At 60.9% G+C, this 55,723-nt stretch carries 57 protein-coding genes and 1 tRNA gene (1 of these 58 cut by a window edge); 31 read left to right on the plus strand and 27 right to left on the minus strand.

Translation table 11 applies throughout. The features are described from left to right. Positions 1 to 289 (minus strand): hypothetical protein (locus Q6L55_09715; protein MEN9258985.1); only part of this gene is annotated, 289 nt, incomplete at its 3' end. Between the two features lie 115 nt (positions 290 to 404). Here Q6L55_09715 and zwf point away from each other — a divergent pair. Beyond that, positions 405 to 1,937, plus strand: a complete 1,533-nt coding sequence (gene zwf, locus Q6L55_09720; protein MEN9258986.1) for a glucose-6-phosphate dehydrogenase — start codon at positions 405 to 407, stop codon at positions 1,935 to 1,937. Here the strand turns inward: zwf and Q6L55_09725 are convergent. Then, positions 1,911 to 2,801: a DNA adenine methylase gene (locus Q6L55_09725; GenBank protein ID MEN9258987.1), complete on the minus strand. Its 891-nt coding sequence runs from the start codon at positions 2,799 to 2,801 to the stop codon at positions 1,911 to 1,913. The genes zwf and Q6L55_09725 overlap by 27 nt on opposite strands. Before the next feature lie 97 nt (positions 2,802 to 2,898). Between Q6L55_09725 and Q6L55_09730 the strand changes: the two genes are divergently transcribed. Both Q6L55_09730 and Q6L55_09735 read left to right on the plus strand, forming a co-directional pair. Further along, complete coding sequence (locus tag Q6L55_09730) at positions 2,899 to 4,062, plus strand: glucose-6-phosphate dehydrogenase assembly protein OpcA (protein ID MEN9258988.1); 1,164 nt, start codon at positions 2,899 to 2,901, stop codon at positions 4,060 to 4,062. Between the two features lie 86 nt (positions 4,063 to 4,148). Further along, the gene (locus Q6L55_09735; protein ID MEN9258989.1) at positions 4,149 to 5,237 is read left to right on the plus strand and encodes a WG repeat-containing protein; all 1,089 of its coding nucleotides are present in this window, start codon (positions 4,149 to 4,151) and stop codon (positions 5,235 to 5,237) included. Here Q6L55_09735 and Q6L55_09740 read toward each other — a convergent pair. After that, positions 5,212 to 6,006: an ABC transporter permease gene (locus tag Q6L55_09740; GenBank protein ID MEN9258990.1), complete on the minus strand. Its 795-nt coding sequence runs from the start codon at positions 6,004 to 6,006 to the stop codon at positions 5,212 to 5,214. The genes Q6L55_09735 and Q6L55_09740 overlap by 26 nt on opposite strands. A gap of 70 nt (positions 6,007 to 6,076) precedes the next feature. Here Q6L55_09740 and gshA point away from each other — a divergent pair, with 70 nt between their 5' ends. From gshA to Q6L55_09765, 5 genes are read left to right on the plus strand one after another with little or no spacing between them, the layout of a single operon-like run. Further along, positions 6,077 to 7,222, plus strand: a complete 1,146-nt coding sequence (gshA, locus tag Q6L55_09745; protein ID MEN9258991.1) for a glutamate--cysteine ligase — start codon at positions 6,077 to 6,079, stop codon at positions 7,220 to 7,222. Positions 7,223 to 7,253: 31 nt separating this feature from the next. Then, positions 7,254 to 8,336, plus strand: a complete 1,083-nt coding sequence (recA, locus tag Q6L55_09750; GenBank protein ID MEN9258992.1) for a recombinase RecA — start codon at positions 7,254 to 7,256, stop codon at positions 8,334 to 8,336. After that, positions 8,329 to 9,345, plus strand: coding sequence for a RuBisCO accumulation factor 1 (gene raf1 / locus Q6L55_09755; GenBank protein MEN9258993.1), 1,017 nt, complete (start codon positions 8,329 to 8,331; stop codon positions 9,343 to 9,345). The genes recA and raf1 overlap by 8 nt, the downstream gene beginning before the upstream one ends. Before the next feature lie 13 nt (positions 9,346 to 9,358). Then, positions 9,359 to 10,291 carry a glycosyltransferase gene (locus Q6L55_09760; GenBank protein MEN9258994.1) on the plus strand — a complete coding sequence of 311 codons (933 nt, stop codon included), beginning with the start codon at positions 9,359 to 9,361 and terminating at the stop codon, positions 10,289 to 10,291. Further along, the gene (locus Q6L55_09765; protein MEN9258995.1) at positions 10,267 to 10,734 is read left to right on the plus strand and encodes an NADAR family protein; all 468 of its coding nucleotides are present in this window, start codon (positions 10,267 to 10,269) and stop codon (positions 10,732 to 10,734) included. The genes Q6L55_09760 and Q6L55_09765 overlap by 25 nt, the downstream gene beginning before the upstream one ends. On the opposite strand, the gene Q6L55_09770 is transcribed toward Q6L55_09765, so the two are convergent. Continuing rightward, the gene (locus tag Q6L55_09770; GenBank protein ID MEN9258996.1) at positions 10,731 to 11,639 is read right to left on the minus strand and encodes an isoaspartyl peptidase/L-asparaginase; all 909 of its coding nucleotides are present in this window, start codon (positions 11,637 to 11,639) and stop codon (positions 10,731 to 10,733) included. The two genes, Q6L55_09765 and Q6L55_09770, sit on opposite strands and share 4 nt — an antisense overlap. Positions 11,640 to 11,715: 76 nt before the next feature. Between Q6L55_09770 and Q6L55_09775 the strand changes: the two genes are divergently transcribed. Both Q6L55_09775 and Q6L55_09780 read left to right on the plus strand, forming a co-directional pair. Then, the gene (locus Q6L55_09775) at positions 11,716 to 12,909 is read left to right on the plus strand and encodes an FIST C-terminal domain-containing protein (GenBank protein MEN9258997.1); all 1,194 of its coding nucleotides are present in this window, start codon (positions 11,716 to 11,718) and stop codon (positions 12,907 to 12,909) included. Next, entirely contained in the window at positions 12,902 to 14,266 is a 1,365-nt protein-coding gene (locus tag Q6L55_09780) for a serine/threonine-protein kinase (protein MEN9258998.1), read from the plus strand. The genes Q6L55_09775 and Q6L55_09780 overlap by 8 nt, the downstream gene beginning before the upstream one ends. A 216-nt stretch (positions 14,267 to 14,482) precedes the next feature. On the opposite strand, the gene Q6L55_09785 is transcribed toward Q6L55_09780, so the two are convergent. Then, entirely contained in the window at positions 14,483 to 15,139 is a 657-nt protein-coding gene (locus Q6L55_09785) for a hypothetical protein (GenBank protein ID MEN9258999.1), read from the minus strand. Positions 15,140 to 15,141: 2 nt separating this feature from the next. On the opposite strand from Q6L55_09785, the gene Q6L55_09790 reads away from it, so the two are divergent. Continuing rightward, a tRNA-Pro gene (locus Q6L55_09790) sits at positions 15,142 to 15,215 on the plus strand. A gap of 64 nt (positions 15,216 to 15,279) precedes the next feature. Beyond that, a complete protein-coding gene (locus Q6L55_09795; protein MEN9259000.1) occupies positions 15,280 to 16,167 on the plus strand; it encodes an inositol monophosphatase family protein in 888 nt (295 codons plus the stop codon). Here the strand turns inward: Q6L55_09795 and Q6L55_09800 are convergent. Together Q6L55_09800 and Q6L55_09805 are read right to left on the minus strand one after the other, a co-directional pair. Next, complete coding sequence (locus Q6L55_09800) at positions 16,125 to 16,586, minus strand: hypothetical protein (protein ID MEN9259001.1); 462 nt, start codon at positions 16,584 to 16,586, stop codon at positions 16,125 to 16,127. The genes Q6L55_09795 and Q6L55_09800 overlap by 43 nt on opposite strands. Then, on the minus strand, positions 16,552 to 18,207 hold the full coding sequence (locus tag Q6L55_09805; protein MEN9259002.1) for a radical SAM protein: 1,656 nt from the start codon (positions 18,205 to 18,207) through the stop codon (positions 16,552 to 16,554). The genes Q6L55_09800 and Q6L55_09805 overlap by 35 nt, the downstream gene beginning before the upstream one ends. A gap of 185 nt (positions 18,208 to 18,392) precedes the next feature. On the opposite strand from Q6L55_09805, the gene psbB reads away from it, so the two are divergent. After that, complete coding sequence (psbB, locus tag Q6L55_09810) at positions 18,393 to 19,928, plus strand: photosystem II chlorophyll-binding protein CP47 (protein MEN9259003.1); 1,536 nt, start codon at positions 18,393 to 18,395, stop codon at positions 19,926 to 19,928. A gap of 35 nt (positions 19,929 to 19,963) precedes the next feature. On the opposite strand, the gene Q6L55_09815 is transcribed toward psbB, so the two are convergent. The 3 genes from Q6L55_09815 to Q6L55_09825 are packed head-to-tail and all read right to left on the minus strand — an operon-like array spanning position 19,964 to position 22,016. After that, positions 19,964 to 20,269, minus strand: coding sequence for a TMEM165/GDT1 family protein (locus Q6L55_09815; protein MEN9259004.1), 306 nt, complete (start codon positions 20,267 to 20,269; stop codon positions 19,964 to 19,966). Further along, positions 20,248 to 20,550, minus strand: coding sequence for a TMEM165/GDT1 family protein (locus Q6L55_09820; GenBank protein ID MEN9259005.1), 303 nt, complete (start codon positions 20,548 to 20,550; stop codon positions 20,248 to 20,250). The genes Q6L55_09815 and Q6L55_09820 overlap by 22 nt, the downstream gene beginning before the upstream one ends. 32 nt (positions 20,551 to 20,582) lie before the next feature. Further along, positions 20,583 to 22,016 carry a carotenoid oxygenase family protein gene (locus tag Q6L55_09825; GenBank protein ID MEN9259006.1) on the minus strand — a complete coding sequence of 478 codons (1,434 nt, stop codon included), beginning with the start codon at positions 22,014 to 22,016 and terminating at the stop codon, positions 20,583 to 20,585. A 100-nt stretch (positions 22,017 to 22,116) separates the two neighbouring features. Between Q6L55_09825 and psbP the strand changes: the two genes are divergently transcribed. Next, positions 22,117 to 22,656: a photosystem II reaction center PsbP gene (psbP, locus tag Q6L55_09830; GenBank protein MEN9259007.1), complete on the plus strand. Its 540-nt coding sequence runs from the start codon at positions 22,117 to 22,119 to the stop codon at positions 22,654 to 22,656. 47 nt (positions 22,657 to 22,703) lie between these two features. On the opposite strand, the gene rsmB is transcribed toward psbP, so the two are convergent. The 4 genes from rsmB to Q6L55_09850 are packed head-to-tail and all read right to left on the minus strand — an operon-like array spanning position 22,704 to position 25,728. Beyond that, positions 22,704 to 24,074 (minus strand): 16S rRNA (cytosine(967)-C(5))-methyltransferase RsmB, encoded by a 1,371-nt coding sequence (gene rsmB / locus Q6L55_09835; protein ID MEN9259008.1) that lies wholly within the window; start codon positions 24,072 to 24,074, stop codon positions 22,704 to 22,706. Continuing rightward, positions 24,040 to 25,161, minus strand: a complete 1,122-nt coding sequence (locus Q6L55_09840; GenBank protein ID MEN9259009.1) for a glycosyltransferase family 4 protein — start codon at positions 25,159 to 25,161, stop codon at positions 24,040 to 24,042. Before Q6L55_09840 ends, rsmB begins: the two co-directional genes overlap by 35 nt. Before the next feature lie 27 nt (positions 25,162 to 25,188). After that, positions 25,189 to 25,482 carry a hypothetical protein gene (locus tag Q6L55_09845; protein MEN9259010.1) on the minus strand — a complete coding sequence of 98 codons (294 nt, stop codon included), beginning with the start codon at positions 25,480 to 25,482 and terminating at the stop codon, positions 25,189 to 25,191. Between the two features lie 30 nt (positions 25,483 to 25,512). Continuing rightward, positions 25,513 to 25,728: a hypothetical protein gene (locus Q6L55_09850; protein ID MEN9259011.1), complete on the minus strand. Its 216-nt coding sequence runs from the start codon at positions 25,726 to 25,728 to the stop codon at positions 25,513 to 25,515. A 306-nt stretch (positions 25,729 to 26,034) separates the two neighbouring features. On the opposite strand from Q6L55_09850, the gene Q6L55_09855 reads away from it, so the two are divergent. Continuing rightward, complete coding sequence (locus Q6L55_09855) at positions 26,035 to 26,922, plus strand: transglutaminase family protein (GenBank protein ID MEN9259012.1); 888 nt, start codon at positions 26,035 to 26,037, stop codon at positions 26,920 to 26,922. Here the strand turns inward: Q6L55_09855 and rbfA are convergent. From rbfA to hpnH, 3 genes are read right to left on the minus strand one after another with little or no spacing between them, the layout of a single operon-like run. Next, positions 26,861 to 27,241: a 30S ribosome-binding factor RbfA gene (gene rbfA, locus Q6L55_09860; GenBank protein MEN9259013.1), complete on the minus strand. Its 381-nt coding sequence runs from the start codon at positions 27,239 to 27,241 to the stop codon at positions 26,861 to 26,863. The two genes, Q6L55_09855 and rbfA, sit on opposite strands and share 62 nt — an antisense overlap. 32 nt (positions 27,242 to 27,273) lie before the next feature. Then, complete coding sequence (psb29, locus tag Q6L55_09865; GenBank protein MEN9259014.1) at positions 27,274 to 27,942, minus strand: photosystem II biogenesis protein Psp29; 669 nt, start codon at positions 27,940 to 27,942, stop codon at positions 27,274 to 27,276. Positions 27,943 to 27,992: 50 nt separating this feature from the next. Next, complete coding sequence (gene hpnH, locus Q6L55_09870; GenBank protein MEN9259015.1) at positions 27,993 to 29,015, minus strand: adenosyl-hopene transferase HpnH; 1,023 nt, start codon at positions 29,013 to 29,015, stop codon at positions 27,993 to 27,995. Positions 29,016 to 29,213: 198 nt separating this feature from the next. Between hpnH and Q6L55_09875 the strand changes: the two genes are divergently transcribed. After that, positions 29,214 to 29,798, plus strand: a complete 585-nt coding sequence (locus tag Q6L55_09875; protein ID MEN9259016.1) for a Uma2 family endonuclease — start codon at positions 29,214 to 29,216, stop codon at positions 29,796 to 29,798. Between the two features lie 5 nt (positions 29,799 to 29,803). Then, entirely contained in the window at positions 29,804 to 30,979 is a 1,176-nt protein-coding gene (locus Q6L55_09880; protein ID MEN9259017.1) for an aldo/keto reductase, read from the plus strand. On the opposite strand, the gene Q6L55_09885 is transcribed toward Q6L55_09880, so the two are convergent. Next, on the minus strand, positions 30,870 to 33,455 hold the full coding sequence (locus Q6L55_09885) for a DUF3536 domain-containing protein (GenBank protein MEN9259018.1): 2,586 nt from the start codon (positions 33,453 to 33,455) through the stop codon (positions 30,870 to 30,872). The two genes, Q6L55_09880 and Q6L55_09885, sit on opposite strands and share 110 nt — an antisense overlap. Positions 33,456 to 33,705: 250 nt before the next feature. Here Q6L55_09885 and Q6L55_09890 point away from each other — a divergent pair, with 250 nt between their 5' ends. Genes Q6L55_09890 through Q6L55_09905 form a run of 4 tightly spaced genes read left to right on the plus strand, consistent with a single transcriptional unit; the run spans position 33,706 to position 36,706 of the window. Next, complete coding sequence (locus tag Q6L55_09890; protein ID MEN9259019.1) at positions 33,706 to 34,311, plus strand: CPP1-like family protein; 606 nt, start codon at positions 33,706 to 33,708, stop codon at positions 34,309 to 34,311. 14 nt (positions 34,312 to 34,325) lie between these two features. Continuing rightward, positions 34,326 to 34,964, plus strand: coding sequence for a Mo-dependent nitrogenase C-terminal domain-containing protein (locus tag Q6L55_09895; protein ID MEN9259020.1), 639 nt, complete (start codon positions 34,326 to 34,328; stop codon positions 34,962 to 34,964). A gap of 2 nt (positions 34,965 to 34,966) precedes the next feature. Further along, entirely contained in the window at positions 34,967 to 35,455 is a 489-nt protein-coding gene (locus tag Q6L55_09900; GenBank protein MEN9259021.1) for a GNAT family N-acetyltransferase, read from the plus strand. Next, on the plus strand, positions 35,456 to 36,706 hold the full coding sequence (locus Q6L55_09905; protein MEN9259022.1) for a methionine gamma-lyase family protein: 1,251 nt from the start codon (positions 35,456 to 35,458) through the stop codon (positions 36,704 to 36,706). On the opposite strand, the gene Q6L55_09910 is transcribed toward Q6L55_09905, so the two are convergent. Continuing rightward, positions 36,690 to 37,346: an NAD(P)H-dependent oxidoreductase gene (locus tag Q6L55_09910; GenBank protein MEN9259023.1), complete on the minus strand. Its 657-nt coding sequence runs from the start codon at positions 37,344 to 37,346 to the stop codon at positions 36,690 to 36,692. The genes Q6L55_09905 and Q6L55_09910 overlap by 17 nt on opposite strands. Positions 37,347 to 37,493: 147 nt before the next feature. Between Q6L55_09910 and Q6L55_09915 the strand changes: the two genes are divergently transcribed. Together Q6L55_09915 and Q6L55_09920 are read left to right on the plus strand one after the other, a co-directional pair. After that, positions 37,494 to 37,826, plus strand: a complete 333-nt coding sequence (locus Q6L55_09915; protein MEN9259024.1) for a rhodanese-like domain-containing protein — start codon at positions 37,494 to 37,496, stop codon at positions 37,824 to 37,826. An 83-nt stretch (positions 37,827 to 37,909) separates the two neighbouring features. Continuing rightward, entirely contained in the window at positions 37,910 to 39,484 is a 1,575-nt protein-coding gene (locus Q6L55_09920; protein MEN9259025.1) for an NAD(P)/FAD-dependent oxidoreductase, read from the plus strand. Between the two features lie 432 nt (positions 39,485 to 39,916). Here the strand turns inward: Q6L55_09920 and petA are convergent, their stop codons facing one another. From petA to Q6L55_09935, 3 genes are read right to left on the minus strand one after another with little or no spacing between them, the layout of a single operon-like run. Further along, complete coding sequence (petA, locus tag Q6L55_09925; protein MEN9259026.1) at positions 39,917 to 40,858, minus strand: apocytochrome f; 942 nt, start codon at positions 40,856 to 40,858, stop codon at positions 39,917 to 39,919. A gap of 19 nt (positions 40,859 to 40,877) precedes the next feature. After that, entirely contained in the window at positions 40,878 to 41,423 is a 546-nt protein-coding gene (locus Q6L55_09930; protein ID MEN9259027.1) for a cytochrome b6-f complex iron-sulfur subunit, read from the minus strand. 48 nt (positions 41,424 to 41,471) lie between these two features. After that, a complete protein-coding gene (locus tag Q6L55_09935; protein MEN9259028.1) occupies positions 41,472 to 41,681 on the minus strand; it encodes a LapA family protein in 210 nt (69 codons plus the stop codon). 124 nt (positions 41,682 to 41,805) lie between these two features. Between Q6L55_09935 and Q6L55_09940 the strand changes: the two genes are divergently transcribed. Then, positions 41,806 to 43,362, plus strand: coding sequence for a DUF3370 domain-containing protein (locus Q6L55_09940; GenBank protein MEN9259029.1), 1,557 nt, complete (start codon positions 41,806 to 41,808; stop codon positions 43,360 to 43,362). On the opposite strand, the gene Q6L55_09945 is transcribed toward Q6L55_09940, so the two are convergent. Further along, positions 43,323 to 44,237, minus strand: coding sequence for a cobalamin-binding protein (locus Q6L55_09945; protein MEN9259030.1), 915 nt, complete (start codon positions 44,235 to 44,237; stop codon positions 43,323 to 43,325). The two genes, Q6L55_09940 and Q6L55_09945, sit on opposite strands and share 40 nt — an antisense overlap. A gap of 53 nt (positions 44,238 to 44,290) precedes the next feature. On the opposite strand from Q6L55_09945, the gene Q6L55_09950 reads away from it, so the two are divergent. From Q6L55_09950 to glgA, 7 genes are all read left to right on the plus strand, one after another. Next, complete coding sequence (locus tag Q6L55_09950; GenBank protein MEN9259031.1) at positions 44,291 to 44,647, plus strand: single-stranded DNA-binding protein; 357 nt, start codon at positions 44,291 to 44,293, stop codon at positions 44,645 to 44,647. Beyond that, positions 44,644 to 45,420: a prepilin peptidase gene (locus Q6L55_09955; GenBank protein MEN9259032.1), complete on the plus strand. Its 777-nt coding sequence runs from the start codon at positions 44,644 to 44,646 to the stop codon at positions 45,418 to 45,420. The genes Q6L55_09950 and Q6L55_09955 overlap by 4 nt, the downstream gene beginning before the upstream one ends. A 131-nt stretch (positions 45,421 to 45,551) precedes the next feature. Beyond that, positions 45,552 to 47,672, plus strand: a complete 2,121-nt coding sequence (locus Q6L55_09960) for a transglycosylase SLT domain-containing protein (protein ID MEN9259033.1) — start codon at positions 45,552 to 45,554, stop codon at positions 47,670 to 47,672. Beyond that, complete coding sequence (locus Q6L55_09965; GenBank protein ID MEN9259034.1) at positions 47,669 to 48,514, plus strand: alpha/beta fold hydrolase; 846 nt, start codon at positions 47,669 to 47,671, stop codon at positions 48,512 to 48,514. Before Q6L55_09960 ends, Q6L55_09965 begins: the two co-directional genes overlap by 4 nt. 58 nt (positions 48,515 to 48,572) lie before the next feature. Further along, positions 48,573 to 50,573 carry a transketolase gene (gene tkt / locus Q6L55_09970; GenBank protein MEN9259035.1) on the plus strand — a complete coding sequence of 667 codons (2,001 nt, stop codon included), beginning with the start codon at positions 48,573 to 48,575 and terminating at the stop codon, positions 50,571 to 50,573. Positions 50,574 to 50,626: 53 nt separating this feature from the next. Then, the gene (locus Q6L55_09975; protein ID MEN9259036.1) at positions 50,627 to 52,051 is read left to right on the plus strand and encodes a DUF4189 domain-containing protein; all 1,425 of its coding nucleotides are present in this window, start codon (positions 50,627 to 50,629) and stop codon (positions 52,049 to 52,051) included. Between the two features lie 79 nt (positions 52,052 to 52,130). Beyond that, positions 52,131 to 53,639 (plus strand): glycogen synthase GlgA, encoded by a 1,509-nt coding sequence (glgA, locus tag Q6L55_09980; protein MEN9259037.1) that lies wholly within the window; start codon positions 52,131 to 52,133, stop codon positions 53,637 to 53,639. Here the strand turns inward: glgA and trmD are convergent. The 4 genes in view from trmD to Q6L55_10000 are tightly spaced (each overlapping or abutting the next) and all read right to left on the minus strand, a layout consistent with a single transcriptional unit that may run on beyond the window. Continuing rightward, positions 53,603 to 54,316, minus strand: coding sequence for a tRNA (guanosine(37)-N1)-methyltransferase TrmD (trmD, locus tag Q6L55_09985; protein ID MEN9259038.1), 714 nt, complete (start codon positions 54,314 to 54,316; stop codon positions 53,603 to 53,605). The genes glgA and trmD overlap by 37 nt on opposite strands. After that, complete coding sequence (locus Q6L55_09990) at positions 54,306 to 54,758, minus strand: hypothetical protein (GenBank protein ID MEN9259039.1); 453 nt, start codon at positions 54,756 to 54,758, stop codon at positions 54,306 to 54,308. The genes trmD and Q6L55_09990 overlap by 11 nt, the downstream gene beginning before the upstream one ends. Next, entirely contained in the window at positions 54,700 to 55,512 is an 813-nt protein-coding gene (locus Q6L55_09995) for an FAD-binding domain-containing protein (GenBank protein ID MEN9259040.1), read from the minus strand. Before Q6L55_09995 ends, Q6L55_09990 begins: the two co-directional genes overlap by 59 nt. Then, on the minus strand, positions 55,509 to 55,723 hold the 3' portion of the coding sequence (locus Q6L55_10000) for a ribonuclease J (GenBank protein ID MEN9259041.1). Its footprint extends 1,549 nt past the window's final position; only the last 215 of its 1,764 coding nucleotides appear in the window; the start codon falls outside the window, past its right edge; its stop codon occupies positions 55,509 to 55,511. Before Q6L55_10000 ends, Q6L55_09995 begins: the two co-directional genes overlap by 4 nt.

The following is a 55,723-nucleotide window of genomic DNA, read 5'->3' on the forward strand; positions in this document are numbered from 1 at the left end:
GGGGGCGGGGGGGGGGGGGGGGGGGGGGGGCGGGGGGGGGGGGCGGGGGGCGGGGGTGGGGGGGAAGGGGGCGGGGGGGGGGGGGCAGTGCACTCCGTCGAGGTTGGGGCGAGGGTTCCACAAAGGTCACTTCGATAGGGGGTGGCAAGGGAACCACCGGCTCCGGCAGAACTTCCAGGTGGCGCAGGAGATATAGCAAACTGGCATGGGCCAGGCAGGAGGTCAGCAAACACCACAGCAGCGGTGCGGTCAACCCCCGGCGGAGCGACAACGACCATTTGCCCATCATGGCTACTTCCCAGATGCCCCCTTTGCCCATCCTACCTTGAAATTTTCTGTAATCTCAGGGACTGGGGGGTGGATGGGATTTAAGCTAGGGCCAGAGGTTGGGCAAGAAGTGGCTTATGGTGTCTTTGCAGGAAAATCCGCTGCGGGTGGGTTTGCAACAGGAGCGGGTGCCGGATCCCTTCACCATCGTGATCTTCGGGGCCTCTGGCGATTTGACCCAACGGAAACTGGTGCCGGCTTTGTATAAATTGCGTCTGCAACGGCGTCTGGCCCCGGAGACCACCATCATCGGCTTTGCTCGCCGGCCCTGGAGCCACGACTATTTCCGGGAGCAGATGCGCGAGGGCGTGGAACAGTTTGGGGGAGGCATCGCTAACCCGGCCCTGTGGGAGGAATTTGCCCAGGGGCTTTTCTACCATGCCGGTGATATGGACAATCCGGAAAGCTACAGGACCCTGGGGGCCTTGATCGCCGAACTGGAAACCCAGCGACAGACCTTCGGTAACCGGGCCTACTATTTGGCGGTGTCGCCCAACTTTTTCGCCGAGGCCATTCGTCAGTTGGGGGCCGCCGGATTACTCTGCAACCCGCGCCAGCATCGCCTGGTGATCGAAAAACCCTTCGGTCGGGATTTGGCCACGGCCCAGGCCCTCAACCGGGTGGTGCAACAGGTGTGCCACGAGGAGCAGGTGTACCGGATTGACCATTACCTGGGGAAAGAAACCGTCCAGAATTTGTTGGTGTTTCGCTTTGCCAATGCCATTTTTGAACCCCTGTGGAATCGTCAGTTTGTGGACCATGTGCAGATTACGGTGGCGGAAACGGTGGGCGTAGAAGACCGGGCCGGTTATTACGAATCGGCGGGGGCACTGCGGGATATGGTGCAAAATCACGTCATGCAATTGCTGTGCCTGACGACCATGGAACCACCCAGTTCCCTCAATGCCGATAGCATTCGCAACGAAAAGGTCAAGGTTCTCCAGGCCACCCGCCTGGCCCACCAGGGATTTCATTTGGCCAAGGCGGCTGTACGGGCGCAGTACAGTGCCGGCTGGATACGGGGGAAACCGGTGGTGGGCTACCGGCAAGAACCCAAAGTCCATCCCCAGTCTGTCACCCCCACCTACGTGGCCCTGCATTTGCAAATTGATAACTGGCGCTGGCAGGGGGTGCCCTTTTTCCTACGCACCGGTAAACGGATGGCCAAAAAAGTGACGGAGATTGCCATCCAATTCCGGGAGCCGCCCCTGAGCCTTTTCCCGTCGGTGGCCCAGCAAGCCAATCCCAACCTGTTGGTGCTGCGCATTCAACCGGATGAGGGCATTTCCCTGCGGTTTGAGGCCAAGATGCCGGGGCCGGAGTTGCGCGCCCGGTCGGTGAATATGGATTTCCAATACGGCAAGACCTTTGGCATGGCCAGCTCCGAGGCCTACGAACGGTTATTGCTGGATTGCCTCCTGGGGGACCAAACCCTGTTTACCCGCGCCGATGAGGTGGAAGAAGCCTGGCGGGTGATTACACCGGCGTTGAATGTCTGGGACAACACGCCCCTGGGTACACCCCTTCCCCAGTACGAAGCTGGCACCTGGGGACCCTTAGAGGCGGAACAAATGCTCACCGAATTAGGACGCCACTGGCGCCGGCCGTGAATAGTTGCAAACCAGCAACTCGCTGACCTGGCCCCGGTCCTCGGCTTTGGAGTTGATCGCCCGGGCTGCTTTTAGCTCGATGCAGGGGAAATCCCCATAGAGCGCCAGGGTGAAGGCACACCAGGAATTGCTGAGCATGACATAGCAGCCCCGCCGGTGCAACTCCCGGAAAAGGGCAGCCAACTCCCGTTGTTCAGCCTCGCCAAAACCTGCCGCCGCATAGCTGGTGAAATTAGCCGTCGGGGACAGGGGGACATAGGGGGGGTCCAGGTAAATAAAATCTCCCGGTTGCGCCCAGTCTAAAACTGTGCGGAAGTCACGGCAGGTAATCGAAATGTTCCGTAGGGCATGACTATTTTGGCGCAATCGGTCGGCGTCAAAAATGCGAGGATTCCGGTAGCGACCCATCGGTACGTTGAACCGGCCCTGGCGATTGACTCGATACAACCCGTTGTAGCAGGTTTTATTCAGGTAAATCAAGCGCGCCGCCCGCTGGACAGGGGTGAGGGCCTCGGGGTCTAAACTGCGTACTCGGTAGTAGGTTTCGGCACAGTGGCTATCCCGCAGGCGCTGGAGTTCCGCCAGGAGTTCTTCCAGGTGATCGCGCACCTGGAGATAGCAGTTGATGAGTTCTGCGTTAATGTCAGACAGATAGCCATCTTGAAATGATACTTTTCCCTGTTGCCGAAGATGAAACAAATGCCAAAACACGGCGCCTCCCCCTAAAAACGGTTCATGGTAAGCGCGAAAGCGTCGGGGGAGAAAGGGGGTCATTTGGGACAAAAGTTGGGATTTGCCCCCCGCCCACTTGAGAAACGGTGGCGGCCCCAGCGATACTGGCTGAAACGGTAATGTCAGTTGCACCGACTACAATAAAAATCTGTAAGGGACCTTAAGTTTTGTCCGGTGGTTACCCGCCGATTTTTACTATAGAAGAGCGCCAGGGTGGGAGGCAATACCGATGGTGACCACGGAAGCAGTTGTGGCCCTGCAGGACCCTAAGGAGGTACCCATTCACCAAATCGAATTGGAGTTAAGCCAAATTTGGTCCGGCGTCCACGGAAATGGGGAGACGGGGCCACCGGCGGTGCGGGCCGCTACGTTCACTCTGGTGGTCTATGAATCACCGGATTTGGCTGCCCCGATTGCTCCGTCCGTTGAGCGATTGGTCATCCAAAACCCCTGTCGGGTCATTCATCTGCGCCCCCAAAACGACCAGGCAGAGGTTCCCCTGTCGGCCCAGGTGGCGGCCTACTGTCCCCTGCAAAAGCGGCACCAGAGCAATTTGATCTGCTGTGAGTACATCACCCTGACGGGGGGGCGGACGGCCCTGGAACGGTCCTTGGGGTTGATCAATGCCTTGTTGATCGGCGATTTGCCAACGTATTTGTGGTGGCAGGCCCAACCCGACCCGGAGGATGTGCTGTTGCAGGGGTTGATCCACCTGCGGGAGCGGGGGGGAATGCGGCTGCTGGTGGACTCGGCGACATTCCCAGACCCGGTGTCGGGTTTGTTGGCCATCGAACGGCTGGTGCGGATGAACGTGCCCATCGCTGACTTGAACTGGGGCCGCCTCAGTACATGGCAGGAACTCACGGCGGAAGCCTTTGACCCCCCCGACCGGCGTGCCGATTTGCCCAAGATTGACCAGGTGGTGATTGACTACGAAAAGGGCAATCCGGCCCAGGCACTGTTATTTTTTGGCTGGTTGGCCAGTCGCCTGCAGTGGGTGCCCCAGTCCTACATCGTCGAGCGGAATGACTACGAAATTCACCGGATCCTGTGCCACTCCCCCCAAGGGCAGGAAATTAAGGTGGAGTTGGTGGGTGTGCCCGTGGCCGATACCGGTTTGGTGCCGGGGGATTTGCTAGGCTTGCGCCTGGATTCGACCCAACCGGAGGCCAACTGCTGCACGGTGCTGTGTTCGGAGACCACGGGCTGTATGCGCCTAGAGGGGGGTGGCCGGGCGGCCTTTTGCCGGGTGGAACAGGTAACCACGCTACGGGATATCCCGACAGAAACTATCCTGGGACAGCAGATTCAACGCTGGGGCCAGCAAAGCGTCCTCTTCCAAGAAAGTCTGGTGGTCACGGCGGCCATTTTGCAGGCGGCCCAGACCGACTGATGTAACGGTTTTGTCATCGAGGCGCTAGGGCAACCCGGCCTCTGGCATCATACGGTCAAGCCCTTCTCTCTGGATACCCTGGAGCGATGACTGGGCGCCGGCGGTTTCTGATGATAAGTGGGCTGACAGCCCTGGTGGTGGGGGGCCGGATACCGCGGGGGTGGGCCTATGTCGAGCGGGTGCGTCCCCGATTTGCCCTGCATTTTGATGGGGCACAGCGCTTTGTCAGTGGCCGGGCACTCGTCAGGCAGGGCAATTGGCATGGTTACATTGACCACTCCGGCCATCTGGTCATCCCCTTGCGCTACACCGATGCCCGTTCCTTTAGCGAGGGGTTGGCGGCGGTCGAGGAGCAGGACAAATGGGGCTATATCAATAAAAAGGGGGATGTGGTCATTCCCTTGGTTTTCGACCGGGCGCTGGATTTTAGCGAGGGGTTGGCCGCCGTCAGTAATGACCAGCAAAAATGGGGATTTATCAATAAATCGGGTCAGCTCATAGTGCCCTACCAGTACGACCGGGTGTTGAATTTCAAAGAGGGATTGGCGGCGGTCAAACGGGGTAACAAATGGGGTTACCTCAACCGCTCCGGGCGCTTGGTGATCCCCCTGCGCTATGACAATGTGTTTAGCTTCTCCGAAGGACTGGCCCGGGTCAAGCAGGGCAATAGCTGGAGTTTTATTGATGACAGGGGGCGGGTGGTCATCGGTGAGTACTTCCTATGGGCGCAACCGTTTCATGAGGGTTTGGCAGCCGCTAACCAGGACGGTTTGTGGGGGTTTATTAATACCCGGGGTCATTGGGAAATCGGGGCGCAGTTTCACCAGGTTCTCCGGTTCAGTGAGGGTTTGGCCGCTGTGCAATGGCAGTCCCGCTGGGGCTATATCAATCGCCAGGGCCAATTGGTGATTCCTTACCAATTTGAAGAGGCCTGGCATTTCAGCGAGGGCTTGGCCCTGGTGAAACAAAACGGCCGCTGGGGCTATGTGGACATTACCGGTGCGTTGGTGGTGCCCTGTCAATTTGACAATGCCGAATCCTTTGCCGAGGGGATGGCGCCGGTGAAATTCCAAAACGAGTGGGGCTACCTCAACCGCACCGGCCAGCCGGTGTTTCCCCCTGCCCTGCGGCTCGCCATGGAGCAATCCCTCAGCGATATACCAGGGGATAAATAGCCCGCCAGGCCCACACCCCCAGCAAGACCACCCACAGCACCAACCAGGCCACCAACAGGGGGGCCGCCGGGGGCCAGGCCAGGGGCCAACGCAACAGGTCCACCAGGGCCGACAGGGGCAGCAACTGGGCTAGGAAACCTAAAAGGGGGGGTAGGTTGTCCCGGGGAAAATAGGTGCCACACAGGGTAAACATGGGTACGATCACCAGAAACGTGGGGACATTCACCTGGTCAACGGTCCGCACCAAGCCGGCGGTGACCAACCCAATGCCGCCAAACAACAGCGCTCCCAACACCAGCCACGGCAGTGACAACAGCAACCCGACCGCGGGATACAACCCCAGCAGAACGATGACCAAGCCGGTTGTCAATCCCGCCAGCAGTCCCCGGGTGGCCGCCCACAGCCAATCCCCCAAAAATACCTCGCTAAAGGTCAAGGGGGCTGTAATCAGGGCATGCCAGGTTTTTTGCATCTGCAACCGGATAAAACTGCCATAGGCCCCTTCAAAAAAACTCTGAAACAGTACCCCTACGGCCATCATCCCCGGCCCGATAAATTGGAGATAGGTCACCTCCTGGCCGTGGTAGTTCAAGGTGGGGATCAGGGGCGTCAGGCCAAAACCAAAGGCAATCAAGTATAAAATGGGCTCTGAGAGGGGGGGCAAACTGTTGACCAGCCAAGTGTTTTGATAGACCTTGAGGTGCCGCCGCCAAACGGAATACACCCCCCACCAACTGACATCAACGGTGAACCTTTTGTGCCAACCCATCCGCCGTTTACTCCTATAATGTGGCAGTGACCTGTTTCCCTGGCTTCCTAGTGTAGAGGGTGGGCTGTTGATGCTGTGCAAGGGCTTTGAGGTGGAACTCTACACAGGTACGCCCCAGGGAAAGGTAGTGGGTCTGGCGGACCGGATCGTGCGGGCTTTGCCGGGGTTTGTCTGGGAACCGGACCGCCGGAATGTGGAATACACCACTCCCCCGCGCCAGCGCTACGAACAACTCCTGTGCGACCTGCTGCAACCCCGCCAACGGCTCCGGCAATTCCTGCGCACCTTAGGGGACTACACCCTGATTCCTGGCAGCACCTTAGCCCTGGGGGATAGTCACGTGTTTGAGCGCTCCGACCCCCATAACCCCTACCACACCTTCATCGAACAGACCTACGGTGCGCGGGTGGTGACCGCCAGTGTGCATATCAATATCGGCATTGACGACCCGGAAACTTTATTGCGGGCCTGCCGGCTGGTACGGGTGGAAGCGCCCTTGTTTTTGGCCCTGAGTGCTTCGTCTCCTTGGCTGGATGGGCAGGTGACCGGCTGGCACAGCACCCGCTGGCAGCAATTTCCCCACACGCCACCCCATGTTCCCCTGTTTTTGGACCACCGCCATTTCATCCGCTGGACGGAGACCCAATTGCAGGCGGGCACCATGCAGAATGTACGGCATCTATGGTGCAGTGTGCGGCCCAACGGCAATCGCCGCCCCTACGACCTCAATCGCCTGGAGCTGCGTATTTGTGACCTGATCAGCGACCCGGTGCATTTACTGGCGGTGACCGCCCTACTGGAAGCCCGCTTGCTGCAGGTGCTTCAGGACTCCCGGCTCGACCCCCTACACGGCTATCCCTGGCCCCGGGTGCGTGCCGAAGAACTGCGGGTGCAAGCGGACGCCAACGCCCGGCAGGCTGCCCGTTTGAGCTTAGATAGCATGCTGACCCACTGGCAGGATGGCCGTTCCTTACGGGCGCGGGACTGGATTGCCGATTTGTTGGACCAGGTGACCCCCATGGCCAAGGCCCAGGGATTTGCCTGTTTTTTGTCCCCCCTGCGCACCATCCTGGCCGAGGGCAACGAAGCCCAACGGTGGTTAGCGGCTATGGCCCAGGGGCAAACCCTAGCTGCAGTCTTGCAACAGGCCATCCAAACTATGCACCGGCGGGAGGTGGAACTGGCCAGCGTCCTCTGTTCTCCCCAGGCGGCTTAAAATAGAACCACACCCTAGCGATGGCAGACCTATGGCGACCGTTGCCCCCGAACCCCCTATCCATCCCGACAAGCAAAAGGCCCTCAACCTGGCCATGCAGCAGATCGAAAAATCCTTTGGCAAGGGGGCGATTATGCGTCTGGGGGATGCCACCCGGATTCGCGTCGAAACGGTGCCCAGCGGCGCCCTGACCTTGGATTTGGCCCTGGGGGGTGGACTGCCTAAGGGACGCATCATCGAAATCTATGGCCCGGAAAGTTCCGGGAAGACGACGGTGGCCCTCCATGCGGTGGCGGAGGTGCAAAAGCGGGGGGGCATCGCGGCCTTTGTGGATGCGGAGCACGCCCTGGACCCGGCCTATGCGGCGGCCTTGGGGGTAGATGTGGAGAACCTGCTGGTGTCCCAGCCGGACCACGGGGAAGCGGCCTTGGAAATCGTGGACTCTCTGGTGCGCTCGGCGGCGGTGGATATTGTGGTGGTGGACTCGGTGGCAGCCCTGGTGCCCAAGGCGGAAATCGAGGGGGAAATGGGGGAGGCCTATGTGGGGTTGCAGGCCCGCCTGATGAGCCAAGCCCTGCGCAAAATTACCGGCAACATCAGCAAGACTGGCTGCATTTTGATCTTTTTGAACCAACTGCGGCAGAAAATCGGCGTCACCTACGGCAACCCAGAAGTCACCACCGGCGGTAACGCCCTCAAGTTCTATGCGTCGGTGCGGTTGGATGTGCGCCGGTTGCAGACCCTCAAGCGTGGTACGGAGGAATACGGGGTTCGGGTCAAGGCGAAAGTGGCCAAGAACAAGGTGGCGCCTCCGTTCCGGCTGGCGGAATTTGACATTATTTTTGGCAAGGGGATTTCCCAGGCGGGCTGCGTGCTGGACATTGCCGAGCAGGTGGGGATTGTCAAGCGTAAGGGGGCTTGGTATAGCTATCAGGGGGAAAATCTGGCCCAGGGGCGGGAAAATGTCCTGCAACTGTTGGAGGAAAAGCCGGCTCTCCGGGAGGCGATTGAGCAGCAGGTGCGCCAGCAATTGGAGATGGGGACGGTGACCATTCCCACGGCGCCTCCCACCCCGGAAGACCTGGAACCGGAGGTGGAACCGGTTGATGCCTGACCCCCAGCACCAGGCCTGGTTGCAACAACTGCGTCGCCGGGAGGGGTCGTGGGTGACGTGGGGGCAGCTTTGCCAGCAGTTACACAAAGCCGGGTGGAGCGCCGAAGCCATTTTTGAGGAGACGGGCTTGGAACCGAGTACCCAAAACCAATTGATGGTGGCTAGTCAGGTGTTTGCTTCCCTACAGGCCCAACCCGATTTGCAGGCCTATTTTCAGGAACAGGGCAGCGACCTGCTGTACGAACTGCGGCTGTTGTCCCAGTCCCAGCGTTTGGCCTGCGCTGCCTATGTCCGGGATAAGGGGCTGGATGCGGCCACGACTCGGGAGGTGGTCAAGGCCATGAAGGAGTTGGGGCAGTATCGGGCGCCGCCGGAATTTAGCGACCATCCGGGGGATGCGGTGGCCTTTCAGTGCTGGCGGCTGTTGCGCCAAAAACCCACTAGCAGCGACCGGGGTCGATTACTGGCGCGGGGGTTGCGCTTTGCCCACAGCGAAGGCGCCCGGGCGGCCTTGGAAAAACTCCTGGATGTCACCCCCGGCGAGCCGTTGCCGACGCCCCCCCGTTTGCCCTGGTATCGGTGGGAATCCGCCCTGGAACAACCGGTAATACTGACGCTGGCGGGCCAGTTGCCCTTGGGTGAAACGGCTTGGCGGGAGACACCGGTGGCCCAGCCTCAGCCGCCGTTTGGGGTGGTAACGGGGGTCAGCGCGGTGGTGGCGCTACCGGGATGGCCGGTGCTGCGGACGGCCCAGGCCCCTTTGGCCCTGCTGGCAACGGGGTTGGCGGAGTTGGGGGTGGAGGAACCGGTGTTGTTGGTGGTGGACCGGCAGGCCACGGACTGGCAGGCGGAGGCCTATTTCCTGGTGGCGGAGGTGGGGCAGGTGGTGTTGCGTTGGTTTGCGGAAGCGCCGCCGGTGCCGCTGTTGGGCCGGTTGCTCCTGGCACTGCGCCCGCCGCAAGTCCTAGACCCAACCTACCTAACGGAACCCTGGCAGTTCGAGGAGTAGAAAGCGGGGGGCCATGTTCCTGAGTGTGGTCATTCCCACCTACAATCGGCGGCCCATTTTGGCTAAAGCGTTGCTGGCCCTGGAGCAGCAGGACTGGCCGGGTCCCTATGAGGTGATCGTGGTGGATGACGGGTCCACGGACGATACGCTGGCCTGGTTGGCGGCCCATCAGCCGGACTTGCCCCATGTGCGCTGGTGTAGCCAAACCCACCAGGGACCGGCGGTAGCCCGCAATCTGGGGGTAGCCCAGGCGCAAGGGGACACGATTGTCTTCATCGACAGCGACCTGGTGGTCACGCCGGTGTTTCTGCGCGCCCATGCCGAGGGCCTCCAGACGGCCTACCACAAACTAGGACACGATAAATGTTTCACCTACGGGCGGGTGGTAAACACCTCCAACTTCGACAACCCCACCCAGGAGCGGTTTAAGTTGACGGATGTGTCGCGGGCCTTTTTCGCCACCGGTAATGTGGCGATTGCCAAGCGTTGGCTGGAGTTGGCCGGGGGGTTTGATGCGGATTTTCAGGGCTACGGCTGGGAGGATTTGGAGCTGGGGGTGCGGTTAAAAAAGCTGGGGTTGGTGCTGATTCCCTGTCCCCAGGCGGTGGGTTATCACTGGCATCCCCCCTTTACGCTGGACCAGATTCCCCGCCTGATCGAGAAGGAGCGGCAGCGGGCGCGGATGGGGCTATTGTTTTATCAGAAACACCCCACCTGGGATGTGCGGTTGATGATTCAAATGACGTGGCTGCATTGGTGGCTGTGGGAGGTGCTGTCGTTGGGGGGCTGGCTCAACGAACGGACCCTGGCGCCGCTGATGCAGTGGCTGATCGACCGAGGGCGGCATGATTGGGCGGGGGAACTGGCCCGGATTTTTCTCAACCGCTACCAGGTGCAGGCGGTGTACGCCGCTTACCGGGAATGGCGGCAGAACCAACGGCCATGAAGAAAATCTATTTCTATCGCGTGGAGGAACCCTACGGCTTTTTGTCCAATTTTTCGCCCCATCCCATCGTCCTGGACGGGCAGCTGTGGCCGACGGTGGAGCATTACTACCAGGCCCAAAAGTTTGTGGGAACGCCCCATGGGGACCTGGTGGACTACATTCGGCAATTGCCCACTCCCGAGCAGGCGGCGCAAACGGGTAGAAATCCTCGCTATCAACGGCGACCGGATTGGGACCAGGTCAAACGGGAGGTGATGCTCAAAGCGGTGCGGTGTAAGTTCCACAGCCATCCCGACTTGGCCCGGCAATTACTGGCCACCGGCGATGCGGAGCTGATCGAAAACTCGCCCACGGATTGGTACTGGGGCTGCGGCGCCGACGGACGAGGTTGCAACCACCTGGGCCGGATTCTTATGCAGGTGCGCCAGGAGCTGCGGCGTTAGCCGAGGGTGTCCCCTATCCCGTCGGCGTTGATGTAGGCCGCCAGCAGGACATCGGTGGTTTTGCCCCAGGCGATATTGCCCTGCCGGTCCAGGCCGATGGCCCCTAAATCGCGGTCCCGTTCGGCTGCCTCCCGGAACGACCGCTCAAACGCCTCCGCCAGGGTCAGTCCATCCGTTACCCGAATGACGATCCGTGCCGCCAGGCATTCATCAATGATGTCTTCGCCGATGCCCGTGCAACTGACGGCGGCGTCCTCATTGGCGTAGGTGCCTGCCGGCATGGCGGAATCGCTCACCCGCCCGATGCGCTCACCCCCTTTGCCGCCGGTGGAGGTGCCCGCTGACAGATGCCCCTGCCGGTCCCGGGCCACCACACCAATGGTCCCCATCTCCGCCACCAGGTTCATCACGGCGCCGTCTTGGGTTTGCTGGACCCACTCCTGCAACCGCTGGGGGGTCACGGGGTTATAGGGGGGCATGTGCAACTCCCGGGCCAATTCCAAGGCACCCCCATCGGCAATCACCCGGTCCCGTTGGCTTTGCAGAAACTGGGCCAGTTGGATGGGGTAGCGCACCCGCTGGACATTGATGACGCCGCTAAAGGTCTGGCTATGGCCGTTCATTAAAGCGGCGCTAAGACGCGCTTGCCCGTCGGATTGCAACACCGCACCCGTACCGGCGTTAAACAGGGGGTCGTCCTCCAGCATCTGACACCCCTGCACAACAGCTGTGACCGCATCCACCCCCTCCAGGAGCTGTTCATAAACCGTGCGGGCAACCCGGTGCAGGGAGGCGCGGATAGGGGCTACCGATTGGGGGGACTTTAAGGTGGCACCGGCACCGCCGTGGATGATCACCTGGGGGCCATTTGTAGCGTCAATCCTTGCCACCTGATACGTCGCCATGCTCCCACCAACGCCCCTTATCGGCTACACTGACTGGTATTGATGATATGAAAAATTAGCGTTATCTAACTGGGCTATGGAACGTTTTGTCGCCGCTGAGAGGCCACCGTCGCCGGTGTGGCTAAATGCCCTTTCGACGCAGGTATCCCTGGAGCGGGCTATTCAAGAGGTGACGGCGCAGGTGCAGGCCCTGGGTACGGTAGATTTGGCCCTGGTATTTATCAGCAATAGTTTCGCCAGCGAATACGTGCGGTTGCTGCCCCTGTTGCACGAGGCGTTACCCATCCGCTGTCTGGTGGGGTGCGGGGCCAATGGGGTGGTGGGTTCTCTCCCCAGCGGTGTCGCCCAGGAAATCGAAGGGAAACCGGCTCTGGCTCTGAGCGTGGCTCGCTTGCCGGGGGTGGAGGTGCATCCCTTGGTGATCCAGCCCCAGGATGTGCCCGATTTGGACAGCCCGCCCCAGGCCTGGGTGGAGGTGGTAGGCGTGGACCCGGCGCGCAACCCCCACTTTATCTTGCTGGCGGATCCCGCTACGAGCCGGATTGTGGATGTGCTCCAGGGACTGGATTACGCCTATCCCCATAGCGTCAAGGTGGGGGGTCTGGTGGGGGATGGCCTGTTTTGCCAACGGGAATTGGTAACCCAGGGGGTGGTCGGTGTGGCCCTGGCGGGGTTGCGGGCAGAAGCCATTGTCGCCCAAGGGTGTCGGCCTATCGGCCAGCCCTACCGCGTGACCAAGGGCGAGCGCAATATCATCCTGGGCCTGGAGGACCGGACGCCCCTGCAGGTGTTGCAAAACTTGATCCAAAACCTGGACGAGGCCGACCGAGAATTGGCCCAATCGGGGTTGCACATTGGTGTGGTGGGGGATGAATTCAAGCAGGAACTAGGGCCGACGGATTTTCTCATTCGCAATCTGCTGGGGATTGACCCGCGCTATGGGGCCATTGCTATCGGCGACCGGGTGCGGCCTGGCCAACGGGTGCAATTTCACCTGCGGGATGCCCAAACCTCCATCACCGATTTGCAACAACTGCTGGCGTCCCACGTGCGCCATCATCCTGAACCACCGGTGGGGGCGCTGATGTTTGCCTGTTTGGGTCGGGGGCAGCACCTGTACGGACGACCGAACGTGGATTCCCACCTGTTCCAGCAGTATTTACCGGGCGTGACCCTGGCGGGGTGCTTTTGCAACGGGGAAATCGGGCCGGTGGGGAACACCACCTACCTGCACGGCTACACCGCCGTTTTTGTCCTGTGGTATGCTTAACCAGCTGTTAGACGGTCGTTATCGCATCATTGCTACCCTGGCGGCGGGGGGGTTTGGCAAAACTTTTTTGGCCCAGGACACCAAGCGACCGGGGCAACCCCAGTGTGTGGTGAAGATGCTCCACGGCAGCCACGACCCCAAAACCATGGAGGTGGCGCGACGGTTGTTTTACAAAGAAGCCGAAACCCTGGAGCGGTTGCGCCATCCCCAGATTCCCCAACTGCTGGCGTTTTTTGAGCAAAACCAAGAGTTTTACCTGGTGGAGGAGTTCATTCTGGGGCACACCCTGGCGCAGGAGCTGGTACCGGGCCGGGTGTTTGATGAGAGGTGGGTACTGACGTTTCTCACGGATGTGCTGCAAATTTTGCAGTTTATCCACAGCCGGGGGGTGATCCACCGGGACCTGAAGCCTAGTAACCTCATCCGCCGGCAGGGGGACGGCAATTTGGTGTTGATCGACTTTGGGGCGGTCAAGCACTTGCCGTTGGGGGGACCCACGCCGCCGGAGGCCAGCCAAACCGTGGGCATCGGCACCCAGGGCTACATGCCTACCGAACAATCCAGCGGCAAACCCCGCTTCAGCAGCGACCTCTATGCCCTGGGCATGATGGCCATCCAGGCCCTGACGGGGGTGCATCCCCGGGATTTACCAGAAGACCCAGACACCGGCGAAATCCTCTGGCAAGACCGTGCCCAGGTGAGTCCTGCCCTAGCCCACATTTTGACCAAGATGGTGCGCTATCACTTCAGCCAGCGTTACCAACGCGCCGAAGAGGTGCTGCAGGATTTACAGCCCCTGTTGGCCCAATTGCCCCAGCTGGCCCCGCCCTTGCCCCCGGACAATCTGGCCCTGCGCATGGCCGAACCCACCTATCGGGAAGGGGCGTCTTCCCTCTCTACCCAACCGGTGGAGATTGAATCTACCGTCGTTGCGACCCAAGCGGTGGAGGAACCCCCTACAGCAACCCCTGTTGCTCCCCAGCCCGCCCCTGGCCCAACCCACACCAATCGTTTGCCCTGGCGGTGGGGAGTCGGGGCAGCCCTAGTGTTGGTGGTTGGGGGAGGATGGGTCGGTTGGCAACGGTGGCAATCCCCTTCTGTCTCGGGGGTCTTGCGGGAAGCCCAAGCCTTGATTGCCCAGGCGAGCCAACAAACCACCCGGGCCAAGACATTGGAACAACTGCAAACCGCCAAAGCCCAATGGCAAAAAGCTCTGGTGACCTTAAAACAGATCGATCAGCCCGCCGCAGCGGCTCCAGAAATCCAACAGTTGCAACAACAGTGTGAGCAGGAAATTCGTCAACTTGAGGCCCGCATTCTAGCCTGTCAAGACGTGCTATGGGGGGACTGTCCCTAAAGAAAGAGCCGGCTTTTATCCCCAACCGGCTGACCCTATCACCAAGATTTCTCAGGCACGGATAATCCCAGTCCAGCCTCAGCGTGATTCTGCGACTCGACTGAAATCCTCCTTATTTCCATCTTAGGTAACAATTGTTACTGGCGCTTCATTTATAAAAGTTTACATTTGCTCTACTGGGGAGTTATAAGCAGAACTTTTATGGCCGAGTCGGTGTCAGGACATCAGGTAGGCGGGGGCCAGCGCAGTCAGGTAGGCCACGATGTCAGCGATGGGGGGGGTCACCGGGGGTGGCGGCGGTGTAGTGCCGAACAGGTGTTGCCACAGGTGCGGGTCGGGGTGCAGGGCCATCGAACCGTGTTGCAACAGACTCTGGCCCCGGCGTAATTGAGCGCTGCCAATGAATTTGTGACCGGTGGCTATGACCAGGTCGGTGCGGGTGGCCTGGGCAAAGCAGGAACCAACGCCGGGTTGGGGCGGGTCCTGGCCCGGGTGCAGGGAAAGGCCCAACCCTTGCCAGCCTTGGATCAGCCAGTTTTGGATGCGTTCCACTTGCTGGCGATAGGTCCCCGGTGACACCCCCAGTACCACCGCATAGCACAGGTCCCCTTGGTGTAATACCGCACTGCCCCCCGAGGGTCGGCGAATCAGGGGTAACTGTTCCCAGTGAGCGGGCCATTGACGCTGGTGATACCCTAGGGAAATGGCTACCGGTTGCCACTGGTAGAATCGCACAGCCCCGGCGATGTCCCCCCGTTGGTGGGCAGCCAGCAGGTCCAGGTCCGTTTGCATGTGGGTGGCGCCGTCGGCTACCTGCAACGGCCAGACCAGCCAGGGGGCAGATGGTGCTAAGCTAGTAACCATGCCAGCCATGACGGGATGTAGCGCAGCTTGGTAGCGCACTTCGTTCGGGACGAAGGGGTCGTGGGTTCGAATCCCGCCATCCCGATAGATGACGCCCCTGACCCACAATTGGTAATGTAACAGAGTTGTTACTGCCGGGAAGGGGGCTTATGGACTGGCGGTGGGACGGGCGGATGCGGGAGCTGCTGCGGGAATGTGGGGCGCAGGCCCGACGCATGGGCGCGACCGGCTTCACGGTGATGGAAAAAGGCCCGGCGGATTACGTCACCACCGTGGACCAGGCCCTGGACGCCCAACTGACACAGCGCCTGCACCAGTGGTTCCCCACCGACGGGATCATTAGCGAAGAAAACCCGGCCTCCCGCCAGGCCTATACCACCGGTTGTCCCCGCCTGTGGTGCATTGACCCCATTGACGGCACCGATGATTTTGTGCATCAGCGGCCCTATTACTCCTTGATGGTGGGTCTGCTGGAGGGCTATCAACCGGCAGCGGGATGGATTTATGCCCCGGCGTTGGAGCGCATGTACTGGGGCGGCCCCGGTTACGGAGTGTATCAGCAATTGCCGGACTGGCGGGTGACCCCTCTGCCCCAAAAGCGCCCCGAACCCCCCTCGGTGTGGTACTGCCCCCTGATGATTGGCGACAAGGACCGGCAGCGCTACGGCCCAGCTTTAACCCAGCTGATTCCCGGCGCCGATTTGCAGACCATGGGCAGCTTTGGACTGAAGGTGGTGGAGGTGATCCGGGGCCGGGCGCTGGCCTATCTCTACCTCAACCGGCGGGTGAAACTCTGGGATACGGTTGGCCCCATGGCCCTGGCCCAGGCGGCGGGGTTGACCTGCTGTGACCTCAACGGGCAAGGGTTGCGCTTTGACCCCCCGGCGGTGGATACCGAGACCCTGTGCCATCGCCAGCGCATTGTCGTCGGGTGGCCGGAATTTCTCCCTAAACTCTTGCCCCTGATGCAGGAAGCGGTTTATCTCACCGAGGCTCAGGCCAGATCCGACGGCGGTCCTGACAATTGCAATAGATAGTTTTGGACGTAGGCCTGTAAATCGCTGCGCCTGAGGGCGGCTCCCAAGCGTGGCCCCGGTTCTTCCCAAAAAACCACGCTTTCCACCGGTTCCAGGGCCAGCAGTTGAAAGATGATATGCACCACCGGCACAGGCAGGGCCAGCAACCAGGGGTCCTTGGGCAAAGGAATACTGTTGGTGGCGTCCTCCAACGTGCAGTAGGCGTATAGCAACGTCTGCTCCGGTCCCCCTTGCCCTAGGGGCGCATAGGTGCTCGTCTGCCAACGCCTATCTAATGTTTGTACGATGTAGTACTGCTTATGGCGAAAGTTGCGGGCGATCTCCAAAAGCAGGGGGCCGATGAGCTGCACCAGTTGTGCCGTGTTGTCCTGCTTAGGGGCCTCGTCAATGAGTTGCTGCAATTGTTGTTCCAGTTCCATCTGGCTTTCCCCCCCCCTCCCCTTCATCATAGCGCCCCAGGGACCGCTGCCGGTGTTGGTGGAGCATCGCCAGAGACACCGTACCGGTCAGGTGTTGCCAGGGCAGGACCAGATCGGGCGGCCAATCCTGATGGACGTAAAAGTCGGGGGGCGGCAGTTGGTCCTGCAATTCCTTAAAGGCCCGCCGAATACCCCCCCAGGACACCCCATAGTCCCGCGTCAGCAGCAGCACCGGACCCAACCGCCGGTCGCCCCGGGAGAGCAGCGCCTGCACCAGGGAGTCCCTGTAGCTTTCCGGGCGAAACTCCACCCCCATCCGGCCCAGATGCTTGGCCAGAAATTGCAACCGTTTTTCCGCCTGGGGGTTGACGCCCAGCCATTGCCAGGGGGTTTGGGCCTTGGGAACAAACGTGCTGCACCCAAAGCTCAAGCGCAGGCGGGGAGCCATTTGGCGCAGGTCCCGGCCCAGTTGCACCGTCGCCGCCACATCCGCTTCCGTTTCCGTGGGCACCCCCACCATCGTATAGAGTTTCAGCCCCCGCAGCCCCCCCTGTTGCGTCACCTGGGCCGCCCGGTAAATGTCCTCCTGGTCCAGTTTTTTGTTCATCACCTGCCGCAGACGCTCCGACCCGCTCTCCACGGCGATGGTTAAAGACTGACTGTGGTGGCGCGCCAGGGTTTCCACCAGCAGGGCATCCACCGTTGCCGCCCGGACCGAAGCGATACTCAGGCGCAGGTGGTCAAAGGCCGGTTGGTTCAACGCTGTCAACAGGGCCGGAAAGTCGGGATGTTGAGTCACCGAGGGTCCCAGCAGCCCAATCCAGTCCGTGACCGTCAACCCCCGTTCGATGGCCGGCAGCAACCCCTGGCCCACATCGGCTTTACGAAAGGGCAACGTCAGGTAGCTGGCCAAACAAAACCGGCACATTTCCGGGCAACTGCGCACCACCTCCACCAGGTAGATGTTTGCCCAGCTGGTCCGGGGGGTCACCACCGTGGAAACCGCCAGCCGGTCGCCCTGATACACCTGGCGCTGCACTTGGGGAGGCACTTCCGGGTGGGGACAAATCGCCACCAACGGTCCGGTGGGGGAGGCGTAAACGGGCTGGTAAAACTGGGGGACGTACACGCCGGGAACCTGGGCCAAATGCAGCAATTGCGTCCGCCGGTCCTGGTGACGCACCGCCCCATAGGCTTCGATAAACCGGGGAATCAACTCCTCCGCATCCCCCAAAAGAATCACATCGAAGAAGTCGGCAAAGGGTTCAGGATTGGCGCTGAGCACCGGCCCGCCCCCAAACACCAACGGATGGGTGTCGTCCCGCTCCCGGCTCCCCAGGGGCGTCTGCAATCGCTCCAGCAGGTCCAAGATATGGGGATAGTCCAGCTCCCAGGCAAAAGAAAAACCCACCAGCTCCGGCGCGGTCGCCAAGGGCTCCTGCTCGTCCGTAAACCAGCGGCTGACCCGCACCTGGGGATGTTGGGCCAGTAGGCTCCAGATCAGTTGGTAGCCTAGGCTGGTCATCCCCACGCTATAGGTATTGGGGTAGGCCCAGACGAGGGGAATCGCCGTCGCTTCCGGCACCACCGGCGTAAATAACAGGCGCTCTTCCGGCCACATGCGCTACCCCGCCCCTGATAGATAAGACAAATGTTAAGCAGTATTACAGATTGGCTGGGGATGGGGGAGGTCTCCTTAGTAAAATGTAACTCAAGTTTCGTGTCCGTCTGGGGGTGGGAAACCTCGCCCTTGCCATCGAAGCTGTAGGTACAAAAGCGGTTTAAGACGAAGGAGGCGTGTAGTCAATGGGACTACCCTGGTACCGAGTGCACACAGTCGTCATTAACGACCCAGGGCGGCTGATTTCTGTTCACTTGATGCACACATCGCTGGTGGCCGGTTGGGCCGGTTCCATGGCGCTGTACGAACTGGCGGTGTTTGACCATACGGACCCCGTGTTGAACCCCATGTGGCGGCAGGGGATGTTCGTATTGCCCTTTATGGTGCGCCTGGGGGTGACCAACTCCTGGGGCGGTTGGAATATCTACGGCGAGGCGGTCACCGACCCCGGGCTGTGGTCCTTTGAAGGGGTGGCGGCGGCGCACATCATCCTGTCGGGGTTACTGTTTTTGGCGGCCATTTGGCACTGGGTCTATTGGGATTTGGAATTGTTCCGCGACCCCCGCACTGGCGAACCGGCCCTGGACCTGCCCAAGATGTTTGGCATCCACCTGTTCTTGGCGGGGCTGCTGTGTTTTGGGTTCGGGGCGTTTCACCTGACGGGGCTATTTGGACCGGGGATGTGGGTGTCCGACCCCTACGGTTTAACCGGCCATGTGCAACCGGTGGCACCCGCTTGGGGACCAGAGGGCTTCAATCCCTTTAATCCTGGGGGTGTGGTGGCCCACCATATCGCTGCGGGAATTGTGGGGATCATTGCCGGGTTGTTCCATTTGACGGTACGCCCGCCCCAGCGTCTCTACCGTGCCCTGCGCATGGGGAACATCGAGGGGGTCCTATCGAGCAGCATTGCCGCAGTGTTCTTTGCCGCGTTTGTGGTAGCGGGGACGATGTGGTATGGTTCGGCCACGACGCCGGTGGAGTTATTTGGCCCGACCCGCTACCAGTGGGATAAGGGTTATTTCCAGAAGGAAATTCAGCGGCGGGTGCAGGCGGGCCTAGAAGCCGGTTTGAGCAAACAGGAGGCCTGGGCGCAGATTCCCGAAAAACTGGCCTTTTATGACTATGTGGGCAACAGTCCGGCCAAGGGGGGGCTGTTCCGGGCCGGTCCCATGAACAAGGGGGATGGTCTGGCGGTGGCTTGGTTGGGTCACCCGGAATTCAAGGATGCCGAGGGCCGGATTCTCACCGTGCGTCGCCTGCCGAACTTCTTTGAAAACTTCCCGGTGATCCTGGTGGACGAGGACGGTATTGTGCGGGCGGATATTCCCTTCCGGCGGGCCGACTCCAAGTTGAGTATTGAGCAGACGGGGGTAACGGTCACCTTCTACGGCGGCAAGCTCAACGGCCAGACCTTCACCGACCCTGCCCAGGTCAAGTTCTACGCTCGCAAGGCCCAGCTCGGGGAACCCTTTGAGTTTGACCGGGAGCGGTACAACTCCGATGGATTCTTCCGCACCAGCCCGCGCGGGTGGTTTACCTTTGCCCACGCTTCCTTTGCCCTGTTGTTCTTCTTCGGGCATATTTGGCACGGGGCGCGCACCCTGTTCCGGGATGTGTTTGCCGGGATTGACGAAAACATCGGCGAGCAAGTGGAATTCGGCGTGTTCCTGAAGGTGGGGGACAAGACTACCCGACGCACGGAGGAAACCGCCGTCTGAGGCATACGCCGCACCGGGTCGCAGGGGGTCAGGTGTTAGGGGCCTGGCTCCTTTTTTTGCGGCCACAAACTGCGCAGGCCCAGGAGCAGGAAACCACCGGCGGCCACGATTTGCAAGTCATCCAGGGGAACCAGCCGGCAGAGCCATTCCCCCCCAAACACGCCCAGGAAGCTGGAGGTAAGCAGGGCCATCGCCGTCCCCAAAAATACCCAGCGCGGGGCACCCGAGCCACTGCTGAGGGCAATCGTCGCCAACTGGCTCTTGTCCCCCACCTCCGCTAGAAAAACCGTCATAAAGGTCACCGCCAGCAGTTGCCAGTTCATAGCCGGCTTGTGCGCCACCAATCCCAGGCCAGCCAGAGGCCCACCAGCACAAAGAACACCCCCGAGACCAGTTCCACCCGGCGCGGCGGCAACCATTGACTCAGCCAGTGACCCACCAAAACCCCCAAGCAACTGGTGGTGAGCAACGCCAGCGCCGCCCCGGCGAACACCACCCCCGGTTGATGGGAGGACCCGGTCATCAACAGGGTGGTCACTTGCGTCTTATCCCCCAGCTCCGCCAGCAGGACCGTCACAAAACTGCCCAGGGCAATTTTGAACCGGGGGGTATCAGGGGTCATGACCACCAGTGCCCATCGCCATTACTCATTAATTATGGCCCGAAATAGACCGGCGTGAAGGACCCGTGCAGCCCATAGGGTACGTGATGGCGCAGGTGCAACGTTGCCACCGGTCCCGCCGCCACGTTAGCCGCCTCCAGAATCACCACATCCGTGCATTGCCGTGCGGCGTTATAGACAAAGGAAATCAACCAGCCCGCCGTTTCCTCCTCCCCCCACGGCACAAAGACCGGCTCCCCCACAAACCCCCGCGGTCCTGCCAGCCAGAGCTGTTGCCGTCCCGTATCCACCTCCAGCGCCAGGATACCCTGCAACGGAGCATTGGCCACCGGGTCCGCCGCCACCCCCAGATAAACCCACCGGTAGGGCCGTCCCACCCGCTGGGGATGCACCTGGGGAAATTCGCAACACCGCGACAGCAGCGTTTCCACCTGGACCCGCTGGGTGGTCAAATTCACCCGAAAGCGTTTGAGTTGACCCGCCGGTAGGGTGGCAAAATCCACAAACCGGTAATCCGTCTGCTGGTCAATCGTGGGGAAATGGCTATAGCAGATAGAATCCAGAACCAGCTCATCCCCCTGTTCGTAGCCGTTGGCATGGTGAAACACAAAGCAGGGTTCAGTTAGAAACACCCGCACCGGACCGCCAGATCGGGGAATGACCAAAATGCGGGTGGGCTGTTGCCGGTCAAAATGGAGGCACTGGGCCGCTCCCGTCCACCCCAGCACGTAGGGCAGTGGGAAAAAATGCACCGGATTTTGGAAAAACACGTAGTAATTTTCCGTGAGGATGAAATCGTGCAGGAAGGCAAATCCGTTAATGAGGTGTTGCTGCTGCCGCACTAGGCCCCACTGGTCATCGAACTCATAGAGCCGGATTTCGCTGTTGATGCCCGCCTTGACGCCGAAATTCACCAACACACCCTGGGGGTCAATCCGGGGGTGAGCGGCAAACCCATGGCCCTCGGGAATCAGCCCCCCCAAGTTATCCAATCCCAGGGTTTCTAGGGTGTAGGGGTCCAGGCGATAGGGATGGGCCGCCTCCCACAGGGCCAACAACCGGTCTCCCCAGTACACCACGTTGGTATTGGCAATGTTTTTCAAGCGCAGGTCCAGCAGATTGGACCACCAGCCCCCCGGTTTTTGGGTGCCGAAAACCCCCCGGTACAGGATTTGATTGGCCCGTTCCTCCGCCAAAAATTCCGGCGTTCGCACGTAGCAATTGCGGTAAAACGCCCGCCCATCCCGAAAACATACCTGGTTGACCATGCCATCCCCGTCAAAGGGGTGATGGTACCGCTGTCCCCCCCGGTCCAAGCGCCCCGGCCCATTGCGAAACAACGTCCCTGTTAACGCCGGCGGCATCGTTCCCGATACTTCCTCCACCCAGTAGGCCAACTCCTGCGGCTGCGTGCGATGCCCCCCCTGCCAGTCCTCCAGCCGATAGGTCACCCTCGCTGTTGTCATGGCCGGTCACAAATCTTAAAGAAATTTAATACCCTGATTGTAGCGCAGGGGGAGGGGCGGTGGGTGGCAGAATAAAAGAGGCGAAGCAAGTGGGCTAGCGATGCGTTGGGTCTGGTTAGGGTTAGTGTGGCTGGTGGTCGGGTTAACGGGTTGCAGCTTGGGGGCAGCTGGTCTCAATCCCTACCTTGACCCGGCGGGGGGGTATCAATTCCTTTATCCCAACGGGTGGGTGCAGGTGGAGGTGCCCCAGTCCAAGTACGCCGTGCTTTTCCATGACTTGATCAACCCCAGCGAGACCTTGAGTTTGGTGATCAGCCCGGTGAAATCGGGGAAAACCTTAGCTGAACTAGGGTCGCCGGCGGAGCTAGGGGAACGGCTGATGGAAACTGCTCTGGCCCAGGCGGCGGTGGACCGCAAACCCCAGCTCCTCAGCGCCGACAGTCACCAAACCCCGGATCAGCAACTCTACTACACCCTGGAGTACGTGGTGAACACCGCCAACGGCACCCGTCACAACATCGCCGCCATCACCACCCGCCACGGCAAGCTCTACACCCTAAATGCCTCCGTCCCGGAAAGCCGTTGGCCCAAAGTGGGTGAGCTTTTGCGAAAAGCGGTCAATTCATTTCAGGTGAACTAAGAGTCAGCCCCATCCTGCCACCGCCGCCAGTAACCCATCAGTCCGGTTCAGGGGCAAGACTCAACCCGGCGCAACTTGGCGATGAAAAATCCATCCATCTGGTGGCGATGGGGCCAGAAGGTGACGGTGTGGGTTTGGGGGTCAAGGGCATCGGATAAAGCCGCCGGTAATATCGGTGGTATTACCTGCCAAGCGGGGTGCCGGGCGAGAAATTGTTGAATTTGTTGGACATTCTCGGCGGGGTTGAGGGTGCAGGTGGCATAAACCAAAACGCCCTCCGGTTTGACCCAGGCGGCCGCTGCTGTTAACAGCTCCTGCTGCAACCGAACCAGGCGCGCCAATTCCTGTTCCTGATAGCGCCAGCGGGCTTCGGGATGCCGGTGCAAAGTCCCCCAACCGCTACAGGGCACATCCAACAGCACCCGGTCGGCCACGCCCTGCCAGTCGGTAAAGGTGCGGGCATCCCCCACCCGGTAACGAACACAGGTCAATCCCAGGCGCTGGACGTTCTCTTGCAGGGGGACTAGCCGTTCCGGGCGCACCTCACAGGCCCAGACCACCCCCCGGTCCTGCATCAACTCGGCGATGTGGGTGGTTTTGCCCCCCGGTGCCGCGCAGGCGTCGATCACCGTTTCCCCCGGCTGCGGATCGAGAATGAGGGATACCCACTGGGCCGCCAGGTCCTGCACCGTCCACCACCCCTCGGCAAATCCCGGCCAGGAGGTGACCGGACCACCCCCCGTGACCTGCACGGCTTGGGGCAGCTCCGGGGCAGCCGTGGCGGCAATACCGGCCTGGTCGAACTGCGCCAACACCCTGGCCCGGTCCACCCGCAGGGAATTAACCCGCAGGTAAATGGCCGGGGGCTGGTTCAACCACTGGCACAGTTGCGCCGTTTCCGCCGGTCCTAATTGGGCCAACCACCGTTCCACCAGGGCCAGCGGATAACTGTACTGCATCGCCAACGCCGCTGCCGGTTCGGAGGGCAAACGCAACGGGAACTGCCGGGGCCGCTCCCCAGCGATCCGCAAGTAATTGCGCAGTACGGCATTCACCAACCCACGCCAGCGTCCGCACCCTACTCGTTCCGCCAGGGCCACTGTCGTATCCACCGCCGCAAAGTCAGGAATTTGCTGACAAAAGTGCAATTGATACAGTCCCAGACGCAGCAACTGACGCACAGCCATAGGGGGTGAGCGGGGCACCAATTGGTCGATCACCGCATCGAGAAACCCCCGCTGGCGCGTCACTCCGCACACCAACTCCATCAACAATCGCCGGTCTGGTGCTGTTAAGGTTTCCTGCCCGTAGGGAGCCAGAGCCGTTTCCGTCCATGCGCCCGCTTGAATGGCCTGCAACGCCTGCCACGCCAAGTAACGGGGGTCAGCGGGAGCAGACCGGGTTAACCACCTCCCCATAGAGGGCTTCCAGCAAATCCAGATTGCGGCTTAGGGTATAGCGCTCGAGCACCCGCTGGCGGGCCTTGACCCCCAAAATCCGGCGAAATTCCGGTTGGTGCACCAGCATCGGCAGCAACGTGCGCAATTGGGTCACTACCCCCTGGGTCGAGAGCACAATACCGGCTCCCCTCTCCAACACCTCCCCATCGGCGCCCGCATCCGTGGCCACACAGGCCAACCCACAGGCCATCGCCTCCAACAGGGACAGGGACAAGCCCTCCACTAGCGACGGCAACACAAACACATCCGCCCCCTGCAACAGCCGAATGCGCTCTTGCTCTTGGGCCACAAACCCCAACCACAGCACCCCCTGCGCCGGGCCGTAGTGGGTCATCAAGCTCGGGGCCAGCGGTCCATTCCCCACCATGAGCAACTTCACCCGTGGTCCCAAATCCGCCTGTTTCCAGGCCTGCAACAGGGCCTCCACATTCTTTTCCAGAGCCATGCGGCCTTGATAGATAAACAGGCAATCGGCATTCAACTCCTGCTTGAGATTGCTCCAGCCGGGGGCATAGCGTTCCGGGTCCACGCCGTTGGGAATAATGCACAGTCGTTGCTCCGGCACCCCCAGACGCACCAGCAAATCCTTCTGGAGCTGGGAAAACACGATCACCCGGTCGTAGTTGCTCAGACAGGGGGCATAAAGCTGGTAGGTCAAAAACTGGGTGCTGGCGGCCAAATTCAACCGACGGCTGGCAAAAGGCGGATGGAACGTCGCCACTAAAGGAATCCCCAGTTCCCCACAAATCTCCGGCAGGCTGAAATCCAAGGGCGACAGGGTCAACGACGCATGGAGTATATCCGGGCGCAATTTTTTCAGGGTGCGCAGCAGAGTTTGGCTAGCGCCGGGGCTAGGCAGGGTGTAAATCTGGGATTTGTACAGGCAGGGCAGGGAAAATTCCTGGTCCGACTCACACTCATGGGGAGGGGCAAAGTGCAAAAAACTCACCTGATACCCCCGGTCCCGCAGGGCATTGGTCACCTCCCGGCTATAGGTCACATTCCCACAAAAGGGCGATTTTTTCCCTAACCAGGCAATATGCATCCCCACACCCCCAGGCATATCGCTATTTTAGAATTCCAGTTGCAGGTCGGCCAGGTATAGTGGCCATCGTTGCCGGTTGACCGTGTTGTGGTAGCCGCCCCCAGCGTCGCCAGCCGTGGCCACACCTGGGGGTTCAATTCCCCCTCCTCCCCCTAACCCACCGAGACAAAGGCGATGCGCCGGTCCGTCGCCAAATTGTTGACGAAGGCCCAGGTGAGGGTTGGCATCTTCCCCGTCCGTCGGCACCACCACCGCCTTGCTCGCCTCGGGGTGGAGGTTTTGCCGCCGCCACCAAAACGCCTCCCACACCGCAGCATACAAAGCCGTTGAACCCTCAAGTGCGGAGGCGGTTCACAAAAGCCAACCCCTGCCGTTTACCCGCCGCATCAGGGACGGGTCACCGCAAGCATCCACCACCGTCGGCGCTGGGGGACCTAGGGCGTCAAACCTGGGCTGGGGCTGCACTCCGTTGGCCGGCGTGAACCGATTACCCAAGGGCAACCCCGGTCGCACACCCCAACGGGCCACCAGTTCCTGGATGGGTAGAAAACGCAGGGAATCGCTCACCTACTGCGCTAGCGTTACCACGTCCCCCGACCCCAAGGTAGGGCAACGGCTGGGCAAGGGTGTGCCATCAGCGAGCTGGGGGTTGCGGTCGGTGAACCAAGGCATCCCCTAGTTGCAGAATTCCTCGAGAGCGCTCCCCAAGAGCAGTGTAATTTCCAGGGCCGCTTGGGTAGTCGGTTGACCACCTGCACCCGTGACGAGTACTGCCAGTCCCATACCCCAAACCCATCCCCGCCGCTGTTGCATGGTAAACGATCCTGCGGCAATCCCCCCCTGCATACTCTAGCAAAAGGCCCTAGTCTGGTCATGCGCTATCACATCCGTCACCGTTTGCACTACCGCTATCCCCAGCCGGTGCGGCTATCGCCCCAGGTGGTGCGCCTGCATCCCCGCAGCGACTGCACCCAAACCGTCGAGCACTACAACTTACAAACCGACCCCCCGCCCCAGCACAGTTACGTTAACATTGCCCTGGACGGCAGCACGGAACAGGTGTTTATCCCCCCAGCTGGGGTCACTGATTGGCACATCACCATGGAAACGGTGGTGCGCACCCATCGGCAAAATCCCTTTGATTTCCTGCTGGAACCCTGGGCCGTGACCCTGCCCCTGGACTATCCCGCCCGGTTACGCCAGGAGCTACAACCCTACCTGGTCCAGGACCCCGACCCCGCCGCCACCGCCCTGGCCCAGGAACTCTGGCTGGCCAGCGACGCCCAAGTGGTCCCCTTTCTCTGGCAGTTAAACCAGACCATCTACAGCAAATGCACCCACATCATTCGGCCTACAGGGGCGGCCTGGCCGGCCGGTTTGACCTGGCAACGGCGCGAAGGAGCCTGTCGCGATTTGACCGTCCTATTTATAGCCGTGTGTCGAGCCATGGGGTTAGCCGCCCGTTTTGTCAGCGGTTACCACGAAGGGGACCCCGATTGGCCCCACCGCCATTTACACGCCTGGGCAGAAGTCTATCTCCCCGGTGCCGGCTGGCGTGGCTACGACCCCACCCACGGTTTGGCCGTCAACGACCGCTACGTGGCCCTAACCGCCCGGCCCCATCCCCAGGACACCCTACCCGTGACCGGCCAAGTACTGACCCCCGGTGTGACAGGGACCTTGACCTATGAGATCGCCATTACTCCTGGGCCGGCGACGACTCAGCCCGCTCCTGCTTCAGGCGATTCAACAGGGCAATGACGCGGCTCCCCCGCTCTAGGGAGGTATCTTCCCGGAAAACCACCTCAGGGGTACGGCGCAGGCGAATCCGTTGCCCCAGCACCGACCGTACGTAACCCGTTGCCGAATGCAACCCTGCCATGGTTTGCGCCCGCACCTCCGGCGGCCCGTAAATACTCACATAAATCTGGGCATGCTGCAAATCCCCCGACACCTCCACATCCGTTACGCTCACCAGTCCTTGCCCCACCCGGTCGTCCTTGATGCCCTTGAGCAGCAACTGGCTCACCTCCCGCTTGATCAGTTCTGCAACCCGCTCCACCCGGCGACTGGTAGCCATAGGTTCTCCTCCTTGTGTGGCACTGCCAAGCCCTAGGATGCCGCCACCGGAGCCGACGGTGTGAGATCGCCGCCCTTGCGCATATCCGCCAACACCGCCCGCGCCTGGTTCAACCGGTCCAGCGTACTGCGATACAGTTCCAGGTCCCGCTGCACCTTTTCTGGATTCCACTGTATCCCCTGGGCTAAGGTTTGGACCGCCTGGGGCCACTGCTCCGGCGTCTCCGGCAGCACCGTCTGCACCAACGTCCACAGCCCCACCGCCGCCAGGCGACTGTACTTGGGAATCGGGGGCGTTACCCAGGCCTGCAACTCCCGCTGCAACGGGTCATGGTCGGAAAACCCCGTTTCCGGTTGAGCCAACCACGCCCGCAAGCGCGCCCCACTTTCCCCTTGCGCCAACGCCAGCAACTGTTGCGCATCCTGCCGGTACTGCTGGGGGTCCTGGTGGAGGGAGCAACACAACGCCCGAAAAATTGACTCCCGGTGCGCCGCCGGTGTGTAATGCTGCATCAAGGTATCAAAGGCCGTCACCACCCCCAGGGCATACAAGGGCCGGTAACGAAAGGCCACATTGACGTGCAGCAGGTGCATCTCCACCAACAACTCCTCCACCACCCGTTGATAGACCGAATGAATCGGGCGGGGATGGTACTGGTAAAAAGCCCGCTTGGTATCGGCAACCGTCGGTACAGCAGACACAGGCGCAAACCCCGGCAAGCGACTGTTATTTATCTTACCCTGTTCCCGGCCTAGCGCCCCAACCCCAACACACTCGCCAGGGACCGGGCAGCATTCGACGGTTCCATGGCATCCAGGGCAGCCGTCGGTTCATAGCCACAATGCACCATGCAGTCCCGGCATTTGGGGTTGCCGCTGGCGTGACCGTACTTTTCCCACGCCGTCGTTTCCAGCAATTCCTGATAGCTTTGGCAGTGACCTTCGTTGAGCAAATAACAGGGCCTTTGCCAACCTAGGACACTGTAACTTGGCATCCCCCAGGGCGTGCATTCGTAGTCCTTTTCACCAATGAGAAAGTCCAAAAACAGGGGGTTGTGGTTGAAATTCCATTTTTTGAGACCTCGGCGGTAGGGGGCCAGGATTTGCCGAAACAGCGCCCGTGTCTGCTCCCGCTGGAGAAAGTGTTCCTGGTCCGGCGCCCATTCATAGCTGTAGCCTGGGGAAACCATCATCCCATCCACCCCCAATTCCGTCAGGAAATCAAACAACTCCTGGATTTCCTCCGGTTGGGTACCGGCAAAAACGGTAGTATTGGTCGTCACCCGAAAGCCCGCCTTTTTGGCCGCCTTAATGGCCCTAATGGCAATATCGAACACCCCCTGCCGGTTCACCGATTGATCATGGCGCTCCCGCATCCCGTCAATATGCACGCTGAAGGCAAAGTAAGGGGACGGCTTAAATTTGTGTAAACTCTTCTCCAGCAGCAGACCGTTGGTACACAGATAGACAAACTTGCGGCGTGCCACCAGCCCGGCCACGATTTCATCAATCTGGGGATGCAACAGGGGTTCCCCACCAGGAATGGCCACGATAGGCGCGCCGCACTCCTCAACGGCCCGGAAACATTCCTCTGGGGTGAGATGCCGTTTCAGTACCTCCGGTGGATGTTGAATCTTACCACAGCCGGCGCAGGCCAAATTACAGCGAAACAGGGGTTCTAGCATCAAAGTCAGGGCAAACTTCTTACGCCCCAGCATCCGTTGGGTTACTAAATACTTCCCGACTTCCAGCGCCTGCAACCAGTGAATGGCCATGCTGCAACTCCTCACCACAGGGGTTTCCCATCTGCCACTGTAAAGGATTTCCCCCCGCCTGGCAAGTCAGAGGTGTCCGGTATCGTCCCTTGACACGGTTGCTTAAGGGACAGAGGCTATTTGATTTGCACTGACGTTGTATAGAAGCTACTGCCCGACGATTTATAATGCTAGGGGTAGAACTGTTGCCGATAGCCCATGACTGCCGGTTTACCGTTGCGCCTTCCCCCCACCTTACGCTGGACAGAAACCGAGTTTCGGGAATGGGTAAAAGCCAATCCCGACCTGCGCTGGGAACTCACTGCCGATGGGGAACCGCTAGCTATGCCGCCAACGGGAGGGGAAACCGGATTTTACAACGCTAATTTGAACGCTAACTTCATCCTGTGGAACCGGCAAACGGCTTTGGGTTATGTATTTGATTCCTCCACGGGTTTTCGGTTACCTAATGGGGCGATTCGTTCGCCGGCTGTGGCCTGGATTGCCAAGGAAAAGTGGGATTGTTTATCGCTGGAGGAATGTCGAGGTTTGGTCCCCTTGTGCCCTGATTTTGTAGTGGAGATCCTCTCGCCTGCGGACGACCCTAACCTGGTGCGGGCTAAGATGGCGGAATACTTGGCTAACGGGGCGCGCTTGGGTTGGTTGATGGACCCGCAACAACAAACAGTGACCATTTATCGCCCTGGTGTGGCCCCCCGCACCCAAGATTTCGCCGTGCCGTTGACGGGGGAAGAGGTGCTGCCGGGACTGGTGGTGAATTTAACATCTCTCCTAGGTTCCTAAGGGCGATGGAGTACCGCCGTTTTGGTCGCACGGAGTTGGCCATGCCGGTGTTTTCCTGCGGCGGGATGCGCTACCAGTACAAGTGGCAAGACCAGGACCCGGCGGCTATCCCCAAGGACAACCAGGAAAACCTGCGGGCAACGATTCACCGGGCTTGGGAACTGGGGATTACCCACATCGAAACGGCAAGGGGTTACGGCACTTCTGAGATGCAGTTGGGTTGGGTTTTGGGGGAATTTCCCCGCGACAAATTAATTGTGCAAACCAAGATTGCTCCGACGCCCGATGCCCAGGAATTTGCCCATAAATTCGCCACCTCCCTGCGCTATTTACAACTGGAGTATGTGGATTTGTTGGCGATTCACGGGATCAATTTGCCTGAGCATTTGCAGTGGAGCTTGCAGGTGTGCTTACCCCTGGTGCGGCAATGGCAACGGGAAGGCCGGGTGCACTTTGTGGGGTTTTCCACCCATGGACATGTGAGCTTGATTACCCAGGCCATCAATACGGGGGAATTTGATTACGTCAACCTGCACTGGTATTACATTTTTCAGGAGAATTGGCCAGCTATTTTGGCGGCGGAGAAACAGGACATGGGGGTGTTCATTATTAGCCCGAGTGACAAGGGCGGGCATCTGTACAACCCCCCGGACAAGCTGGTGCGTTTGTGCCACCCCCTGCATCCCATGGTGTTTAATGATTTGTTTTGTTTAAGTCATCCCCAGGTGCATACCTTGAGTGTGGGGGCGTCCTGCCCTGGAGACTTTGACACCCATTTGCAAACGCTGCCCCTGTTACCCCAGGCCCAGCGGGTGCTACCCCCCATTCTCCAGCGGTTGGAGCAAGCAGCCATCGAAGCCCTCGGGCGCGAGTGGTATGAGCAATGGGCGGTGAATTTGCCCCCCTGGTTCGAGACGCCGGGTCAGATCAATATGCCCCTGATTTTACGGTTGCTCAACCTGGCGGAGGCCTTTGACCTGTGGGAGTACAGCCGGGCGCGCTATGGCATGTTAGGGCCGGGGGGCCATTGGGTGCCGGGGCGCAATGCCGCCGATTTGCCCCTAGGGGAACTCAGGGCCTGTTTGGCTCGGCATCCCCAGCCGGAGGAGGTGTTGCGGCGATTGCAGCGGGCCCATCGGTTGTTGGGGGGAGCAACCGGCCAGCGCTTATCAGGGGCTTGAGCCAGGGTTCTGTGGAACAACTGGGGGGTGCCACTTTGATCAGGGGAGCCAACTCCAGGAGGTCGGGCGCCAATTTCCCCTGCACCGCCCAGGCAAAATAACGCTCCTGAATCCGGTCCAGTTGCAGGTGCAGATTGAGTTGCTGGGCCCATTGGAAAAGGTGTCGCCAGCGCTGAATCCCCAACCGTAGTAACGCCGCCGGCCCATGGCTGAGTAATCCTTCTAACCAGGTGAGCAGCAAGCGTTCGATGATTTGCCGCCCTTCGGGGATCTCCAGCCGCACCCCCACTTGGTCCACCTCCTGGGCCAGGCTATGCAGCTCCTGTAAATAGGCCAGACCGTTGGGGGGGCTATCCTGCAGGGGATTGCTCGTTTCCAGCTCCAACTGCCGCAGGAGCATCATGGCCCGCTGGCTCAAGCTGATGGCCGCCGCCACCTGCAACTCCTGGGGCACAGGCAGATGGTCCCGCCGGAAGGCCATCACCACGCCGTAGTTTTCCCGATAGACCTGGCTGTAGAGCTGGTCGAGGTGCGTCAGGGTGGTCTGGGCTAGGAAGGTGATGATGCGCTGGCGCTCTTCGCTGAACACATCCCGCAGACCGTAGCAGGCGCCACCGTTGAACAGACGGGCCATGGCCAGCACCGTTTGCGCTCCGCTGCCCTGGTGAAACACCTGTACCAGCTGATCCCGCAACTGCTGATAGGCTTTGCGTCCCTTGTAGAGCTGGAGGCAACAGTGAAAATCCCAACCGCCCAAGTGCAGAACCGCCAGGACCAAGTGTTGCCTCTCCCAGGTGATCACCGACGTGATCGTGACCTCCCCCACCGCCAACGTCAAAGTGCCCAGCCGGTAAATTTGATAGTCCTTTTGGTCAATGCGGTAGCAGTAGAGTTGTTCCTGGCGGGGATAGGTGGTGTACAGGGAACTAATGCCGTAGTGGGCGGCCACCTGGGCCATGGTCACCCGGGCCGTTTCCACCCGTTGTTGGTACACCACCTCGCCGTTAACGTACTGGGGTAAGTTGCTAGGGGCTAAAGCCAGCCGCTTGCGAAACTCCGGTTCCAAATCTTGACCGGTGACCTCCCGCGCCCAAGTGATCGCCCGGTCGGCATAGCGCAGGATTTGTACCCCTTCGGGCCGGGACAGTTCGTCGAAGAACCACCCGCAACTGGTGAACATCAACAACCGGTAGCGCTGCATTTCCAACAAGCGCAACACATCCACCTGTTCTTCCGGCGTCAGGGGATAGCGCTGGTGCCGGGCCAAAAAAGCTTGGGTCTGCTCCCGGGTCCGTTCCCGAATGACCTGGATGTATTCGTCCCGCGCCTGCCAGGGGTTGACCAGCCAGTCCCCCGCCCATTCCTCATACAGGGCGTCCAGTTGCTGGGCCAGCCAGTCCAGACTTTGGCGCAGGGGCAACCGCCACTTTTGGTGCCAGCCTCCCCCCCCGCCACAGCCGCAATCCGATCGCCAGCGTTCCACCCCATGGGCGCAACTCCAGGCTGTGCGGGGCTTGATGACGATCTCCCACTCGGGCGGGTGCAAGCTCAGGTAATGGGCAAAATTGGTCACCTTCCAGCCACGCCGGGGAATTTCCCGCGTCAAGGCATAGGCGATGGTCTTTTCCGCCCCCTTTTTGTGGTGCCCAAAGGTCTCCCCGTCCGTGGCGACGGCAATCAATTGGGTGCGTCCCGGTTGCACCGCCATCCCCAAGCGCCCCACCAGGGTTTGACTGCTGCAGAGGACATCCCCAAAGCCCATATCCCCAGAAATCGGCCCGTCATAAACAAAAATGGCGATGCTGCGCTGGCGACCGTATTCCGGCAGGACCTCGTCGGGAATCCGGCATAGGTAAGGACGGGTAGGGTCAATCTGGCCGCCCCCCACCTCCAACCATTCCCCCCCCGCCAACGGCCGACAACGCTGCGCCTGGGACGGGGCAATGATGGTGAACTTAAACCCCTCCGCCACCAACACCGCCAAGGTTTCGTAGTCAATGGCGGTTTCTGCCAGCCACATCCCCTCCGGCCAGCGCCCAAACCGGGCAAAAAAGTCTGCCTTGGCCCAGCGCACTTGGGTGAATTTGTCCCGGGTCGAGGCCAGGGGCATGATGATATGGTTGTAAACCTGGGCAATGGCGTTGCCGTGGCCGTTGAGCCGCTCGCAACTGCGCCGGTCCGCCTCAAGGATGCGCTGGTAAGTCTCCAGGTCGTAGCGCTCCAGCCAACTGAAGAGGGTCGGGCCGATGTTAAAACTCAAGTATTCAAAGTTGTTGACGATATCGATCACGTCGCCGTCGTCACTTAAGACCCGAGCGAAGGCGTTGGGACGATAGCACTCATGGAAGATGCGCTCGTTCCAGTCGTGAAAGGGGGCTGCCCCCTCCTGCCGCTCAATCGCCTCCAGGTAGGGGTTCTCCCGGGGGGGCTGGTAAAAATGCCCATGAATGGTCACGTATACCTCCGTTGGCCCCATACTCCCTCCCGGTTGCTGTCGGGTTAATTTTACGTTAACTTTGTGGCCAAGCCCAACGGCCCGTTCTCCCCAAAATCTTTAGCTTTGGACGCTCCTTTGGTTTTTGCAAAACTTTACAGGCCGCCACCAACGGTAAACACCTACTGTGACGATACTTGCCCAATTTTTACAGAATTTTTGGTTTCTGCAACTTGTAGTCCCTTGGCTTGGTGCATTAGGCTAAAAATAGCGGGAGCAAGTGGATGCCACTATGAGCGAGACCAATCCCTACGCGCAGTTAGGGGTCAGTGAAGATGCCTCCTTTGAAGAAGTGCAGGCCGCGCGGGCGCAACTGCTACGGGAGTGCCAGGGGGATGAAAAACGGGCCCAGGTGGTGGAAATGGCCTATGATGCCATCCTGATGGACCGGCTGCGCCAACGGCAGGAAGGGCGTATTAAGGTGCCGGAGCGGATTCGCTATGCGGAGCGGCACATGGTGGCGACGGCGGAAAAAAGCGATGTGCGCACGGCCACCCTACCGGCCTGGGCTGAACAATTGCGTAACTGGATTGACACACCCACCACGACCGATGTGGTCTGGACCAGTTTGGTGTATGCCGGGTTAGGGTTTTGGGCCTGGTCAGCACCGGTGAATGCGGCCTTGTCCGTGGCCCTGGGGATAGGGGCGAGTCTCTATTTCCTGAATCGCAAGGAGCATCGCTTTGGTCGGGCGCTGCTGTTGACTCTGGTGGGATTGGTGCTCGGCGCTCTGGTGGGGAATGTGTTGGTCAGCCTGGGTCTGGGATTGCCAGCCAATACGGCCATCAGCTGGGGCATTTTCGCCATGCTCTGGTTGGTCAGTAGTTTCTTGCGCTGACGATTGCTCCGGTTATGTCCGCCGCGACTGATCCCCAGTCGGTGAAAAGTGACCTGTGGCTGCGGGGGTTGTTGACGGTCGCCTGGGCGGATGGGCATTACACGGACGAGGAGAAAACTTTGGTGGCTGATTTGCTAGGGGCCAGCGAGGTTGGTGATTTTCGACCGGTAACCCCGCAGGAGTTGGCCCAGGCGTTGCCGCCCTACGACCCGAGAACGGGGGATTTCCTGCGCACAGCGGTGATGGTGGCCCTGGCTGATGGCTTGTACTCGGACGCTGAAGACCGGCTGCTGCGTCAGTTTTGCCAAGCCCTCGGCCAACCGCTGGATGTACTGGAGAACTTACGGGCAACCCTGGTGAAACGGGAGGGGAACCAGTATCTGCCCCAGCAGGCCTCCGAGCGTCAGGACTTACTCGACCCGGTGCGGCGCTGGCTGGACCAGTTGGAAATCCATGACCCCCGAGTAGCCCGTTTCCTGTGCCGCCTGATTCCGGCCCAATGCCCCTTTGAACGGGATGTGGTGTTGTTTGGGCGCAAGGTTGTGCATATCCCTCCTTTGTGCCAGCTCAACCCCCTGTATGAGCAGTTGGTGGGGTTGCGGCTGCGGGCGCTGGCCTTTTTGGCGCAACGGGGGGAAGATGTCCCGGCCTAGATATGCACATCCGGGAGGCGCAACCCCAGGATTGGCTGCAGATGTGGCCCCTGATTCAGGAGGTGGCTCAAGCCGGGGAGACCTACGGCTATGACCCGGACCTGTCACCAACCCAGGCCTATCACCTGTGGATGGAAGTCCCCCACAAGACTTACGTGGCGGAGTGGGATGGGCAGATTGTGGGTATCTACTACCTGAAGCCGAATCAGGGGGGACCGGGGCGGCATGTGAGTAATTGCGGCTACATCGTGGCCCAGGGGTGGCGGGGGCGGGGCATCGGGCGGCAGATGGGGGAACATTCGTTGCAGATGGCCCGGGTGTTGGGGTACAAGGCGATGCAGTTTAACTTTGTCGCCGCCAGCAATAGGGTGGCCATTCACCTGTGGCAAAAACTGGGGTTTAGGGTTGTGGGGCGCTTGCCTAAGGCCTTTTGCCACCCGCGGCTGGGGTATATTGATGCCCTGGTGATGTATCAATGGTTGGCGGATTAGATGGCCATTTCCCTGACGGATCATCCTTTGCTCCAGGCGGTGCTGGCGGAATTGCAGCCCCGGTTCCAGGCGATTGATGCCCTGGTGAAAACCAACTTGGCGCGGGTGCTGCAGGCCATGGCCGACCAGCGGGTGGGGGTGCACCACTTTCACGAAACGACTGGCTATGGGCACGGGGACCAGGGGCGGGAAACCCTGGAGCGGGTGTTTGCCCAGGTGATGGGGGCGGAGGCGGCGCTGGTGCGTCCCCAGTTTTTCTCCGGCACCCATGCCATTGCCTGTGCCCTGTATGGGGTGTTGCGTCCGGGGGATGAACTGCTGGTGGCAACAGGAGCGCCCTATGACACGTTGGAACCGGTGTTGGGGCTGCGGGACTCAGGGCAGGGGTCGCTCCAGGATTTCGGCGTCCTTTACCGGCAGGTGGATTTGACGCCTACAGGGGAGGTGGATTGGCAGGCCCTGCCCCAGGCAGTAGGTCCCCGCACCCGGGTGGTGTTGATTCAGCGCTCCTGCGGCTATAGTTGGCGGCGCAGTCTGACGGTGGCGGAGGTCGGCTACATTGTTGAGCGGGTTAAGCAGGTCAATCCCCGGGTCATTTGCGTGGTGGACAACTGCTACGGCGAATTTGCTGAGACCCAGGAGCCGCCGATGGTGGGGGCTGACCTGATCGCCGGGTCGTTGATCAAAAATCCGGGGGGAACCATTGCCCCTTGCGGCGGATACGTGGCCGGCAAACGGGCCTATGTGCAACTGGCGGCGAATCGTTTAAGCGCGCCGGGGATCGGCATGGAAGCCGGAGCGTCCCTGGGGTTCAATCGCCTGTTGTTCCAGGGGTTGTTTCTGGCGCCGCAGATGGTGGGAGAGGCCCTCAAGGGGGGATTGCTGCTGGCGGCCACCTGCCAACGCCTGGGCTATCCGGTGCAGCCGACGCCAGAACAACCCCGGCCCGACACCATCCAGGCCATCCAGTTGGGGGACCCGGACAAGTTGGTGCGCTTTTGTCGGCTCCTGCAGCGCCTCAGTCCGGTGGGGAGCTATGTGGACCCTGTGCCAGCCGTCACGCCGGGATACGAGAGCCAATTAGTGATGGCCGGCGGCACGTTTATTGACGGCAGCACGAGCGAGCTGTCCGCCGATGGTCCCCTGCGACCGCCTTATGTGGTGTTTTGTCAAGGGGGCACCACCTGGTTGCACTGGCTCTGGGCGCTGGAACACCTCCTGCCGGAGCTGGCCCCTAATTCACGTACATGAATACCTCGCTTTTTTCATAGCGCACCTTGGGGCGTTGAGCCTGGGGGTCGTCGGCGGCGCGGTAACCCAATGGACACACCACCACTGAGCGATAGGGGGTTTCCTTCAGCCCCAGGATTTCGTCGTATTTATCAGGGATGAATCCCTCCATCGGGCAGGTGTCAATCCCCAAAAACGCCGCCACCGTCATCAGTTGCCCCAGTGCAATATACACCTGACGGGCGGCCCATTCTTCCAAATTCAGGGGATAGGGGGGATGGGTCAAAAAGTTTTTGATAAGCTGGCCCAGTCCCTGCAATTTCTCTAGGGGCACCCCCTGCACCTGGGCTATGCGCGCCAAATACCGATCCACATCCGCCGGACCCAGGTTTTTTTGCAGCGCCAGGACCACCAGATGGGAGGCCTCAACCACCTGCTTTTGCCCCCAGGAGTACTCCACCAACTGCGCCCGGATGTCCGGGTTGTGCACCACCACAAATCGCCAAGGCTGCAGGCCAAAGGAAGAAGGGGCCAGGCGTAAACTTTCCTCCAAAACCGCCCAAATCTCCGGCGGAATTTTCCGGGTGGGGTCAAACTTTTTGGTGGCGTACCGCCAGGACAACCGCTGCTGTACGAACTCCGGTGAAACCCCCGCCAACATGCCCTAGCCCCCTTTACAAAAGTTAACCTTTGTTTTGCATTATAGGGCCACCCTATCCGTTGGGGGGACTGGCCACTCGGAGAAATTACCGTTGAGCCAGGGGAAGGGACCAATTAGAATTCGGAATACCCCAGCATCGTCGGAACCATGCTTCGGCAAATGAATGCCCATGACTTTGCGGCCCGCCGCCGGCAGAATCCCTACCTACAGGTTTTGGATGTGCGGGAGTGGTGGGAGGTGGAACGGGCTTGCTTGCCGGGCTGTCTCCATCTGCCCCTGAGTGAATTTGCCCTGTGGTCCCCCCAAATCAAGGAGCTACTCGACCCGGCGCAGGAAGTTGTGGTTGTGTGCCATCACGGGGTGCGGTCGGCCCAGGTGGGCGCTTGGTTGCTGGACCAGGGCTACACCCAGGTGGCCAATCTGGCCGGTGGATTAGACGCCTATGCCCTACTGGTGGACCCGACCCTGCCCCGTTACTAAAAGTGCCGGGCCGCCATTGCTTGGTGTCACACCCAACTGGTAAGTTGAGGGCAGACGTGCCCTAGGTCCTCAACGTTTGAGCCATGACCAGCAAGCGTAGGCACTTCTACCGGCGCGTGGGACGGACAACTCTATTTCACTGCCTACAACGCTGGCTCCACGCAGCTACCTTGCCGCCGGAGCAGTACGAACGCCTGGTTGAACGGCGCTCCCGACGCAAATTGCTGCAAACGGCCGGGGCCTTAGCTACAGGTGCGCTAACTGCCCATCTGGGGCATCGGTGGAGCCAAGCCGCTTCCTCGCCCCGCATTGTCATCGTCGGCGCCGGGATGGGGGGACTGAACACGGCTTATCACCTGCGGCGGTGGGGGTGGCGTGCTTTGGTGTATGAGGGCAGTAACCGCGTCGGGGGGCGCATTTTTTCTACACCAGGTCAGTTCGCGCCAGGTCTGGTGACGGAGTTAGGGGGTGAATTTATTGACAGTTCCCATGACGACATGCTCTTTTTTGCCCGCCAGTTTGGGCTTGACCTGATTGACCTGGCCTCGCCTTCAGAAAAATCTTTGCAAACCCGTTATGTCTTCGATGGTCGAAGCTACACGGAGGCCCAAATCATCGAAGCCCTGCGCCCTTTTGCCCGTCGCATTGCCCAGGATGCCCAAAAAGTGGGAGATACGGTGACCTACCGCCAGCACACGCCCCACGCCCGTACCCTGGACTGGCTCTCCCTGGCGGATTACCTGCGGCAGTTGGGAATCAGCGGCTGGCTGTACGACCTGTTGACGGTGGCCTATGTAACGGAGTACGGCCTGGATGCGGACGCCCAGTCCAGTCTGAACCTGGTCTTGATGCTCGATACGGACCTCCGGGATGGCTTTGACCTCTACGGCGAGAGCGATGAACGCTACAAGATTCGAGGGGGCAACCAGCAAATTCCCGACCGTCTGGCCCGCTTGCTGGCCTCCCAACTGCATCTGGAGCATCGTCTGGTGGCCCTGCGGGAGACGGGTTCGGGTTATCGCCTGACCTTTGCCCGCCCCGGGGACCGCTATGTAGATGTGACGGCAGATGTGGTGGTTTTGACCCTGCCGTTTACCCTGCTGCGGGAGGTGGACCTGCAAGTTGCCCTGCCCCAGGCCAAACAGCGGGCCATTCGGGAGCTGGGCTACGGCACCAACGCCAAAGTGATCCTGGGGTTTCAGAGGCCCTTCTGGCGCACCGCTGGGTTCAGTGGTGACTTTTTCACCAGCGCCCCCTGCCAGAGCGGTTGGGACAGCAGCCGACTCCAGCGCCAATCCGTCGGGAGTTTGACCCTATTTCTGGGGGGAACGCCAGGGGTGCAGGTGGGACAGGGGACCCCCCAAGCACAGGCCAGGGCTTTTCTGCCGGAAGTGGAGCGGCTGTTTCCCGGTGCCACCCAACAATACACGGGCAAGGCTACCCGCTTTTATTGGCCTGGCCATGCCTGGGCGCGGGGCAGCTACGCCTGCTGGAAAGTGGGACAGTACACCACGCTTGCCGGATCGGAATTTGCGCCGGTAGGACGATTGTTCTTTGCCGGGGAGCACACCAGCTTGGACTACCAGGGCTACATGAATGGGGCGGCCGAAACGGGACGACGGGTGGCCCAACTGCTGCACCGCCAACTGCGGTCCTAGGGGAGGTCCCCAGGCATGTCCAATACCAGGTGTTCTGTTGCCATGGACGACGTCGGGCCCCTATGGCGGGCAGAAAGGGGTGATAGGATGGGAGGTGTGGCTGACCCTGAACAGTCAACTCTCCCCCGCCGGCCTGCCCACCCCGACAGCTCCAGAATTGAGCCCGGCCCAACAAAGGCGCGTCCAGCGGATATTGGCCCATGTAATCCGTGCCGGTCAGCCCCAGGCCCTGGATCAGTGGTCCGCTTGGGGTTATCCGAGGCCACGATGGGGGGAGCAGTTCTGCCCTGAAAGTGCCCGGCCACCTCCAGGACTTGACCGACCATCTGGAACCGGAACTGAGCGCCTTTGTTCTTTCCCAAGCCCGGCGATCACCCGCGATGAAAAAAAAAAGGGCCTGACAAGCCCCCTGCCTCTCGCGTTAGGTCACCTTCAGAACTCCATCTGAGCCTGCACCTTCTCCCACTGGCGTTTTTTGAGCACCAGTAGCACCTGCGCCAGGGCCACCGTAGCTAAAAACGCCATCAACCACTTCAGGCGGGTGGGGCTTTGCAGGACGATTTCCCGCTGCGCTTGACCAAACCCACCCACATTGGGGTTGTCCGTCAAGGGGGCATCCGCGGCAACCGTATCCCCTACCGCCACGATCAGCTGCGGTCCCGGCGGGATGGTTTCTACTACGGGGTCACCCTCTTCCGGCTGGATCGTCACCTGGTAACCGCCCTCCGCTTGGGGGGTAATCGCTGTGATCCGCCCGGATACCGAGGCCGTAAACACCGTATTGTTGCTCTTTTCACCCGTGGGATACACCTGACCGCGCCCGCGGTTGCCCCCCAAATACACTGGATACTTCAGAAAATGCACGTTTTTATTGGTGGCCGGGTCCGGGGCCAGGATAGGAAAGACAATCTCCTGGTACTGGTCCCCGGGTAAAGGACCCACCAGTAAGATATTGGGTTTGTCCTCGCTATAGGTCTGGTAGTAGATGCCCTCGGTTTTTTCCTTCAGCTCCGGCGGGATACGGTCCTCCGGCGCCAGGGTAAAGCCCTCCGGCAGAATCACCACCGCCCCCACGTTCAACGGCCCGCGACTGCCGTCGGCATAGACCTGTTGCAGACTGGTGTCGTAGGGAATCTTCACCTTGGCCTCAAAAACCTGGTTGGGCAGTACCGCCTGGGGTAGCTCCAGTTGCACGGGTTTTTGGGCCAGATGGCAGTTGGCGCACACAATCCGGCCGGTGGGTTCTCGGGGGTTGTCGTAGGCCTGCTGCGCCCAGAAGGGATAGGCATAGGCTGGCGCCGGCAGCCACCCCAACCACAGCAGCATCCCCAGGCCCACCAGTGCCAGTTGTTGGAACAATCCTCGCATCTTCATGGTTTGGTCACTCCAGGGTTTAAGTCCACCAGGGGTCTTGACCGGTACGGAAATCCTGGTCTGTCCAGGGGGTAAATAGGATTTTGTTATCCTCGGTCACCTGCACCTTCACCAGGGCCAACGACAAGGGTGCCGGACCGCGAATGACCTTGCCGGTTTTATCGTACTGGGAACCGTGACACGGACAAATGAATTTATTCTCGCTGGCGTTCCAGGGCACCACACAGCCCAGGTGCGTACAAACGGCGTTTAACCCATAGTCGGCAATCTGCCCGTCGTCAGTGACGATGATGTAGGTGGGGTCACCCTTGGGGCCTTGGGCCAAGGAGCGGTCGCCGGGGGGATGGGTTTTCAAGTATTCATCCACCTTAATATCGTTCCCCAGGGCATCCTTGGCAATAACCCCGCTGCCTGCTCCCCCACCAGAACCGGCCGGGACAAAAAAGCTCACAAACGGATACAGGGCGGCCAGCGCCACCGTGGTCAATCCCCCGGTCATCAGGAGGTTCATAAACTGGCGGCGCCCCATATCGGGCACATCGGCGCTCGGAGAGACGGAAGCCATGACGTTTAATCCCGTTTCGTTACGTTTGGATACACCTTTTCCAGTGTATCACCGGCGGGAAAGCCGTTGTCCCCCCTGTACCAGGGCGCCGCTGACCAGGCCCAGGGCAAACCCCAGCGTCAGGACCAGCCCCAGGGGCAAGGGCACCGACTGCCACACCAGCCAGCGCAGGGATACCAAGGCCACATTTTGGACGGAGAACAAAGCCGTCACCAGCAGCAGCAGGGCCATCAAGATAGCCAGCAATAAGGGTGTCACCGTCGCTGCAACCGCCAGTAGCCCGGAACGACGCCGGGACGATGGCCCTATTATAGCCTTTAGGTTATGCGCTCCCCGCCTGTCGTGGTGTCGTTATATGTGGATACTTCCTTTGCTTGCCCAGGTGACGACCCCCGTTCCCCCAGCGGTGGTGCGACGGATAGTTTTTAGCCCCCAGCCAGTGCGACCCTTGCCGGGCCAGTTGGACGATGTCCTCATGTTTAACAGCAACAGCCCGGAAGTCGTGCAGCAGGAGGGCATTTTGCTCTCGACCTTTCCCCCCGAAGGAAAACGGGTACCCCAGGCCCATCTGAACCTACCGTTGCAGGGGGAATTCACCCTGTTTGCCCACCACATCTTTCGCACCAACAACCCGGAGACCACCCCGACGCTTTTTCTCGGGCTACTGCTGCACAACCCCAGCAAACAGTATGTGCAGGTGGAGATCAGCCAGGCGGCCAGTTTTCTGAGCACGCCGGAGGCGCCCTTTGTGGATTTACCGTCCTATGTGGACAATGGGCGGGGCTATATCTACTCCGGGCCGGGGAGCCGCACGATGAATGTGGTGTTACGGGGGATGCGGCAACGGAATTGGCCGGCCAGGGTGGTGCTAGGACCGGGGGAATACCGACTGCTAGCCAATTTGCCTATTCCAGCGCCCCGTTTGCCCCGGGCCATTGTGTCCCGTATGACCGTTCCGGCGGAATTGACCTTGACCCAGGGGATGGTCGCGGCCTTGCAAAATCCCCCCCTGGTCCAGCCGGATGGCGAACCCCTGCCGGAACCCCCCAGTTACCCCTCCTCCAATGGCCGCTCCACCTTTGCCCGTTTGCAGAGCGATGGGCCGGTGTATGTGGCTAGTCTGGCCATGTTTGCCCGGCGCACCTGGGATGGGCGGGAACAGGCGCCAACCACCGCCGATTGGGTACAGTTACTGACTCATGGGGGTCTGGCCGGGCCGCGGGATATTCCCCCCACCCCGTTGCATCTCACCAACGCCCCCCGGTTTTTCTACGGACGGGTGGCCGGGGTGGCCAAGGGGTCCCGCTGGTCAGGCCGGTTGACGGATGCGGCTGCTGGCCTTAGCTCCCCCCAACCCGATGCTTTAACTATTCCGCCGCCAGGGCAGGCCTTTTCCTACGGGTTAAGCACCCTCCACCGGGGCACCTTCGGCACGGGTCAAATCCAAAGCGCCCCCTTGTTAGTCCGTTATCCTGATACGGCCTACCTGGCCCACGGCAATTACGGGGTGCATTACGAGTTGCAACTGCCCCTGTACAACCCCAGTAACTTCCCCCAAACGGTGACCATTTCCCTGCAAAACCCCCTCAAGGACGACCTACCCCGGGGAGGGTTACAGTTTTTGGACCCGCCGGAACCCCGCATTTTTTTCCGGGGAACGATTCGTTTGCGGTTTCCCGCGGATGACGGCACGCCCCAGGTGCGCTATGTCCATGTGGTGAAACAGCGGGGCCAACAGGGGGAACCCCTGGTGACGCTCAACCTGGCGCCCAAGGAACAACGACTGGTGGAGGTGGATTACCTGTATCCGCCGGATGCCACGCCGCCCCAGGTGCTGACGGTGCAAACCCTGGCCCCACCGGTGACAGAAACCCCCGTTGCGCCCACCACCCAACGCCGTCAGGACAAAGCCGGGACGACCGCAGCCCAGGCGCAGTAGTGACTGCTCATTCCCCAGTCCACGCCGGGGTGGAGGATTTCCGCCAGGATGGCCAGGGACTCCACCAGCCGAGGGCCGGGACGGTTGAAAAAAGCGTTGCCATCGACAGCGTACACCCGACCCCTCTGCACGGTTCGTAGGGTTCCCCAGGGATAGGGGGAGGTGGCCCATTCCTGGAGGGTGCGCGCCAGGTCAAACCCACAGGGCATCAACACCACCACATCTGGGTCAGCCGCCACCACTTGTTCCCAGGTCAGCCAGGGGGAATGGGCACCCGCCGTCGCCAGTAGGGGTTCTCCGCCCGCCAGTTCCACCAGTTCTGGCACCCAGTTCCCGGCGCTCATCAACGGCTGGAGCCATTCCACACACAGCACTCGGGGGCGCGGTAAACCCGCTACGGACTTGCCAATGGCCGTCATCCTGTGCAGCAGCTTTTGTACCACCGGCTGGGCGTCCACCCCTAGGCATTCCCCTACTTTGAGCATATCCCGCCAAACCTGGGCGAGGGTGCGAGGTTCCAGAGAGATCACCTGGGGGACTGGTTGTAACTGGGTTGCTATTGCAGCGACCACCTCGTTTAAACTGACGGCGCACACCTCACACTGGGCTTGGGTGAGCAGGTGAGTAGGCCGCAGGGAACGCAGGACCTCCCAGCGTACGTCGTACACGCTCACCGCCGTTTGCAACAGGGCCGTCACCTGGTCGTGGATGGCCTGGCTGTCCCCCTGGGGGTTGAATTTGGGGGCAGTGCAGATGGGCAAGGAGACCACTTCAGGCGGATAGTCACACCCGTGGGAACGCCCCACCAAGTCCGGCAGCAACCCCAAGGCGTGGACGATTTCCGTGGCGCTGGGCAAGAGGGAAACCAATCGCATGGGCGCACCCGGCTATGCTAAAACTAGGCTAAGCAATGGCGCGGGAAACGGCTATGGCGATCAACGTGGTTTCCTTGGTGGGACGGGTGGGGCGCGATCCCGACATCAAATACTTTGAATCCGGCAGCGTCAAGTGCAACTTCAGCCTGGCGGTCAACCGGCGGTCCAAGCGCAATGACGAGCCGGATTGGTTTGAGCTGGAAGTCTGGGGCAAAACGGCGGAAATTGCCGGCAATTACGTGCGCAAGGGGAGTCTCATCGGCGTCAAGGGGTCCATCAAATGTGAGCGCTGGACGGACCGCAACACCGGGGAAGAGCGGCAACGGTTTTTGATCCGGGTAGACCAATTGGATTTGTTGGGAAGTCGCCGTGACGAAACCCCTAATGACCTGGAGGAGGACCTGGGGTGAACCTGGCCCTAGGGCTATGGGTGATCCTACTGGGGGCTTGCGTTGGCAGTTTTTTGAATGTGGTGGTGTACCGGGTACCCCGGGGCTTGTCTCTTTGGCAGCCGCCGTCCCACTGTCCCCATTGTCAAACCCCCCTGCGTCCCTGGGAAAACGTGCCAGTGCTGGGATGGCTGGGGCTGCGGGGACGGTGTAGTCACTGTGGGGTGCCCATCTCTCCCCGTTATCCCCTGGTGGAATTGACAACGGCCCTGTGGTTTGCCCTAGTCTGGTGGCGCTTCGGGGTGAGTGATGACACGGTGGCGGCGGCCCTGTTGGGGAGCTGGCTGCTGGCTCTGGCGCTGATTGACCTGGACACCTTGACCCTGCCGGACAGCCTGTTGAAATCGGGTTTGGTGATCGGACTGGTGTGGCAGGGGCTACGGGGCTGGCCGGATTTCTACGCCGGGGTGTTGGGGATGGTTGTTGGCCTGTGGTTGTTAGACAGCCTGGGCTGGGTGGCCTCTGTGGTCATGGGACAACCGGCGCTGGGGGGTGGCGACCCAAAACTGGCGGCCATGTTGGGGGCTTGGCTCCAGGGACCGGCGCTGGCGGTGGCCTTGTTTCTGGCGGTGCTGACCGGAGCAGTGGTGGGGGTCGCCGGCCGTTGCACCGGACGATTGCAGCCGGGTCAACCCATGCCCTTCGGTCCCTTTTTGGCGCTGGGGGGCGCGGTGGCGGTGCTCTGGGGGGAAACCCTGTGGCGCGGCTATTGGCAATGGCTACAGATGGCTTGAGGAGGCAAACGTGCTAAGATGAAGGCCAAGGCAGGGAATGCTTAGCCGAGCCCCCACGGACGTTCGCTCTTTCGGGTTTGCCTAAATTTACCGATTGACCTGTGGTCTAATCTGGCGGGAGTGATGGTGGCGTGATTCGGCATCGCTGGCGATGGCTGGTGGGTGTGGCGGTCCTGGTGGTGCTGGGCGGCTGGGTCTGGCGGCCAGGTCGTCCTAGGGTGGCATCCCCACCGACAACTGAATCGGCGGATTTGGGTGCCCTCAAGCCCCTAGTGCCCAAGCCCCCCCCAGCCCGGCGTCAGACACTCACCCAGTTAAGTAGTCAAGGGAAAGGCGTTGACCGTCAGCGAGCTAAGTATTTACTGGCGGTGGATTCTCTAGAGGCGGGGGACCCGCAGCAGGCATTGCAGTTGTTGCAGGGGCTAGAGAAGGACTATCCGGTGCTGTCGGCCCAGGTGCTCTGGCAGCAGGCGCGGGCGTACCAGAAAAAGGGGAACTTACCGGCGGCCCAACGGCGGTGGCAGCAGATTGTGGAGCAACACCCGGACCAAGCCCTGGCGGCAGAGGCCTTGTTGGCCCTGGGACGCCCCGAGGAAGCGAAACAACGCTATCCGGCCCATCCCCAGGTGGTGGCGTGGGTGCAAAAGGCCCTGGAAAAACAACCCCATGACCGGGAGTCGCTCTTGCATCTGGCACGGCACGGCCTGCATTTGCCTAATCTCACGGCCTATTTGGACCGTTTGGTACATGTGCATCGGGCAGGCCTGACCCCGGAGGAATGGCAGGACATTGCCTTTGCCTATTGGGAAAAGCAGCAGTACTTGAAGGCGGGCCGGGCCTATTTGCTGGCGCCCCTGACGGTGGAGAATCTCTACCGGGCGGCCCGGGGGCACCAACTGGGAGGCCAGGTCACCGAGGCGGTGGGCTATTACCAGGATTTGGTGCGGCAGTTCGGGGAGAGTGACCAGGCGATCTTGGCTCTGTACCACCTATCCCATTTGGCGCCGGCCCCCCAGCGGGATTTATATTTCCAGCAGTTACAACAGCGGGATAACGAACGGGCGGCGCGGGTGCTGTGGGAGCGGTTGCCCCTTTGGGAACGGGCAGGCCAAGCCCAGCGGGTGAGTCAAGTGCGTACGGAATTGCTGGCCCGCTACGCCCAGACGGATGCAGCGAGTCGCCTGCGGTGGGAGTTGGCCTGGGCGGAACAGCAACGGGGTCGCTTGCGGCAGGCAATGCATTTTGCTGAGGGGATTTGGCAGCACACGCCCCAAAGTGATCTGGCGCCGCGGGCCGGATTTTGGTTAGCGGAATGGGCTAGGGAACTGGGGGAAACGGCTCAAGCCAAAACCCTCTACCGGCAAGTCATCGAACGCTACCCCGAGTCCTACTACGCCTGGCGGGCGGCGCTACGCCTGGGCTGGCCGGTGGGGGATTTCTCCGGGATTGTGCAGGCGCAACCCCCGGTGCAATTCCAACGCATGACCTTGGCCCTGTTGAAGGGGTCGCCGGCGCTACAGGAGCTCTATCGCCTGGGGGAGTACGAGGACGCCTGGGACCAGTGGCAGGTGGAATTCACCGCCCGGCAGCACCCCACCCTGGCGGACCAACTCACGGACGGGGTGTTGCGGGTGGGCATTGGCGACCGGCTGGAGGGGCTATTTATGCTCTCAACCTTGGAGCGACGGGTGCAAACCCCCGAAGACCGACAGCAGTACGAACAGGTGCGGCGGCAACCGGCCTACTGGCAAGCTTTGTATCCTTTGGCCTATTGGTCGGAGGTGCAGCAGGCGGCCAAGCAGCATGGGTTAAATCCCCTGCTGGTGACGGCTGTGATCCGCCAGGAGTCCCGCTTTGAGCCGGAGATTGTCTCCAGTGCGGGGGCGGTGGGCCTGATGCAGGTGCTGCCGGAAACGGGGAATTGGATTGCGGAAAAACTCCAGCGCTCCCCCTTTGACCTCACCCAGCCCTGGGAGAATTTGCTGGCGGGGACCTGGTTTTTGCACTACACTAATGGTCTATATCACCACAACGGGCTGCTGGCGGTGGCCAGTTATAACGCCGGGCCGGGGAATGTGGACGCCTGGGTGCAGCGTTTTGGCCAGGGGGATTGGGACGCGTTTGTGGAAAATATCCCGTTTCCCGAGACCCAGGACTACGTGCGTCAAGTGTTCGGCAATTACTGGAATTACCTGCGCCTGTACAACCCGGAGGTGTGTCAGCGGATAAACCCCCATCTGTGTGGGTCGTGAAACGGCAGCGGTACTGGTTCTGGCGCGGCTATCGGGTGCGCTACACCTACCACAACAGTCGGGGGGAGGGGTTGCCCTTGCTGCTGGTGCATGGGTTTGGGGCGGCCCTGGAGCATTGGCGGTACAACTTGCCGGTGCTGGGGGAACACTACCCGGTCTATGCTCTGGATTTGTTGGGGTTTGGTCAGGCGGAAAAGGCGGCGGCAGCCTACGGCGTGCGGTTGTGGGTGGCCCAGTTGTACGAGTTCTGGCGGGCGTTTATCGGGGAGCCGGTGGGCCTGGTGGGCCATTCCCTAGGGGCGTTGGTGGCCTTGACGGCGGCGGTGGCCCATCCCGAGATGGTGCGACGGTTGGCCCTGTTGAGTTTGCCGGAGGGACGGCCTGCCCTGCCGGTGGCGGTGCAGTGGCTGGGGAGTCTGGAGCGTCTGCTGATACCGGTGGTGACCTGGCCCCTGTTTTATCTGCTGCGGCAACCGGTGGTCATCCGGTGGGTCTGTCGCACCCAGGTCTATCACCACCCAGGGGCGGTCAACGACGAACTGGTGCGGATGTTTGCCCAGCCGGCCTACGACCGGGATGCGGGGTGGACCCTATGCCGTTTGGCCCAAGCCAGTACCCGTCCGGGCTATGCACCACGGGTGGCGCCCTTACTGGCAGGCTTGTCAGTCCCCACGTTGCTGATTTGGGGGACCTATGACCGGCTGGTGCCCGTTCGTCGGGGGCGGCACTGGGTGCAGCAATTTCCCCACCTGCGCTGGGTGGAACTGCCGGCAGGCCATTGCCCCCAAGATGAGGCGCCGGTAGCGGTCAACGAGTTGTTGGATGAATGGTTCCGTGGGTGACCGGCCTATGGCACAATGGGACTGACTGCGCCGACTGTAATCCGAAGAGGTAAAAACGATGACGGTTGCTGCCCCCCCTTCGATCGAACAATTGGCCATTAACACCATTCGCTTCCTGGCGGTGGATGCCGTCCAAAAGGCCAAGTCGGGTCACCCGGGCCTGCCGATGGGGGCGGCACCCATGGCCTATGTGCTCTGGCAAGAATTTCTTAAATTTAATCCCCGTAACCCCAAGTGGCCGGACCGGGACCGCTTTGTCCTGTCGGCGGGGCACGGCTGCATGCTGCAATACGCCCTGTTGCACTTGACAGGCTACGACGTGACTTTAGAGGACATTAAGCAGTTTCGGCAGTGGGGGTCGAAAACACCGGGGCACCCGGAAAACTTTGAGACGCCGGGGGTGGAGGTGACCACTGGACCTTTGGGGCAAGGGGTTGGCAATGCCGTGGGGTTGGCGATTGCGGAGGCGCATTTGGCGGCCCGGTTCAATAAGCCTGGCCACACCATCGTGGACCACTACACCTATGTAATCCTTGGCGACGGCTGTCAGATGGAGGGGGTAGCGGCGGAGGCGGCCTCCTTGGCGGGCCACCTGAAGCTGGGTAAGCTGATTATGCTCTATGACAGCAACCACATCTCTATTGATGGGAATACGGCGATCGCCTTTACGGAGGATGTGGCCAAGCGCTACGAAGCCTATGGGTGGCACGTGCAAAAGGTGGAGGACGGCAACCATGACCTGCCGGCGATTCGGGCGGCTATTGCCCAAGCCAAGGCGGTCACGGATAAACCGTCGCTGATCATTGTGGAGACGACGATTGGCTATGGGTCGCCCAACAAGGCGGGGACGGAGGCGGTGCATGGGGCGCCCCTGGGGCCGGAGGAGGTGAAATTGACCAAACAGAATTTGGGCTGGCCCCTGGAGCCGGAGTTTTATATTCCCGATGAGGTGCTCCGGCATTTCCGGCAGGCGATTGACAAGGGGGCGAAGGCGGAGGCGGAGTGGCAGGCCCGGTTTGCGGCTTATAAGCAGGCCTATCCCGAGGAGGCGGCGGAATTTGAGCGGATCATGCGGGGGGACCTGCCGGCGGGTTGGCAAGAGGCCTTGGCCCCCATTGCCGAAACGGGAAAAGAATCCACCCGTAACATCTCCAAGCTGTGTTTGAATGCGTTGGCCCAGGCGATTCCGGAATTCCTGGGGGGGTCGGCGGATTTGGCCCATTCCAACATGACCTACCTCAAGGGGCTGCCGGAATTCCAGGCGGGGTCCTACCACGGGCGGAATTTCCGTTTCGGGGTGCGGGAGCATGCCATGGGAGCCATTGCCAACGGGATGGCCCTGCACGGAGGTTTAATTCCCTACGACGCCACGTTTTTGGTCTTCAGCGATTACATGCGTCCGGCGATTCGTCTGTCGGCCCTGTCGCGGGCGCGGGTTTTGCACATCATGACCCACGATTCGGTGGCCCTAGGGGAGGATGGCCCCACCCACCAGCCGATAGAAACCCTGTCGTCGTTGCGGTTGATTCCGAACCTGTATGTGATTCGGCCGGCGGATGCCCGGGAGACGGTGGGGGCGTATCAGGTGGCGTTGCAGGCGCGGGAGACGCCGTCGGTGTTGGTGTTTACCCGGCAGGCGGTCAATCCGGTGCCCGGTACGTCTCCGGAGGGGGTGGCCAAGGGGGCCTACATTGTGGTGGATTGTGGCTGTGACCATCCCGACCTCATCCTCATCGCGACGGGGTCAGAGTTGGAGTTGGCGGTGCAGGCAGCGGCCCGCTTGTCAGGGTACAAGGTGCGGGTGGTGTCTATGCCCTGCACGCGCTTGTTTGATGCCCAGCCCCAGGATTACCGGGACCGTATCCTGCCGCCGATGGTGCGCAAGCGGATCGCCATCGAAGCGGGGGTGACGGATTTCTGGTATAAGTACGTGGGTCTGGACGGCAAGGTGCTGGGGATTGACCGGTTTGGGGCGTCGGCGCCGGGTTCGGTGTGCATGGAGAAATTCGGCATGACGGTGGACCATCTGGTGCAGGCGGCGCAGGCGCTGTTGGGGTGATGGCGACCGCCGGAACTTTGGCATAAACTAGGTTCTATTTCCGGCGCGCAGGCATGACCGAAAAAACCCTGGCCGGTCGCTACCACATTCTCAAACCCCTGGGGAGTGGGGGATTTGGTCAGACCTTTTTGGCGGAGGACTGGTTTTTGCCGGGTCGGCCCTGGTGTGTGGTCAAGCAATTGCAGCCCCAGTCTACTAATCCCCAGGTGCTGGAGGTGGCCCGGCGGCTGTTCAACCGGGAGGCGGAGGTGCTCTACCAACTGGGTTCGACGGTGAGTCGCATCCCCCGGCTGTTGGCCCACTTCGAGCAGGACAATGAGTTTTACCTGGTGCAGGAGTTCATCGAGGGACACGACCTGAGCCAGGAACTCACCCCCGGCAAAAAATACCCGGAGACCTGGGTGAAGCAGTTTTTGTTAGACGTGCTGGAGGTGCTTAGTCAAGTGCACCAGCGCAACATCATTCACCGGGACCTCAAACCGGCGAATCTGATGCGGCGGCGCTCGGACGGGCGGATTGTGCTCATTGACTTTGGGGCGGTCAAGGAGGTGGGCACCCTGATGGCTGACAACCGGGGGGAAACGGCCATCGGCACTCAGATCGGCACCCGGGGCTACATGCCCATCGAACAGTTCCGGGGCCAGCCGCGCTTAAGCAGCGATGTGTATGCCCTGGGGGTGGTGGCGATTCAAGCCCTGACGGGGCTGCCCCCGAGTCAGATGGAGGACTACGATACGGGTGAATTGCACTGGCAACAGCATGCCCAGGTGAGTCCTGCTTTGCGCACGGTGCTGGAAAAGATGGTGCATCCCGACTGGCGGCAGCGCTATCCCAGTGCGGTGGAGGCCCTGCAGGCGGTGCAGGAACTGACGACGGTCACGCCGGAGGGAGAACCCACTGCGCCCTTGCCGACCCCCATTCCCCCTACGGTTCCCTTGGCTACAGCTCAGCCCATTGCTGCAACAGTAGAGGCCCCCCGCCAGCCGTCCCGGGGATTGCCCTGTATCGCCTGGGTGTTTATCGGGTTGGGGTTGCTAGGGGCGGCCTTCGTAGGGTTGATGGTCCTGGTGGCCCTGTTTTACGAGGAATCCCCTTCATCCCCTACAGAGAAACCGACGCCGGTGGTGCGGGAATCGCCGGAACCGATGCCTAGCCCGCCGGCCATGGCCCTGTTTGGGGCTATTGCCTACAACAACTTAGATGGGGTGTACGGCTACGGCTATAACTTTCCCGACCGGGCCAGTGCGGAAAAGCGGGCCATCCAGGAGTGCGAGCAGGTCTCGGGCGGCAAGCCCTGTGAAATCCTGGTGTGGTTTCAGAACGCCTGTGGGGCTTTGGCGCGGGACAGTCGCAACTACGCTGGCGGTGGCTGGGGGGTAACCCCGGAAGTTGCCCAGCAAGAGGCCCTGGCGTCCTGCCAAAGCGTAGGTGGCGCCGACTGCGTGGTGGTGGAGACCATTTGCACTAAAAAGCCTTAAAACGTCCCCATCCGGCTGACGGGTAACGTAGTATTAATAGAGTGAATACCGTTCAGGGCAAAGGGTAAGGAATAGAAAAATGCGTATTTTGTTTGTGGCTGCCGAGGCCCATCCCATTGCCAAGGTGGGCGGCATGGCCGATGTGGTGGGGGTGTTGCCGAAAGTGCTGCGGCGCATGGGGCACGATGTGCGGGTGTTCCTGCCCTACTACGGCTTTTTGCCGGAAAAGCTGGACATCCCCAAGACCCCCATCTGGGAAGGCTATGCCATGTTTCAGTATTTTCATGTATATGAAACCCGCTTACCCAACAGCGACGTTCCCCTGTACCTGTTCGGCCATCCGGCGTTCATGCCCCGGCGCATTTACTATGGGGAGGACGAGGACTGGCGGTTTACCTTGTTTGCCAACGGGGCGGCGGAATTTGCCTGGAACTACTGGAAACCCAATATTATCCACTGCCACGACTGGCACACGGGGATGATTCCGGTGTGGATGCACCAGTCCCCGGACATCACCACGGTGTTCACCATCCACAACCTGGCGTATCAAGGGCCCTGGCGCTGGAAGCTGGAGCGCATGACCTGGTGTCCCTGGTACATGCAGGGGCATAACGTGATGGCCGCCGCCTTGCAGTACGCCGACCGGGTGAATACCGTATCGCCCAACTACGCCCAGCAGATTCGCTCACCGGAGTACGGGGAAAAGCTGGATGGGCTGCTGCGCTACTTGGGGGATAAGGTAACGGGGATTCTCAATGGTATTGACCCGGAGGTGTTCAACCCGGAAACCGACCCCCACATCGTCCAGAACTACAACGCCGATACCCTGGACAAGCGGGTAGCCAACAAGGTGGCCCTACAGGAAGAGGTGGGGCTGGAGGTGGACCGGGATAAATTCCTTATCGGCATGGTCTCCCGGCTGGTGGAGCAAAAGGGGATTGATTTGTTGCTGCAAATCATGGACCGTTTTCTGGCCTACACCGACGCCCAGTTTGTGATTATGGGGACGGGGGACCGCTACTACGAAACTCAACTGTGGCAAATTGCTTCCCGCTATCCAGGGCGGGTCTCGGTGCAGATCCTGTTCAACGACCCCCTGGCACGGCGGTTGTATGCCGGAACGGACGCCTTCATCATGCCCTCGCGGTTTGAACCCTGCGGCATCAGCCAGATGATTGCCCTGCGCTATGGTTCGGTGCCGGTGGTGCGGCGGACGGGGGGATTGGTGGACACGGTCTTTCACCACGACCCAGTGGCGGGGACAGGCAACGGTTACTGCTTCGACCGCTACGAACCCCTGGACTTTTACACCTGCCTGGTGCGGGCTTGGGAGGCCTACCGGCACCGTAAGGAATGGCGGGAGCTGCAAAAGCGGGGGATGGCGGCCCGCTACACTTGGGAGGAATCGGCCCGGCAATACCACGCCCTGTACAACTCCATCTATGGGCTACCCCCCACCCACGGCTTGCCGCCGGAGTTCTTGAAGCCGGAGGAACGGGAACAACTGGAGGCGGACCAAAAAGCCAAGGCAGATACGCCCGCCTGTAGTGCTCAAGCCTGTGAAGGCCCTGTGCCGCTGGCCGTTTGAGGGTCCGCCGGTGGGAGCAAATCGGGACGGCGCTGCTGGGTGCGCAGGCGTTGTTGTTCGGCTCGCCACTGGGCAATGGCCTGGTGGTTGCCGGAAAGGAGGACCTCGGGGACGCGCCACCCCCGGAACTCCGGCGGGCGGGTGTACTGGGGATATTCCAGCAGGCCGTCGCTGAAGCTCTCTGAGGTCAGGGAGGCGGGTTTGCCCACAGTACCGGGCAGCAGGCGTGTCACCCCGTTGATGATGGCTAGGGCGGGAATTTCTCCACTGGTGAGCACGAAATCCCCTAGGGAGATTTCCCGGTCGGCCAGGTAGCGGATGCGCTCGTCAAATCCCTCGTAGGCCCCGCAGATGAGTACCAGTTGGGCATAGTGGCACCATTCCCGGAAATGGGCCTGGGTCAGACGTTCCCCCTGGGGGGTCAACAAAATCACCTGACGCGGTTGGAGCTGGGGCAGAGACTCCACAGCCGCAAAGATGGGTTCCGGTTTGAGCACCATGCCCACCCCACCCCCGTAGGGTTCATCGTCCACCCGGTGATGCTTGTCGGTGGTGAAATCCCGGGGGTTGGTGAACACCACCATGGCCACCCCCTTGGCCAAGGCTTTGCCGATCAATCCCGTCGCCAGGGGACTGGTAAAGAATTCGGGAAACAGGGTCACCACATCAAAGCGCATCGCCGGGATAGACGTACTGGACAGCCAGTTTCCAATAGCGGGAAAAGCGTTTCAGGTCCGCCTGGGGTAAGGGGGGCACCAGCGCTGGGACGGGCAACACCTCTAGGTCAAATTCCTGGGTCAAGGCCTGGCAGAACTGCTTAAAGCGGGGGCTGGGACTTGCTGTCGTGACCACCTTCGCGGCCCCCTTTTCGTAAGCAGCAGCCCGGATTTCTGCCACCACCTCCCCCCGGCGGATCTCCACCGGCAACTCTAGTAGGCACTCGTAGAGAAACACCAGACGCTTACGGCTCAGGCGCCATTCCCGCAGCAGTTGTTCATCCCAAACCCAGACGGCAGGCGCCCCCGGATAGGCCAGCAACGCCGGGTTGGTGGGACTCAAACTATCCCCGTGGACCCAAATCAGGGGCTTGGGGGAAGAGGCGGCGGGCCAACTGCTCATAACTGCCTCGAAACGGACAACTGGGTCGGCCATCGTGGGGACAAACGGCACACCAGCGCCGGCGGCTGTAACGCGCCAAGTTCTCCTGATTGAAATAGTAGGGCTTGTGGCTGAAGGTGCTAGCTACCCACTGCCAGGACAAGTTATTGCTGGCCGGGTCCCCGTCGAGTAGGTGCTCTAGAAACCAACGCGCCCCCGCCTGCCATTTTACCCGCCGCCAGTGGACGACATAGGCTGCCAGCCATAGCCGCCCGTGATTGTGCAGATAGCCCGTCTCCTGGAGTTCCCGGCTTAGGCTGTCCATGCACAGGAGTCCCGTACCTGCAGCAGGAATATCCTCCGGTAGTGTATCGGCGTAGTCCTGGGGCTGCCATCCCGTTTTGTAGGGTTCCCGGTCCTCCCAAATGCCGTCTCCCCATTGGTCGTAGAGCACCTGCCAGTAGGTCCGCCAGGTCAACTGCCGCACCAAAGGCTCAACCGTCCGCCAGGAGTAACCCCGCGCCCGCAGCCAGTCCCGCACCTCCACCAGCGTCAACACCCCATGCCGAATATAGGGCGACAGATGGCTCACCGTCCCGTTTAGGTGATTGCGCGTGGCCCCATAGGTCTCCGGTTGCAGCCGCTCCAGTTGGGCCAAGGCCGCCTGCCGCCCGCCCCGGATGGGACTCACCGGCCCTGTTGCCTCGGGAAACACCTGCGTCACGTAGGCCACCAGCTCCTCCCGGCTGGCAAAGTCCCGGCGCAAGGACGTCATACGGTGGCCACTTCACTGCGGCGCTTGCGACTACGGCGCTGGGCCTCCTGGGGTTCTTCCCGGGTGGGCGTTTGCAGCAGAAAAATGAGCAAGGGTTGACTCTTAAATTCCCGCCGGATCAGGCGTTCCAGGGCCGACTCCAGGGCATCCCGCAACCCTGCCCAGTCGATTTCTGCCCCATTGACGGCAAATTCCGACCAGCGCTCCTGCA

The sequence above is a fragment of the Gloeomargarita sp. SRBZ-1_bins_9 genome, assembly GCA_039794565.1.
In the GTDB taxonomy this organism is placed as follows: Bacteria; Cyanobacteriota; Cyanobacteriia; order Gloeomargaritales; family Gloeomargaritaceae; genus Gloeomargarita.

Bases quoted from the DNA above. Each gene is read 5' to 3' on its own strand.
- trmD (MEN9259038.1), bottom strand. From the start codon at position 54,316: ATGCGCTTTGATGTGGTGACCCTGTTTCCCGAATTCTTTACCAGTCCC.
- Q6L55_09950 (MEN9259031.1), top strand. From the start codon at position 44,291: ATGGCGATCAACGTGGTTTCCTTGGTGGGACGGGTGGGGCGCGATCCC.
- Q6L55_09890 (MEN9259019.1), top strand. From the start codon at position 33,706: ATGAGCGAGACCAATCCCTACGCGCAGTTAGGGGTCAGTGAAGATGCC.
- tkt (MEN9259035.1), top strand. From the start codon at position 48,573: ATGACGGTTGCTGCCCCCCCTTCGATCGAACAATTGGCCATTAACACC.
- Q6L55_09885 (MEN9259018.1), bottom strand. From the start codon at position 33,455: ATGGGGCCAACGGAGGTATACGTGACCATTCATGGGCATTTTTACCAG.
- hpnH (MEN9259015.1), bottom strand. From the start codon at position 29,015: ATGGCCATTCACTGGTTGCAGGCGCTGGAAGTCGGGAAGTATTTAGTA.
- Q6L55_09735 (MEN9258989.1), top strand. From the start codon at position 4,149: ATGACTGGGCGCCGGCGGTTTCTGATGATAAGTGGGCTGACAGCCCTG.
- Q6L55_09840 (MEN9259009.1), bottom strand. From the start codon at position 25,161: ATGCATATTGCCTGGTTAGGGAAAAAATCGCCCTTTTGTGGGAATGTG.
- raf1 (MEN9258993.1), top strand. From the start codon at position 8,329: ATGCCTGACCCCCAGCACCAGGCCTGGTTGCAACAACTGCGTCGCCGG.
- Q6L55_09805 (MEN9259002.1), bottom strand. From the start codon at position 18,207: ATGTGGCCGGAAGAGCGCCTGTTATTTACGCCGGTGGTGCCGGAAGCG.
- psbB (MEN9259003.1), top strand. From the start codon at position 18,393: ATGGGACTACCCTGGTACCGAGTGCACACAGTCGTCATTAACGACCCA.
- Q6L55_09775 (MEN9258997.1), top strand. From the start codon at position 11,716: ATGGAACGTTTTGTCGCCGCTGAGAGGCCACCGTCGCCGGTGTGGCTA.
- gshA (MEN9258991.1), top strand. From the start codon at position 6,077: ATGCTGTGCAAGGGCTTTGAGGTGGAACTCTACACAGGTACGCCCCAG.
- Q6L55_09875 (MEN9259016.1), top strand. From the start codon at position 29,214: ATGACTGCCGGTTTACCGTTGCGCCTTCCCCCCACCTTACGCTGGACA.
- Q6L55_09760 (MEN9258994.1), top strand. From the start codon at position 9,359: ATGTTCCTGAGTGTGGTCATTCCCACCTACAATCGGCGGCCCATTTTG.
- Q6L55_09780 (MEN9258998.1), top strand. From the start codon at position 12,902: ATGCTTAACCAGCTGTTAGACGGTCGTTATCGCATCATTGCTACCCTG.
- glgA (MEN9259037.1), top strand. From the start codon at position 52,131: ATGCGTATTTTGTTTGTGGCTGCCGAGGCCCATCCCATTGCCAAGGTG.
- Q6L55_09785 (MEN9258999.1), bottom strand. From the start codon at position 15,139: ATGGCTGGCATGGTTACTAGCTTAGCACCATCTGCCCCCTGGCTGGTC.
- Q6L55_09930 (MEN9259027.1), bottom strand. From the start codon at position 41,423: ATGGCTTCCGTCTCTCCGAGCGCCGATGTGCCCGATATGGGGCGCCGC.
- Q6L55_09945 (MEN9259030.1), bottom strand. From the start codon at position 44,237: ATGCGATTGGTTTCCCTCTTGCCCAGCGCCACGGAAATCGTCCACGCC.
- Q6L55_09900 (MEN9259021.1), top strand. From the start codon at position 34,967: ATGCACATCCGGGAGGCGCAACCCCAGGATTGGCTGCAGATGTGGCCC.
- Q6L55_09880 (MEN9259017.1), top strand. From the start codon at position 29,804: ATGGAGTACCGCCGTTTTGGTCGCACGGAGTTGGCCATGCCGGTGTTT.
- Q6L55_09795 (MEN9259000.1), top strand. From the start codon at position 15,280: ATGGACTGGCGGTGGGACGGGCGGATGCGGGAGCTGCTGCGGGAATGT.
- Q6L55_09905 (MEN9259022.1), top strand. From the start codon at position 35,456: ATGGCCATTTCCCTGACGGATCATCCTTTGCTCCAGGCGGTGCTGGCG.
- Q6L55_09770 (MEN9258996.1), bottom strand. From the start codon at position 11,639: ATGGCGACGTATCAGGTGGCAAGGATTGACGCTACAAATGGCCCCCAG.
- rsmB (MEN9259008.1), bottom strand. From the start codon at position 24,074: ATGGGGAGGTGGTTAACCCGGTCTGCTCCCGCTGACCCCCGTTACTTG.
- rbfA (MEN9259013.1), bottom strand. From the start codon at position 27,241: ATGGCTACCAGTCGCCGGGTGGAGCGGGTTGCAGAACTGATCAAGCGG.
- zwf (MEN9258986.1), top strand. From the start codon at position 405: ATGGTGTCTTTGCAGGAAAATCCGCTGCGGGTGGGTTTGCAACAGGAG.
- petA (MEN9259026.1), bottom strand. From the start codon at position 40,858: ATGAAGATGCGAGGATTGTTCCAACAACTGGCACTGGTGGGCCTGGGG.
- Q6L55_09730 (MEN9258988.1), top strand. From the start codon at position 2,899: ATGGTGACCACGGAAGCAGTTGTGGCCCTGCAGGACCCTAAGGAGGTA.
- Q6L55_09975 (MEN9259036.1), top strand. From the start codon at position 50,627: ATGACCGAAAAAACCCTGGCCGGTCGCTACCACATTCTCAAACCCCTG.
- Q6L55_09740 (MEN9258990.1), bottom strand. From the start codon at position 6,006: ATGGGTTGGCACAAAAGGTTCACCGTTGATGTCAGTTGGTGGGGGGTG.
- Q6L55_09910 (MEN9259023.1), bottom strand. From the start codon at position 37,346: ATGTTGGCGGGGGTTTCACCGGAGTTCGTACAGCAGCGGTTGTCCTGG.
- recA (MEN9258992.1), top strand. From the start codon at position 7,254: ATGGCGACCGTTGCCCCCGAACCCCCTATCCATCCCGACAAGCAAAAG.
- Q6L55_09800 (MEN9259001.1), bottom strand. From the start codon at position 16,586: ATGGAACTGGAACAACAATTGCAGCAACTCATTGACGAGGCCCCTAAG.
- Q6L55_09855 (MEN9259012.1), top strand. From the start codon at position 26,035: ATGCGCTATCACATCCGTCACCGTTTGCACTACCGCTATCCCCAGCCG.
- psbP (MEN9259007.1), top strand. From the start codon at position 22,117: ATGCGTTGGGTCTGGTTAGGGTTAGTGTGGCTGGTGGTCGGGTTAACG.
- Q6L55_09915 (MEN9259024.1), top strand. From the start codon at position 37,494: ATGCTTCGGCAAATGAATGCCCATGACTTTGCGGCCCGCCGCCGGCAG.
- Q6L55_09820 (MEN9259005.1), bottom strand. From the start codon at position 20,550: ATGACCCCTGATACCCCCCGGTTCAAAATTGCCCTGGGCAGTTTTGTG.
- Q6L55_09995 (MEN9259040.1), bottom strand. From the start codon at position 55,512: ATGACGTCCTTGCGCCGGGACTTTGCCAGCCGGGAGGAGCTGGTGGCC.
- Q6L55_09765 (MEN9258995.1), top strand. From the start codon at position 10,267: ATGGCGGCAGAACCAACGGCCATGAAGAAAATCTATTTCTATCGCGTG.
- Q6L55_09895 (MEN9259020.1), top strand. From the start codon at position 34,326: ATGTCCGCCGCGACTGATCCCCAGTCGGTGAAAAGTGACCTGTGGCTG.
- Q6L55_09990 (MEN9259039.1), bottom strand. From the start codon at position 54,758: ATGAGCAGTTGGCCCGCCGCCTCTTCCCCCAAGCCCCTGATTTGGGTC.
- Q6L55_09920 (MEN9259025.1), top strand. From the start codon at position 37,910: ATGACCAGCAAGCGTAGGCACTTCTACCGGCGCGTGGGACGGACAACT.
- Q6L55_09825 (MEN9259006.1), bottom strand. From the start codon at position 22,016: ATGACAACAGCGAGGGTGACCTATCGGCTGGAGGACTGGCAGGGGGGG.